The sequence below is a fragment of the Phyllobacterium sp. T2-21 genome (genome assembly GCF_055378485.1).
Genome location: NZ_AP027912.1, coordinates 1,456,538 through 1,513,095, shown reverse-complemented (window position 1 = coordinate 1,513,095; position 56,558 = coordinate 1,456,538). Strand labels below are relative to the sequence as shown.

The following is a 56,558-nucleotide window of genomic DNA, read 5'->3' as shown; positions in this document are numbered from 1 at the left end:
CTGCCGGCAGCACACGCAGCACCGGTCGCGCAAACCACGGCAACGCCGGCACCAGCGGCGCCAGCCGCCGCCAGCGGATTGCTTGCCGTCGAAGCGACGCCGCTGCGCGCCAGCATGCAATAAGCCAGCGCAAGGCCGGCGGACAAGCGCGAGGTTTTCGCGCCTGCCCGTTGATTATCCAGCAATTTTCGAGAAGTCAGCGACCGTGTTCGTGGCTGTGCGGATACGGGCAAGCAGCGCCAGGCGATTGGCTCGAACGGCCAGATTCTCGTCATTAACCAGCACATCTTCAAAAAATGAATCAACCGGTTCACGCAAAGCACTCAGTGCAATCATGGCGCCGGAAAAATCCTGTTTTTGAATCGCTTGCGCCGCGTCCTTCTCAGCCTGATTCACCGCGGCGAAGAGCGTCTTTTCCGCGTCGAGTGCAAGCAGCGCCGGGTCAATCGTATCGGCGACAACCGTACCCTTCTTCTCCTCGGCACTCAGAATATTGGCTGCGCGCTTGGTGCCGGCCAGAAGGTTCTTGCCCTCTTCCGAGTTGAGATAGACCACCAGCGCTTCAACGCGGCGAGCGATCAGCAGAAGATTATCGGCGCCGTCCGTCAGCACCGCATCGATCAGGTCATGCCGTGCGCCGAGTTCGCGCAGATGCACTTTCAGGCGATCATGGAAGAACGCCAGAAGGTCAAGCAGAACCGGCTGCGCATGCTCGGCCACCTCGCCGCGCAAACGCTTTTCAAAACCGGAAATGGCGTTGGTGACATCTTCCTCACCATCGACATCGCCGGAATTCTGGGCGGCCTGCTGCGCCTCGTAGCGCTCGACATGCTTTTCGACGGCGTCTTCGCGCAGCTGCGCAAAGGCGGCCTGGAAGAGCGGCAGAAGCGCGATCTGCCAGTCGCTTGAAAGCAGCAGGCGGATGACGCCAAGCGCCGCACGGCGCAGGGCGTAGGGGTCTTTCGAGCCCGTCGGCTTTTCGTCGATGGCCCAGAAACCGACCAGCGTATCGAGCTTGTCGGCAAGCGCCACAGCCACGGAAACCGCATCGCTTGGCACAAAGTCGGATGGCCCTTGCGGCTTGTAATGTTCTTCAATCGCGGCTGCGACCGATGGATGTTCGTTCTGCAGCAGCGCATATTTGCGGCCCATGCCACCCTGCAGTTCCGGGAACTCGCCGACGATTTCCGTCGTAAGGTCGGCCTTGGCCAGTGCGGCCGCACGGGCGGCCAGTACCGGGTCGGCCCCGACCAGCGGCGCGATATCGCGTGCCAGCGCCTTGATCCGCGTGACGCGCTCGCCCTGGGTGCCGAGCTTGGCGTGGAAGGTGACGTTCAGGGCGTCGAGCCGCGCCATGCGCTGATCGAGCGGCTTCTTCAGATCGAGATCAAAGCGGATGGCGGCAGCCGCGAGCTTTTCCATATCGGGCAGATCGTGCTGGTCGGTCGTCCAGAAGTAGAGCGCGTCGGAAAGACGGGCACGGACGACCTTGCCATTGCCGTAGGCGATCTCCTTGCCGCCGTCACTGGCCACGATATTGGAAACCAGGATGAACTTATTGGAGAGCTTGTCCGTCTCGCCGGCTTTGCGCGTGACAAAGCACTTCTGGTTCGTCTTGATGGTGAGACGAATGACCTCCGGCGGAATGGCAAGGAAATTGTCCTCGAATTCGCCCATCAGCACGACGGGCCACTCGACGAGACCCGACACCTCTTCCAGCAGTCCTTCGTCCTCGACCAGTTCAAGGCCCGACGCAAAGGCTGTATTCTGCGCATCCGCCAGAATGATCTCCTTGCGGCGATCCGCATCGAGCACGACCTTGGCCTTTTCCAGCTTGGCGACATAATCGTCAAAGCGGCGAACGGTGATCGGCTGGCCGTCGCTCAGGAACCGGTGCCCGTAGGTGATATTGCCGGAACGCAGGCCACTCACCTCGAAATCGACGACAACCGGTTCTTCGGTCTCACCGCCGAACATGCAGACGATCGACTGAAGCGGACGCACCCAGCGCAGGCTGCCGGCCTTTGCCGAGGCTGCCCCCCAGCGCATGGATTTCGGCCATGGAAATTCGCGAATGATCTTTGGCAGGAGTTCCGCGATGATCTCTTCGGCGGGCCGGCCCGGCTTTGTCAGATGGGCGACGTAGAAATCACCCTTCTTCGGATCCGTGTGCACGTGGGCCTGTGCAATATCCGTCAGGCCGGCGGAACGCAGAAAGCCTGCAATGGCTGCCTCCGGCGCGCTGACGCTCGGTCCCTTGCGATCCTCATGCACGTCTTTCGACCGTGCGGTCAGGCCGCGGATATCCAGCGTGAGACGGCGCGGCGTCCAGTAGTCACCAGCCGCTTCATAGGTGAGGCCAGCCTCGACCAGACCGTCGGTGACGAGCTTTTTCAGATCGCCGGCCGCCTTGCGCTGCATGCGGGCGGGAATTTCTTCCGAGCGAAGTTCGAGCAAAAGATCGGGCATTATACGGACTCACTCTTGAAATTGACGCCGCCGGCTTCGGTCAGAAGGAACGCCTCGCCGCACTGCCGGGCGAGATTGCGGACCCGCAGGATATAGCTCTGCCGCTCCGTCACCGAGATCACACCGCGCGCATCGAGCAGGTTGAACGCATGCGAAGCCTTGATGCACTGGTCATAGGCCGGAAGGACCATCCGGTGCATCGGGCTGTTGTCGCCGTCCTTGGGTGCGCCCGCGCGCAGAAGCGCCGCGCACTCGGCTTCCGCATCCTCGAAATGCCGCAGCAGGACCGACGTGTTGGCATGTTCGAAATTGTGCCGCGAATATTCCTGTTCCGCCTGCAGGAACACATCGCCATAGGTGACCTTTTCATCGCCCTCGAGGCCATTGAAATTCAGGTCGTAGATGCTGTCGACGCCCTGGATATACATGGCGAGCCGCTCCAGACCATAGGTCAGCTCACCCGAAACAGGCGCGCATTCAATGCCGCAGACCTGCTGGAAATAGGTGAACTGCGACACTTCCATGCCATCGCACCAGCATTCCCAGCCCAGCCCCCAGGCGCCGAGCGTCGGGCTTTCCCAGTCATCCTCGACGAAACGCACATCATGCAGCAGCGGATCAAGGCCGATGGCCGCCAGCGAGCCGAGGTAAAGCTCCTGCAGGTTGGCAGGCGATGGCTTCATGATCACCTGATACTGGTAATAGTGCTGCAGGCGGTTGGGGTTCTCGCCGTAACGGCCATCCTTGGGGCGGCGCGATGGCTGGACATAGGCTGCCTTCCACGGCTTGGGACCGAGCGAACGCAATGTTGTCGCCGGGTGAAACGTACCCGCGCCGACTTCCATGTCATAGGGCTGCAGGATGACACATCCATGCTGGGCCCAGTAATTATGAAGCGTCAGGATGAGACCCTGGAACGAACGGGTCGGGTGCATATGATCGGGCAATGGGACGGTCACCGGTCAGGCCTTTTTGACGGGAAATGGAGTGCCCGTCCTAAGGCGTGCCGTCTGGCCGGTCAAGAGAAAGGACGCCATGACAACGGCTTTCGCAGGCACCCGCAGCGGAAATCATGGCAAGGGTGCCTTGAACAGCACCCCTGTTTCCCACGATGATCAGCCCTTGTTGTCCGGAGCCGGGACAGGAGCCGGTTGCGGCGCTGGAGGTTCCGGTGCTTTCGGGGCATCGCTGCCATTCTTGGCAACGCCCGGCTCCTTTGCATCGGGAAGGCCGTTCTTCAGCTTTTCCTCGATCTTGACCAGATCTTCCGGCTCAGGCTTGGAATCACGGGCGTGGGCCCATTGGAAAGTCGCTTCCAGCTTGCGCCCTGCACGCCAATAGGCATCGCCCAGATGATCATTGATGGTTGCATCTTCGGGACGCAGCTTCACCGCCTGCTCCAGCTGGATGACAGCATCGGCATAATTGCCCATCCGGTAATAGGCCCAGCCGAGCGAGTCGACGATATAGCCATCCTGCGGACGGGAGGCGACAGCCTTCTTGATCAGGTCCAGCCCCTGCTCCAGCTTGATATTCATGTCGATCCAGGAATAGCCGAGGTAATTCTGCACCTGCGGCTGATCCGGATAGAGTTCAAGCGCCTTGGTGAAATTCGGCTCTGCCTTGTCCCACTGCTTCAGCCGCTCATAGGCAATGCCACGCTGGTAGAAAATCATCCAGTCATTGCGTTCGGGCTTTTCGATCGCCGCAACAGCCTTGTCATAGGTTTCGGCGGCTTTGGCGTAGTTCTTGTCCTGCGCATAGATGCTGCCGATGGCAAGATAGGTGCGGATATCCTTCGGATCGGCCGCCAGAAGTCCGTTCAAATGCGTGATCGCCTCGTCATGGCGCTTCAATATGGCAAGATTGATGGCAATCTGCATTTCCGCATCGCGGTTATAGGCGGAATCGGCAGGAATGCGCGTGAAGTACTCGACAGCCTTTTCCGGCTGCTCCAGCTTGGCACTGATGTCACCGATCTGGAAAAGGGTCGCATCGTGATCGGGGCGCAGCGGCAGCGACATCTGCAGATAGAGTTTGGAAAAAGCTTCCGCTCCACTGCGATTGATCGCGGTTGCCAAGGTATAGAGCACTTCCGCCGCGCCCTGCTGCGGGGTCTCCACGAGCGGCTTGACGGCCTTGCCCGACGAAAGCTGCTTGCCGAATTCGACCAGAACCATGCGGCCGGACAGCACTTCCGATGCGTCCTTGATCAGCGTTTCCGCGCCGGCTTTGTCACCGTTGCGCATTTTGAACGAGGCATAGGCCTCGATCAGCCGCTCATAGGTATCGGGCGCCGCAGCCAGGCTCGGGCGGTCCTCGAGAGCGCTCTGATAGAACGCTGCCGCCTTGTCTTTCTGTCCGGCCATGTCGGCGATGAGCGCCGAATTGTAGATCTTGAACAGGGCAAAGCCATCCGGACCCTTCAGCTTGCTGATCATGGCCAGCGCTTCATTGGGCTTGCCTGCCCCGGCCTTGGCCCAGGCCGAAATCAGACCGGTGATCATCCTGTCGAGATCCGACTGGAGCGACAGCATCATCAGGGTATCCACCTTCTGGTACTGCTTCTTGTTCAGGGCATCGATGCCGAGCGCCAGGCGCGAAAAACGTTCGATCTCCGGAACCGATTTCAGTTCCTGCGCAATCGGCAATGCTTCCTTGAACTGACCGTCGGTCAGGAGAACCAGCAGGAGGCTCTGACGCAGTTCCTTGTTCTTCGGATCATAGGCAAGAGCCTGCCGGTAGAAGGAAATGGCGCTGTCGAAATCATTGCTGCGTTCAGCGGTGCGGGCAGAGAGGAAGGCGCCGGACAATGATCCCGCAGCAGTTACCAGATCTTTGCCGGTCGCGGCCGGTGCGGAAATGACACTGATGGTCAAGGCAGCGAGTGTTGCGCCCATCACGGAGCCGAGCAATTTACTGCGCTGCATATACAAAATCCCTCTTCATTGTCGTCATGATGAAATGATCGCCCGAATCCTCAGGAAAAGCATGGCCTTTTTACGGTCCACTCTCAAGTTTCATCGAAAGAATAAAGGCAATTGCCTGCCAGAGGCCATGGCAGGCGTTCGATCCACAACGGATCAGTTCACCCGACTGATGCAAAAGTCGATGACTTCCAGAAGGGCATCCTTTTGCGGCGACTGATCGAGCGGGGCCAATGCATCGCGGGCAATCCCGCCAAAATGCCGGGCGCGCTGGATCGTATCGCTGAGGGCGCCGTAGCGGGTCATCAAGCCCTTAGCCTTTTCCAGGGCCTTGTCGTCGTTGACACCGTTCTCCAGCGCCTCCTTCCAGAACAGGCGCTCTTCCGCCGTGCCGCGACGATAGGTCAGAACCACCGGAAGGGTAATCTTGCCTTCGCGGAAATCATCGCCGGTGTTCTTGCCGAGATCCTTGGCATTGCCGCCGTAATCCAGCGCGTCGTCCACCAGCTGGAATGCGAGGCCGAGATTGAGGCCGTAGGAGCGCAGTGCCTGGCGATCCGTGCGCGAGGAGGATGCAATGATCGGCCCCACTTCCGCCGCAGCGGAAAACAGCGCGGCTGTCTTGGCCTTGATCACCGCCAGATACTCATCTTCGGTTGTCTCGAGATTTTTTGCCGCCGCAAGCTGCATGACTTCACCTTCGGCAATGACCGACGCGGAGGTTGCCAGCACATCGAGCGCTTCGAGCGAGCCGACATCCACCATCATCTTGAACGCCTGGCCGAGCAGGAAATCACCAACGAGAACGCTGGCCTGATTGCCCCAGATCATGCGTGCCGTGCTCTTGCCCCGGCGCAGGTCGCTCTCGTCAACCACGTCGTCGTGCAGCAGCGTTGCCGTGTGCATGAACTCGACGCTGGTGGCGAGCTTGACGTGGCCATCGCCCTGGTAGCCGAACATGCGGGCAGCCGCGAGCGTGATCATCGGGCGCAGGCGTTTGCCGCCGGACGAGATCAAATGGTTCGCCACTTCGGGAATCATCTCGACGTCCGAACCTGCTTTCGACAGGATCAGTTCGTTGACACGGGCCATGTCGGCCTTGGTAAGATCAATCAGCGGCTGCACCGATCCCGTGCTGCTCTTCTTATCATCCAGACTGACAACAACGCCCAAAACGAAACTCCTAAACTTCTCGCATAATGCGGCGACACCTTATTTTGACAGGCTATAACCCGCAAGCGGCGAATTGGCGCGCAAAAATGGCAGGGGTTACAAATTCGTGATAAAGCCCACACATATGCTACAGGACTTACGGCACTTCCGGGCCAGTCATATGGGTAATGGCAATGATCGAAATCATGCGTACGAACGATCCTGTTCTCATCTCCTTTGTCGAATCACTGCTCAAGGATGCCGGCATCCGGCACTTTATCGCCGATTCCAACATGAGCGTCCTTGAAGGTTCCGTCGGCATTCTCGCACGCCGGGTGCTGGTCGATGCCAACCGGGAGGACGAAGTCCGGCGGTTGCTCAAAGACGCCTGCCTCGAACGCGAGCTGCGCGGCTGATCCATGCCATCGACCGATACGCCCCATACGCTGGATGCATTCCATCGCGGCCGGTTCCACCTGCTCCAGCCCGCGCTGAAGGGGCACCGGTCGGGGGTCGACGCCATGGTGCTTGCCAGCGCCGTACCCGATGATTTTTCCGGTCGTGTCGCCGACCTTGGCGCCGGTGCCGGGGCGGCAGGCCTTGCCGTGCTCGCGCGCTGCAGCAAGGCCAAGGCGGTCTTGATCGAGCGTTCCGATTTCATGGCCGACTTTGCCCGCAGATCGCTCGCGCTGCCGGAAAATGCCGCCATCGCTGCGCGCACCGAACTTGTGCAGGCGGATGTCACCCTGACCGGCAAGGCGCGGGTTGCCGCAGGGCTTGCCGACAATAGTTTTGACTTCGTGATCATGAACCCGCCCTTCAACCGGCCCACCGACCGCGCAACGCCCGATCCGGTGAAGGCGGAAGCCCATGTCATGACCGACGGCATGATGGAGCAATGGATCCGCACGGCCGCTGCCATCGTCAAACCCGGCGGGGCGCTGGCGATCATCGCCCGCCCGGCTTCGATAGCCGAACTGCTCGACGCCTTGCAGCGCCGCTTTGGCGGACTGATTATCGTGCCGGTGCAGCCAAGACCGCAGGATGCGGCCATCCGCATCATTATCAAAGGTATTCGCGGCAGCCGTGCGGGCCTTACGCTTGCCCCGGCCCTGATCATGCATCATGAGACCGGCAACGGCTTTACCGAGCGTGCTACGGCGATAAACAATGGCCTGACGTCACTTTTGTAGCATTTTCCGCACCGTGCCATTGTGATTTGATGTGCACCGCTTACATGCGCATGACCTGAAAGCATCAAAGGAGAAAGCATTGGCCCGATTGATCCGAAAATTGCTGCCGCGTCGCTGGCGCCCCGATTTCGTGGAGATACCGGTGGTTCGCCTGCACGGCGCCATCATGTCTGGCGGTGGTCAATTCCGGCAAAATCTTTCCCTTGCGTCCGTCGCGTCGGTTCTGGAAAAAGCCTTTGACGACAAGGATTCACCTGCGGTGGCGATTTCGGTCAATTCGCCGGGTGGTTCTCCGGTGCAGTCGCGCCTGATTTACCGGCGCATCCGTGACCTGGCAGCCGAAAAAAACAAGAAGGTCTATGTCTTCATCGAGGACGTCGCGGCTTCCGGCGGCTATATGATCGCCGTTGCCGGTGACGAGATCATTGCCGATCCGTCATCGATCGTCGGCTCGATCGGCGTTGTCTCGGCAAGTTTCGGCTTTACGGAACTGATCAAGAAGATCGGCGTGGAACGGCGCGTCTATACGGCAGGAAAGAACAAGGCGACGCTCGACCCCTTCAAGCCGGAAAACAAGGCTGATATCGAACATCTGAAGGCGTTGCAGCTGGAAATCCATGACACCTTCATCGATCTGGTCAAGGAACGGCGCGGCGACAAGTTGAGCGACAGCGCCGATCTCTTCACCGGCCAGTTCTGGACGGGAACACGCGGTGTTGAACTTGGTCTGGTCGACGGTCTTGGCGACATGCGCTCCTATCTCCAGTCGCAATATGGCCCCAAAACCAAGCTAAAATTGATCTCGCAGCCGCGCGGCCTGTTCGGGCGCAGAATACCATCCGCCAGCGTGCAGATCGAAGGGTTTGGCAGCGGTTTGGCCAATGGGCTGATGGACGCGGCCGAGGAACGGGCGCTCTGGTCGCGTTTCGGACTGTAAACCGGCGCAGGATTTTTTGGCAAGGACGGAACTCCGTGCTATGAATGCGGATAGGAATGATATCGGTAGTCGAGGGTTACAGACGATGCCACAATTGATCTTTTTTGCTCTTGTCGGCGCCGCCGCCTATTACGGCTATCGTTCGTTCAAGAAGGAAGCACAGCGCGTCTCGCAGCGCGTGCGCGAGGCCGAAAAAGAGGCACAGAATCGTGCGCAGGGAACACTGGTCCAGGATCCCGAAACCGGTGAATACCGCCTGCGCAAAGACTGAGCGTCCATGCTTGCCAGTCCTGACCATACAATCAGCCTGACCGCCCCGGCCAAGATCAATCTCGCCTTGCATGTGACCGGCAGACGTGATGATGGCTACCATCTGCTCGACAGTCTCGTCGTGTTTGCCCGCTTCGGCGACCGGCTGAGCGTGACGAAAGCGGCGGCGGATTCCTTCACCCTGTCCGGTCCCTATGGCATGGGCCTTCCCGCCGACGATACGAACCTGGTGCTCCGGGCGCGGGACGCCCTGCGCCGGCGGTATGGCGAACGGGCGACGCCGGTCGCCATCCATCTGGAAAAACATCTCCCCGTCGCCTCCGGCATCGGCGGCGGCTCCAGCGATGCGGCTGCCGCCCTGCGTGCTCTGGCTGCCCTGTGGGCTATCGATGCCAGCCTGACGGACCTGGCCGCACTCGGCCTGCCGCTGGGTGCCGACGTGCCGATGTGCCTGCACGGCGAGGCGCTGATCGCGCGCGGCATCGGCGAAGAGATCGAGCGCATCGCAGCCTTTCCGCGCCTGCCCATGGTCCTCGTCAACAATGGGGTGACAGTGTCGACACCGCAGGTCTTTTCCGCACTGACCCGCCGCGACAATCCTCCCCTGCCCGCGCTGCCTCCCCTGACATGCCTTGCGGAGGTTTGCGCCTATCTGCGGCAGACGGACAACCATCTTTTCGCAGCCACGCAAAAGCTTGCGCCCTCGATCAACGGAAGCATGCAGGCATTGCTGGACACCAACCCGTTGCTCGCGCGCATGTCCGGCTCGGGCGGCACCTGCTTTGCACTCTATAGCGATGACGCGGCGGCTGATGCAGCCGCAATGCGGTTGCGCCAAAGCCAGCCCGCGTGGTTTGTCGTCGCCACCAGCAGCACTATGGAAGGGAACTGATCTTGGCCCGCATTGACGAGACACGCCCCTTTGTACCCGTCGGGATTGCCGTGCTGACCGTTTCCGATACGCGCACGCTCGATGACGACAAATCCGGCACGACGCTGGCCGACCGCATCACGGCAGCAGGACACCGCCTGGTGGACCGCGCCATCGTGACCGATGACCGCGACGCGATACGCGACAAGGTGCTTGCCTGGTCAAACAGCCACGATGTGGATGTCGTTATCACCACCGGCGGTACGGGCTTTACCGGCAGGGACGTGACCCCTGAAGCGCTGGAGCCGATCTTTGAAAAGCGCATGGACGGCTTTTCCGAGGTATTTCACCGCATTTCCTACGACAAGATCGGCACATCGACCATCCAGTCCAGGGCAACCGGCGGTGTGGTCAATGCCACGTTCGTTTTCGTGCTGCCGGGCTCACCCGGCGCCTGCAAGGATGCCTGGGATAATATTCTCCAGTTCCAGCTCGACTACCGCCATATGCCCTGCAATTTCGTCGAGATCATGCCTCGGCTGGACGAACATCTCAAACGGGGCTAACAGCTATTTCGACGCGCCGGGAATAATCTCCGCCCGCAGACGCTTCATGGCGAGACCGCGCGCCAGGTCCGCCGCACTCTTGCCCGGAGCTGACAAAGCCATCGCCTGACGCTTTGAAATCAGCAGCCCGTTGGCCAGAGGATTTCCTGGCGCGAAAACCCGCGCGAAGAACGGCTTCCGATGCGCGTGGGAACGGGTGAAACAGGCTGGCCCCTGCATGCGTTCCACATGAAGGGAGACAGCCTCGATCCAGCCGTCGATCAACCGCGCACCGGGTTCGATGAACAAAATCCAGTCGCTGCGCGCGCGGCGCAGACCGTCGATCAATGTCTGGTCCTGCAGGAAAATACACCCGGCCGCATCAGCCACACGGTGAGTCTGGTCGGTCGAGCCGTGATCGATGACGATGACATCGCTCAACACACCTTCGACAGCTCCGCCCACCAGTCCGCCGAGCGTTCTGGCCAAGGGTTCATCGGCATTGCGGGTTTCGATCAGGACGGAAATCATTCATTTCAGTTATAGTATTATTATTGAAATTTCCATCATCCTTTTTCAGCAGATTGTTCTTGCTTTGTTCTCATAATTTGTTAGGAATACATTCATGTTGCGACGGTATGAGCGACTCAGTCTCGCGCCGGTCTCAAGGAGAATGTCAATGAACATCATGGTACAGGCGGACAAGGCCGCTTTCGGGCAGGGCCGGGCCGAACATGCCAATGTGCTGGTCGACGAAGCCGGGTTGCGGATCGACCATGGACGCCGGCGCGGACGCGGCGCGGGCGTGAACCCATCCGGGCGGTTCGAGCCGGAAACGCGCCATGTCTTTGACGATGGCTGGGAGACAATCGAGGATTTGCCCGCCTTCAAGACCGAAGTGCAGATCGAGAAGCCGCGCACCATCATCACACGCAATGACTCGCCGGATGTCGGATTCGATCGCTCGATCAATCCCTATCGCGGTTGCGAGCATGGCTGCATCTATTGCTTCGCCCGGCCCACCCACAGCTATATGGGCCTGTCAGCCGGTCTCGATTTTGAATCGAAACTGTTTGCCAAGCCCGATGCCGCCAGGATGCTCGACCGCGAACTGTCCAAACCGGGTTATACCGCCAAGACCATCGCTATCGGCACCAATACGGATCCCTATCAGCCGATCGAGAAGAAGTGGCGCATCATGCGCGAGATTCTGCAGGTGCTCGAAGAGCATCAGCACCCCGTCGGCATCGTCACCAAATCGGCGCTGATCATGCGTGATATCGATATTCTCGCCCGCATGGCCGAGAAGGGTCTTGCCAAGGTCTGCCTTTCCGTCACGACGCTGGACGGCAAGCTTGCCCGGACGATGGAACCGAGGGCCTCAACCCCGACGCGGCGGCTGCAAGCGCTGCGTGCACTCTCCGACGCGGGCATTCCGACGGGAACCCTGGTGGCCCCGATCATTCCGGGTCTCAACGATCACGAGATCGAGCGCGTGCTTGACAGCGTGTATGCCATGGGTGCGCGCGAAGCCGGCTACGTGCTCCTGCGCCTGCCGCTCGAGGTCAGTCCCATCTTCAAGGAATGGCTGCTGCGCAACTACCCGGATCGCTATCGCCATGTTCTTTCCCTCGTGCGCTCCATGCGCGGCGGCAAGGATTACGATGCGGAATGGGGCAAGCGCATGCGCGGCGACGGTCCCTATGCCTGGCAGATCGGACGCCGGTTCGAAATCGCCGCCAAGCGCCTTGGCATCAATCTCGCCAAACGCCGTCTGCGCACCGACCTGTTCGTACCAACGGCAGGCAGCGAACAGTTGTCGCTGTTTTAACCCATCAAACGGGTCTTCGACCTGTTTCTGAAAATCCGTCGGGCGCCCCCCATCCCGCTGACGGAAGTCCCGATGCCCTACCCCATCCGCATCGGGGCCTTGCAGAGAATCAGAACGAATGCGAGTCTCGCCGCAACATGGCTCGATTGCGTTCTGATTCTCTGCTTCTTCCTCTCGATACCGGCAAACCCGATTTTGCGACGGAGCGTCGGCTCATGCGCGACGGTGTGTCTTTTGTCGTGGGTATCGACGAAGCCGGTCGCGGGCCCCTGGCAGGCCCTGTTGTCGCTGCGGCGGTCATCCTTGACCCCGAGCGGATTCCCGATGGTCTTGACGATTCAAAACGACTGACCGCCAGGAAGCGGGAAGAATTGTTCGATATCATTTTGCAGACGGCGCTGGCATCGGGTATTGCCAGTGTCGCCGCGCCGGCAATCGATGCCACAGATATTCTGAAAGCCGCGCTGGAGGCCATGCGCCGCGCCACCTGCGGCCTTTCCATCCTGCCGGGCCACGCGCTCATCGACGGGCGGGATGTGCCGCGCGGCCTTCCCTGCCCCGGCACGGCGATGATCAAGGGCGACCAGCGTTCGGTGTCCATTGCCGCGGCCTCCATTCTCGCCAAGGTCAGCCGCGACCGGATGATGGCGCAGGCCGGCCGCCACTACCCCGCCTATGGGCTCGAGACCCATGCGGGCTACGGAACAGCGTTTCATCGCAGCGCGATGCTAACCCACGGACCAGTGGTTGGCCTGCACCGTTTCAGTTTCGCTCCGCTGAAGAACCGGGACGTTTAGGGCGAGGTCACGCGCCCAAAAGAAAAAGCCGCCTCGCGGCGGCTTTCTCAAATTCCATTTGCCCTCAATCAGTTCAGGCGGGTCTTCACTTCACCCAAGGAAGACTTGAACAGGTCAGCCGATGTCTTGGCGTCAACCTTGTCCTTGAGGATACGGCCAGCAGCGGCAACAGCGATATCGACTGCGGAAGCGCGAACGTCGTTGACGGCCTCGGTCTCGGCCTGGGCGATCTTCTGCTCGGCAAGCTTGTTGCGGCGCGCAACATACTCTTCCGTCTTCTGCTTGGTTTCCTCAATGATAGCATGGGCTTCGCGCTGCGCTGCGGCAACGATCTCGCCAGCTTCCTTTTCGGCTTCCTTGCGCTTGCGCTGATACTCGGCCAGCAGCGACTGCGCTTCCTCGCGCAGGCGGCGGGCTTCTTCCAGCTCGTCGCGGATACGCTCAGCGCGGCCGTCAAGCGACTTGCCGACAACGCCCGGAACCTTGAGGTAAACCATCAGCGCCAGGAAGATAACCAGCGCAATCAGGGCCCAAAATGTTGCGTCCATCATGCTTCTCCTTAACCGCGCACGGCTTTGACCGCAGCGGAAACACTTGCCGTATCGACAGTTCCACCGATGATCTTCTTGACGATTTCCGCCGCCGTTTCCTCGGCGATGGCACCGACGCCAGCCATTGCCTTGTCCTTGATGGACGCAATGCTTGCCTCGGCTTCAGCCAGCTTCTTTTCCAGGGCAGCAGAGATTTCCGCTGTTTCAGCGTCTGCCTTGGCCTTGGATTCATCACGGGCGGTCTGAGCAATGCTGCCGGCCTTTTTCTTGGCTTCGGCAAGTTCCTGCTCATAGGCGGCGAGCGCCTCATCCGATTCCTGCTTCATGCGGGCAGCCTGATCGAGATCGGTTGCGATGCGATCGCGGCGAGTCTCGATGATACCGCCGATACGTGGCAGAACCACACGCGACAGGAACAGGTAGAAAAATGCAAATGTCAGTGCCAGCCAGAGCAGCTGCGAAGCAAAATGGCTGGAGTCGAAAGGCGGGAAAACACCTTTATGCGCCACACCCGTTTCGGAGTGGGTCGCAGTGGCATGGGCATCAGACGCGCCACCCGTTGCAGCCGTGTCGGCATGCGCAGGTGTCTCGGTCTGAGCGGTTGTGGATGCGGCATGAGCCGAAGACACAAACATATGTTGTCCCCTTGGTTCGGGCATTTCCCGATCTGCTGACTTTAAATATTATACTGGCCGCGCAGAGCGCAGCCAGTATGAATTGCTTGCTGATTAAACAGCGAACAGAAGCAGAAGAGCGATGAGCAGCGAGAAGATGCCCAGAGCTTCAGTAACGGCGAAGCCGAATACCAGACGGCCGAACTGGCCATCAGCTGCGGATGGGTTGCGCAATGCACCGGAGAGGTAGCTGCCGAAAATGTTGCCAAGGCCGAGGGCCGTTCCGGCCATACCAAAGCAGGCGAGACCTGCACCGATGTACTTTGCTGCTACGGGATCCATGTTAAACTCCTTTGGATAGAATAGTTATTGATCGATTGCGTTTGGCGGAGCCCCGCCGGCGAAGTTCGTTCTCAGTGACCGCCAGGATGCACTGCGTCATTCAGGTACATGCATGTCAGCACGGTGAAGACGTAGGCCTGCAGGAAAGCCACCAGGAATTCGAGACCGGTCAAAGCGACCGTCATGGCGAGCGGCAGAATCGCGCCGCCAATACCGGCAGCTCCGAGCGCACTCAGCGACACCACGAAACCAGCAAACACTTTCAGCGTGATGTGGCCAGCAAGCATGTTGGCGAAAAGACGAACTGAAAGGCTGATCGGGCGGGAAAGGAAAGAAATGATTTCAATCGGCACCACGAGAAGCAGCAGCGGCGCCGGAACACCGGACGGCACAAAAACACCAAGGAATTTGAAGCCGTGCTTGGCGAAACCATAAACGAGAACCGTACCGATCACGAGGATCGCAAGCGCGAATGTCACGATGATCTGGCTGGTAATCGTATAGAAATACGGGAACATGCCGAGCATATTGGCCACAAGCACGAACATGAAGAGCGAGAAGACAAACGGGAAGAACTTCATTCCCGAGGTTCCGGCCGAATCGCGCAGCGTTGAAGCCACGAATTCATAGGCCATCTCGGAAACCGACTGCAAACGGGTCGGGATCAGACCGCGATTGGAAGAAGTTAGGTAGAGAAACGCCGAAGCAACCGCAACCGTCGCAACCATGAAGGCGGACGAATTGGTGAAGGACAGGTCAATTCCACCGACATCAATGGGAATCCATCGTGCAATCTGGAATTGATGGATCGGATCGTTGGCCACGCTAACCTCGTCTATATCGTTCCATGCCCGCAGGCTTATTCCGGTTTCTCACGGTCATCGCTCTTGTCGAGCTCAAATCCGCGGTTCTCCGCCACACGTCCTGCGGAGCGCAGGATGTTCAGCGTTCCGGCACAAAAACCCAGAAGGAGCAGAATGATCAGCCCCCAGGGTGAAGTGCCCAAAAATCGGTCAGCTAACCAGCCCAACCCCGCACCAACCAGAACGCCGGCGATAAACTCGCTCGACAGTTTCATGGCCTGCGCGACACCGGAGGCGGTCCCCGTCCCCTCGTCTTTCGAACCGGTCTTCCCGCCTACGCCCTTTGAAGCCAGTTTTGCTTCCAGATCGCGGCGGCGGCTTTCCAGTTCATCCGAAGTCAGCGGCTTTCCGGCATCCGGCGTATTACCGACAGAACCTGACTGATCGGGCTTGTTTCCCGTGGCCAATGGCATGTCCTTTACACGCTGAATGCGAGGCTTCACCCCCGCTTCGAAGTCGCGCGCAACATATTGTTACGATCCGCGCTAGTCAAGGCGCAGAAGCAGGAGTCTCAAGGGTAATTTTCGCGGGAAATTTCAATACCTTAGGTAAATATGACTTTATGTCTCACCTCTGAGGGCAAAAATCGCGTGCGAATCCTGTGGATGAGACAGGTGTTCAGACGCATTCCAGCAGCATCGCAACACAGCTTTCGATGGCCAATTACGCCACAACGCAACCCTGCGTTTCTTGCGGCGCAGATCGAACCAAACGATAAATGATACAGGCCAACAAACATGGCGATTTGAGGGGAAAGCAGAAAACACCGAGCCAGCCGGTGTATCGGGACGATGGGCCTCCCGACCATGGCAATGGCCTTGCCCTCAAACTTGGAGGTGAAACTATGTGGTACCTGCCACTTAGTATCACCCTGATATTGAAAAGAACCCGGACCAGTTGGTCGCTGACAATCCGGGTTCAATTCATATGATCAGGAAGGAGGGGCAGGCGAAAGCCTGTCCCTCACTCCAAGGACAGTATAGCAGTTTTTGTTTGGCTTCCAAGGGCCGTCAAATCCAACCACCGCCATAGGTGCGGTAGAAGACGTGCTGGCCGATCTTGTCGACGCGTTTCATGGTATGCGCCCAGTTTGGCCGGACATAGACGGCGTGATAGTGGGTGGCCGAGCCGACCTCCGGCAGGAAGATGCGCCCTGACGTAACAGCCATCGCTATTTCCTGCGCCATTTTCCAGTATTTCGGCTCCGTCACGACCAGCTTGCGTCCTTCACAGGCGAACGAGAACTGACAGCGGTTGATCCAGTCGTCGTTCTGGTAGACGACACCGCAAATGGTCTTTGGATAGGCAGGGTTGCGGACGCGGTTGAGAATGACCTGCGCAACGGCGGCCTGCCCCTTCAGGCTTTCGCTTCTCGCCTCAAAGTAAATGCCCGTCGCCAGGCATTTCTGTTCTTCCTTGGTGAAAACAACCGGCGGCAGCGGCGATGCCAGCCAGGCATGATCGCCGGCCCCCAGTTGCGGGACAAATCGCCCCGGCTGCTTTGGCTCATTGAGAATGTTGTCGAAAGGCGAGGTTTTCGCGTAGTCGGGTTCAGCCGGCGCGTAACCCAATGCCAGAACGTCCGGCGTGTTGTTGGTGATCAGGCTGGCCAGCATGGGCGAGACCTGCGGATCGGCCTTGGCCGGTGCGCGATTATGAAATGCCAGCGCGATCTGGATTTCCTTGCCGGCGATCTTCGGCTTGGCAAAAGCCATTTCGACTTCGACGCCATGGGTCGGGCGGATCAGCATGCTCGATCGCTGGAGGATGGAACCTGCACTGAACGCCTTGGGCGGAGCCTTCTTGCTGATGGTGACGATGCGCCCCTGCTTCTCGGCTCGGTTGATGCGATCTTCATCGGGTGTCGCGTCAGGTGATTTCCCGGTGCCGTTGACAACGATCGGACCAATGCCCGGCACGTCGATACCACTGGCGGGAATGCTCGATGTGATGGCCTTGTCGTCGACAAGGGACATATTGGCTTTCTGGATGGAGCCGGCGGGTGACTTTTCCAGATAGGCCGTCCAGCGGCCCTTGCCGGATTCGGCACCCGACAGCATGCTGGCCATATCCTGATAGGCGACGATCGTGGGCGAGAACAGATAGATGGCCGTGCCGATAATCACCGGACCGATAAAATTCCTGTTTGTCCGATTCTTTTGCAGGGGCTTCAATGCCCTAGAAAACTCAGAGAAACGCACGCCGATACCCCACTCACAACCGAACAATACTGGTTGCAAAAATGAAGCATTAACCTTGATGGAGAGTTAACAGCCCTCGCAAAAGCGCGTAGCCGGTTGGTTTGGCAAACCCGTGCAAATGCAAACCGCCCCCGTGCAAAAACACGAGGGCGGCAGGATTTGTACTAGAGAGATGTCTTAGCGTTTCTTTTTTGCCCGTCCGGCGAACGGATTATCCGAGGTGCGCAGGACCAGCCGCAGCGGAACACCTGGCATATCGAACGTCTCGCGCAGTCCGTTTGTCAGATAGCGCACATAGGAGGTCGGGAACGCTTCCGGCCGCGAGCAGGAGATGACAAAGCCCGGCGGGCGGGTTTTGACCTGCGTGATGTATTTGATTTTGAGGCGGCGGCCGGCGACGGCAGGCGGCGGGTGATGCGTCGTCACACCTTCCATCCAGCGGTTCAGGCGACCGGTGGAAATACGGCGGTTCCATACCTCGTCCGTCGAGGCAACGGCGGCCATCAGCTTGTCGATGCCTTGGTTGCGTTCACCCGAGATCGGGACGGCACGGATACCGCGAATCTGCGGCAGCAGCCGTTCGGTCTTTTCGCGCAGATCGGCCAGCACCATCTGGCGGTTTTCGACCAGATCCCATTTGTTGAAGGCGATGATCGGTGCGCGGCCCTCACGGATGATCAGATCGGCGATCTGCAAATCCTGCTTTTCGAAGGGGATCGTCGCATCAAGCACGATAATGACGACCTCGGCAAACCGAATGGCCCGCAGCGCATCGCCCACGGACAATTTTTCGAGCTTACCCTGAACACGGGATTTGCGGCGCAGCCCAGCGGTATCGAACAGCTTGATCTTGCGGCCGTTCCACTCCCAGTCGACGGAAATGGAATCGCGCGTGATCCCCGCTTCAGGCCCTGTCAGCAGCCGATCCTCACCAAGCATCGTGTTGACCAGTGTCGATTTACCGGCATTCGGGCGCCCGACGATGGCGATGCGGAGCGGCTTGCTGGAATCATAGGCCGGGATGTCTTCGGCATCCGGATCGTCGATGTCGTCGCCGATCAGATCGTCCTTCGGCCCCGCCACGGCGGGAATGGTGACGGCGACCGCGTCGCTCTCGGGATCTTTCGTCTCGTACTCATCCGGGAAAACGCGCTCTTCTCCCAGTATTTCGACGATCGCGTCGCGCAGATCAGGGAAGCCCTGCCCGTGCTCGGCCGAAATCGGGCAAGGTTCGCCCAGTCCCAGCTGATAGGAATCGTACATGCCGGATTCGGCACCGCGCGCCTCGGCCTTGTTGGCAACCAGAACAACCGGCTTGCCGGAACGGCGGACGAGGTCGGCGAAGGTTACGTCGGTGGGGGTGATACCGGCCTTGGCATCGACAAGGAACAGGATGAGATCAGCCTCACCGATGGCCAGTTCCGTCTGGGCACGCATGCGGCCTTCCAGCGAATCGCTGGGGACCTCCTCTAGACCTGCGGTATCGATGACATCGAACTTCAGGTCGTACAGTTTGGCGGCATGGACACGGCGGTCGCGCGTAACGCCCGGCAGATCATCCACCAAAGCGATCTTGCGGCCGACAAGCCGGTTGAAGAGGGTGGACTTACCGACATTCGGACGGCCGATAATGGCGAGGGTGAAACTCAAAGACTCAAATTCCTGTGTTAACCGGCAGCAGCAGCGGGTGCTGCGCCAGTGCTGCGAAGCATGTCGAGCATCGTGTCGGCAAACTGGCGGATATTGGCGGGAGCGGCCTGATCATCGGAAATCTGCTTGAACAGCTTTTCCGCATCACCGCCGCGACCAGCTTTCCATGCGGCAAGGCCAAGGGCCTCACGCGCGGAATGGCGCATCGGATTGCCGTCGGACGAAAGAGATTCGACGCGTTTGGCAACATCGTCGTAAGAGCCCGTATCGAGAAGCAGCAGGGCGGCGCGCAGTTTTGCCAGATCCCGGAGGGACTGGGGAACAGAGGCGTCCGCGGCAACTTCGTCAAACGCAGCCACTGCGGCCGCCGGGTCACCCTTTTGCGCCTGCACGCCGGCAGCGCGCATGCGGGCCAGCACGGGATAAGCGCCGTAACCGGTCTTTTCCAGTTCACTCAGCGTCTTCAGCGCTTCATCATTCTTGCCGTCCCGGACAAGATTGAGCGCAGCCAGAAACTGGTCGCCGGATTTCGACGCCTGCTTTTCGGTCCAGTATTCATAGAAGGCGAAAACACCCGTGCCGACGACAAGGGCCACGGCAGCGCCGATCAGCAGGCCGCCAAAGCGCTTCCAAAACGCCCGCATCTTGTCGGAGCGGAGTTCCTCATTTACCTCACGGAAAAAGCCGTCGTCAGTCATAGTGCCTCATTGGTGCCCTTGGGGCCTGCGATGAAATAAATTGCAGATGCGCGAAGCAGCCCTCGCCGCTCCGCGCACACAGTTAGAGCGCTTTTAGTCGGAAAATCCTCGGGATGTAAGGGCCAAGTGAAAAATAGCCCTCAGCCGGCTGTTTAAACTGGTGATACCCCGATCAGCCAGACATGCAGTTTCCAGACAAACAGGGCATAGAGCACCACACCGGCGACAATGGCCATGATATCGTTGGAAACCGGTCCGGGCACAATCACCGTGCGCATCAGGCCCGCCCTCTCCTGCCGCTTGATAGAAATGCGATCGACCACGGCCCAGGCCAGAAATGACAGAAACAGGACGAGCGACGCCAGATCGCCATTGGCCATGAGATGCGCCAGCGCCCAGATTTTGACGGCAATCAGCGTGGGGTGCTTGAGAATGGGCTTCAGCTTTCCCGGCTTGAAATTCGAAATCATCAGCGAGATGAACGAAAACAGCATTAGAAGCAGGGTGATGTGCTTCAGCCAGACCGGCGGCTCATAAATGAACAGCGAATAAGGCCGCGCCAGCACATACCCCCAGATGATAAGTATCAAACCTAGGAAGGAAATGACGGAGTAAAACCCCTTCCACTTGTTCTCGCCCCATGCGGCGATCTTGTCGAGACGCCATTGCGGCGCAACGATGCGGACCGAGTGAATTCCCAGAAAGACAACAATACCCAGAATCAGCACCAGCATGACCGGTTCCCCCGTTTTCCGGGAGAGTACAGCGGCTTCAGAACAGTTCCAAGACAGGTGCTTGCGGTGGATCGACGCGTCCGATCATCGCCACAATTCCCCTGTAGCGAGAATCGTTCCTCCCATTGATAGCGTCGTATCAGCATTATGCGTTTGATTTCTTGTGCCCTTGCCGCGTCCCTTGCCCTCACGGCATGCATGCCCACTTTTGCCAGCGAAGGCACGGAACTGCGCGGTTCCCTTGGCAGCAAGCCGCAATATGTGCTGATCTCCTTCGACAATTCCGGCAGCAATGCCCTGTGGGAGCGCAGCCGGGCGCTCGCCGAGCGCTCCAATGCCAAATTCACCTACTTTCTCTCCTGTGTCTTTCTGATCGACCGCGCTGACCGCAAATCCTATCAGGCTCCCGGCGAATCCAATGGCCGCTCCAATATCGGCTATGCCGCATCGAAGGATGACATTGCCAAACGGCTCGACAATATCTGGCGCGCGCGCAATGAGGGCAATGAGATTGCCAGCCATGCCTGCGGCCACTTTGATGGACGCACCTGGTCGAAGGCGGACTGGATCAGGGAATTCACCGCCTACAAGCAGGTGCTGCGCACGGCCTGGGCAAAATATGGCAGCGATCCCGAGCCGGAGGGTTGGAAAGCCTTTGTCGACACGGAAGTGCGCGGCTTCCGGGCTCCATATCTCTCCGCCAGCCCTGCCCTGCTGTCGGCATTGAAAGACATGGGTTACGCCTTTGACGCCAGCAGCGTTTCCAAGGGTCCGGCTCTGCCGATCCATGCGGGCGGGCTATATCAGTTTGCGCTGCCCACCATCAGCGAGGGCCCGGAACATCGCCCGGTTGTGGCGATGGACTACAACATGTTCGTGCGCCACTCCGGCGGCTTCGAGCGAGCGGATCACCTCAACGAATTTGAAAACCGCGCCTATGACGCGTTCAAGGGTGCCTTTGACCGCCAGTACAGGGGCGAGCGCATTCCCTTCCAGATCGGCATCCATTTTACGCTGATGAACGGCGACGCCTATTGGCGGGCACTGGAACGCTTCACATCCGACGTCTGCACGAAGCCTGACGTGCGCTGCACGACCTATAGCGATTATCTCAAACAGACCGGCGCCGAAGCGCCCTCCGCCGTCGCTCCGGCAGTCAACCGGAGGAAGGTAACGGACAGCGGTATCTGACCGCCGCCCGTCACTGCATTCTTAGCGCTCAGTCCCTGTTTCCAGATAAAGCTGATCGATGGACGGCAGAGGCTCGCCCTCCAATGTAGCCTCGAAGGCTTTCAAACGCTTCTGGATTGATAGCAGTTCGATGACTGTCGTCCACGAATTGACCAGAAATTGGAAAGAGTTCGTCACATTCGAGAACGCTGACAAGATCTGCTGGAAGATACCCAGGGTGATCGTGCCGGCTGCCAATGTCGGAACAAGCAGGAAAAGACCAAAGACATTGTCGGCCTGCAGATAGACGTAGCGGAAGACGTTGAAGTAGACGTAGTGGAAATACAAACGGAAGTAATTCTTCCGGACGTTTGCAAAGAGCTCCTTTACGGCAAGCGGCTGGGCACGATCTCCATGATCTTCACCATAAACAAGTTCTTTTCGGTAGGCCGCTTCAACTCTCTGATTGCGAAACTGCAAACCCGGAAGCTTTACACCGACCATTGCCAGCAAGCCGGTTCCGAAGATTGCCCAAGCAATGGCCGCGAAAACCAAGGGATGTGGTATGACGCCGACAACAGGCAAGGCGACGATATGGCTGGAGAGCTGTGCGAGCAAGGGCAGGAACGCTATCAGTGTCATGGCCGACTGTATGAAGGTGATACCCAGACCTTCAACAATCGATGCAAAACGCATTGTGTCTTCCTGAACGCGCTGTGCGGCACCCTCAATATGCCGAAGCCTTTCCCAATGTTCCATATAGTAGCTGTTCATGGCTGTTCGCCATCTGAAGACGTAATGGCTGGTAAAGAAAAGCGTTGCGACCGCTACTGCAATTGCCACGCAGGCGATCACCGCGAATGTGATAACGCCGGCGTAAAGATCGGGGGCAGCAACAACATTTTTACCGCCCATTGCCTTTTGAACCATGTCGAAGAACGAGCCGCGCCAGTTGTTCAAAACAACATCGACCTGGACGGAAAAATACGACGAAAACAGGATAAGAGCGGAGCCCAGAATTGACCAGTTCTGCCACGGGTGAGGCGAATACCACGCCCAGAACGCATAAAAAATACCAATGAATACAGCGAAATAGACATAGACCCAAAGATAGGGCTTTGTGAAAAAGACCGTGATGCCAACGATGGGAGGTACCGCCGGGTCAGCGGGAGCCAGTCCCACGTAGGAACCAAATTGTTGACCTCCGGCATACCAGAGCAGAACTGCGGCCAAGGCCCACAGAAGCGCCGAGATGAAAAACAACTTCGGCTTGGGAAAAAATGAGACAAACACGGCAGATGGACCCTCGCATAAACACATAAATCAGGGTTGATTTGATGTGAACCTACCACCACGAATAGGGCAAAGAATGAACGCCAGCAATTAAATTGCTGTAATGTTCATGGTCTGGAAAGAAACGCAAAGGCCGCCCCGACGACGAGGCTGGCGGCGGCGGCAAGAGTCGCGATGGTAAAATTGCCGGTGATATTGGCGAGATAGCCGCCGACGAGCGGCCCGATGATCTGGCCGATGCCGAAGGCCGCCGTCATGACGGCCATGACCCGGCGCGGCGACTGCGGCAGAATGGCCCGCCCCGCCTGAAAACCGGCGGCGGTGATCACGATGAAGGTCAGCCCCAGGAGCACGCCTCCGAGAAGCGGCCCCACGGGAGGCGGCAGGACCACACTGGCGGCCACGCCCACGGCCTGTACCAGCATGCCGAGCGCCACGACGGCAAACGGGCCGACCCGGCGCAGCAGCGGCCCCCACAACCAGACGGACAGGGCGGCGCTCACACCGGTCACAAACCAGACCAGCGCTTCCATGGACGCGCCGCCATGGCTGGTGCGCACGATGGCTATGATGAATGTGGCGGTGATGATGTAGCCGAAGCCGAAAATGCCATAGGCAATATTGATCTTGAGGAAGGCCGGCGTCCAGCGCACCGGCGGTTCCTGGATGTGGGTTCCGGCACGAACAGGCCCTTCACGCAGCAGCCACAGCACGGCAAACAACCCGAGGATGGAGAGGATAGCCGCACCGACCCAATCCTGACGCCAGCCGTAACCGCTTGCGGCGCTTGCCGCCACCAGTACGGAGGAGAGCGCAATGCCGGCACCAACGCCGCCGAAATGCAGTGCCTGCAAACCCGGCCGGTTGGCCGCAGCAAGGTGACTGAAGACGATGGTTGCAGCAAGCACCAGCATGAACGCGCTGGCCATGCCGGCCAGGAACCGCAGGATCGAGAAGACGATGATGCCGTCGCCGAGGCTCATGGCGAGACACAGTGCCGCACTGGCGGCAAGGGAGGCCAGAACCACTGCGCGCTCTATGCCTGACGCCCAGCCGTAACCCGCAATGATCGCACCGAGGAGATAGCCGACATAATTGGCTGAAGCGATGATTCCGGCATCCCCCGGCGACAGGCCGAGATCGGTCATCATGGCCGGCAGGATCGGCGTGAAAATGAAACGGCCGATCCCCATTGCGACGGCCATCGTGACAAATCCGCCAAGGGCGTAACGAACGGGAGAAGAGGCTGGTGGGGTCATGCCGCGGACATTATCGCTGCGATGCAGCATGACAAGACAATAAAATTGATCGACCGATGACGATCGGTGATCGTTCGGGTCACCCACCACCTGTCCGCCGGACGGGATCAGATGGCGACAGGTGTGGTGACGCCCTTGCGGGTGATCCTGTAGACCGCCGCAGGCGGCAGGTTGCGGAATGCCCGGCCAATGCAGACGGCCTCCAGCTGCAATTGATCCAGCACCGGTTTTGGCACCGGGCAGCGGAAGCCGTAGGTGAACTGGTAATAGGCGCCTTCCGGCCGCAGATTGCTGAATGCGCCGCCAAGAATTGCCGCCACCTTTTCCTGCGTCATGCTGAGAAGCGGCAAGCCGCTGACAACGGCACCGGCGGGCTGAATGTCGAAGAACTCGTGCAGGTCGAGCTGGGCCGCGTCCATCTGCAGGATGCGCATGCCGGGAAAGCGCGCCTGCAAAAGCCGCGCAAATTCGGCACCGTATTCAATGAGGGTCAGGTCCTTGGGGCGAACACCCCGGGCAAGCAGCGCATCGGTGAACACGCCGGTGCCCGGTCCCAATTCAAGCACGGGACCCGAGGCCGGGGTGATTTCGCTGGTGATCAATCTTGCAAGGGCCGCTCCCGAAGGGGCAATGGCACTGACGCGAAACGGATCGGTCAGCAGTGCCCGCACGAAAGTCCAAACACTTCCCGTCGTCATAAAAATCAAGCTCCAACGTTCTTAAGGCTGCACCTGTATGGCGCGCCAATATTGAGGGAAGATTGCGTGCACCTTCTGCGGCAACGATACCCACAGCAAAATGGCTTAAACAGGACTGAACTATCGGTAAGTTATTACGGCATTATAGATGCGGCAGCAAACTTCATGGTGAAACAGGCGCCGCCGCCAGATGCCTCTGTTACCACAACCTGCCCCCGATGCAATTGCGCGATTTCCTGGACGAGGTTGAGGCCCAGACCGACGCCGCGATCCCGGGCGTGCAGGCGCCGGAACGGCTCGAAGATGGCACTGCGCTGATCAGGCGGCACGCCCGCCCCCTCGTCTTCCACCACGACGGCCGCATCCGGCTTCACCCGGATGGTGATGGTGCCCTTGCGTCCGCCGTGCTGGATGGCATTTTGCACAAGGTTGATCATGGCCCGTTCCAGCGCCGCCTGATCGCCCCGCACGGCGACACGCGCGATTTCGGGTTCAAACGACATGGCATAACCCGCCGCGATGGCGAGCGGCGCGAGATCGGCCGCCACCCGCCGTCCGACGGCGACAAGATCAACGGCGGCAAATTGCATTCCGTTCTGGCTGAGGCGCTGCAGATCCAGCAATTGTTCGGCGAGAATGCCAAGACGGGCGACATCCTCCAGCAGACGCCCGTTGACCGGGCTGGCCGGGAGCGATTCCAGGCGGGTCTGCAGGATGGCGATCGGGGTGCGCAATTCATGGGCTGCATCCAGCAGAAACCGTTTGTGCCGTTCATAGCCGTCGTCGAGCCGGCCGAGCGCGCTGTTGACAGCCGTCACCAGCGGCGTGACCTCCTGCGGCACATCATCCAGCGGCAAGCGCGTTCCACGCTCGTCAATATTGATCTTTTCAGCCTGGGTCGCCACATGCCCCAGGCCCCTGTGGGCCCTGCGCACGACAAATGGCGTTACCAGGAGCGTCGCCAGCGCCATCACAAGGATGAGCGGGACAATGATGGTTGCAAGAACCGTACCGAGCGCCGAGAGATAAAAGCCGAAGGGAACTGTACTTCCGGGTCCGGCAAGGATCTGGACCACGCCGGCTGTGGTTGTCACGCGTTTGAACCGGGCGTTGGAACGGGGCGGATCACCGAGATTCCAGCCAAATCGCGCCTGTCCCACGGCGCCCAAGGCATCGCCGATGCGCGCATATTCCGGCGGGACCTCGCCCTCCGACAAGGTCTGTCCCTGCATGTCGCGCGCCACAAACCAAAAACTCGGGCTTGTCACCCGCTCGCGCGCCAGTGCGGGTGTTTCGCGCAGGACGAGAGCGCCATTGGCACTGCGCCCGATGGAATCGCGCACGGCGTTGATCGTCGTATCTTCAGGATCGATCGACCCGAGAAATCCGGTGTACCAGAGCGCACAGAGCACCAGCACCACGAACAGCGTCAGCATGACCGCCTGCAAAAGGACAAGGCGGCTGACGAGCCGCCATTTCAATGAATGCGGCCTTGCCTGCGCCATCAGGAGAGGCGCTTCAACAGGTAGCCGACGCCGCGAATGGCGTGAATTTCAACGCCGGCGCCGGATTCCGTCAGCTTGCGGCGCAGCCGGGAAACATGGGTGTCGAGGGCGTTCGACTGGATTTCATCGTCAATGCCGTAGACCGCTTCTTCCAGCGAAGAACGCAGCACCGTGCGCCCCATGCGCCGCAACAGCGTTTCCAACACCAGAAGTTCGCGGCGCGGCAGGTCGAACCGGTTGGCGCCGATGCTGGCTTCGCGGTTGATCAGGTCAAAGGACAGGTTGCCGACATTCAGCGGTTCCGAGGGCATGTTGAGGGGCCTGCGCAGCACTGCGCGCAGCCGCGCCAGCAGTTCTTCCACGGCGAAGGGCTTGGCAAGATAATCGTCCGCCCCCTTGTCGAGACCGGTGACACGGTCCACCAATTCACCGCGCGCCGTCAGCACGATGACCGGAACGCCCTCACCTTTTGCCCGCAGACGCGGCACGATGGTCAGGCCATCGCCGTCCGGCAACTGCCGGTCCAGCAGAATGGCCGCATAGGCGTTGAGCGACACGGCCTCCTCGGCATGGGCGAGCGAGCCCACGTGATCAACGATCATGTCGTAATTCTTGAGAGCCTCCCCAAGGGCAGCGGCCATTTCAGGCTCGTCTTCCACCAGCAAAATACGCACTATTCAGGACCAGTCATGTACGGGGTTAAAACATGGCGACACAAGGAATTCGGACACCGGCCGTTGCTTTGGCAAAATAGTACCGTTCGGGCCGCCATGGCGAGGCCCGTTCCCATTTCATACGCCGCAATCGCTGTGCCCTGCCCGCACTCTTCATTCGCCGCAACACAATTAGGCCACTCACATTGCACCAAGGTTGCGCCCCGCAACATCAGGGCAACTGCGCATCGGGCAGGCCTTTCCCGCCTCAGAGCGCCTCGCTTTGATCCGCCAGCTGGCGAACAATATCCGTCGGCACGACTTGCGCGAGCCTGGCCTGCGCTTCCCGCCACACGGGTATTGCCGCTTCGAGACGGCGCGCGCCGGTTTCCGTCAGCCACACCGCGCGGCGACGCAGGTCGGTTTCCACCAGGGTGATTTCGATCAGCTGTTCGCGCTCAAGCGTGCGCAAGTTGCGCGACAGGGTGGATTGCTCCAGGCCGCTGCGCTGGGCCAGCGCGCCCAGCGTATCATCGGTCAGGGCAGCAATCTGCGCCATCAGGCCAAGCTGTGCCGCGGTGAGGCCAAGATCCGCCAATTCGCGATCCAGAAAAGCCGTGATGCGGCGCGCCGCCAGACGGCTGTTCCAGCCCGCGCAATTCTCAACCAGCGCGCGGGCGTCGGTCCGCAAGGTTTTTTTCGGTTGTTTTGCCAAGGTCATGGATATATGCATATACATAATATGTACCTACATGGAAACTGGTTTTTGCGTACCCGAACCGGATAGTACAGTTTGACGCGGAGTATCGAGACCATGCACGCCTCGCAACGAACGATCCTTGACACCATCGGCAACACATCGCTGCTGGCCCTGCGGACCATCCGTCCCGCCAACGGCGCCCGCATCCTCATGAAGCTTGAAAGCGAAAACCCCACCGGCAGCATGAAAGACCGCATGGCGCTTGCCATGATCGAGGCGGCGGAAGCGGATGGGCGGCTAGCTGCCAACGGCTCTGTGGTGGAATATACCGGCGGCAGCACCGGCGTTTCTCTGTCGCTCGTCTGCGCGGTCAAAGGCTATCCCCTGCACATCGTCACCTCGGACGCCTTTGCCCGGGAAAAACTCGACCACATGGCAATTCTTGGCGCCACACTGCACATCGTGCCAAGCGACAGCGGACGCATGACCGAGAAACTGACGTGCGACATGATCGAGGCGGCGCGTATCATCGCGCAGCAAACCCCCGGCAGTTTCTGGACAGACCAGATGAAGAACAGGGATCAGCTGGCGGCCTATCACGCCATGGCCGCCGAAATCTGGGACCAGACAAACGGACGCATCGACGGCTTTGTGCAGAGTGTCGGCACGGCGGCTTCCCTCCGGGGAACCGGCGAGGCCTTGCGCCGGTACAATGACCAGATCCGCATCGTTGCGGTGGAGCCGGCGGAATCGCCCGTCCTGTCCGGCGGCAAGACCGGCGCCCATAAAATTGACGGGATTGGCGCGGGCTATGTCGTACCGCTCTGGCAGGACGACATTGCCGACGGGATCGATGAGGTGTCGACGGAGGAAGCCAGCGCCATGGCAAAGCGGCTGGCCCGCGAAGAAGGACTGTTTGCCGGAACTTCCACCGGAGCCAATGTGGTTGCGGCGCTGCGGCTGGCCGATACGCTTGCCACTGGCGCAACCGTCGTCACCGTCATGTGCGATACGGGCATGAAATACCTGAGCAGGAAATAGGAATGCGGAGCGCAACGGAGGGCGTCAATGCAGCGTCCAGCGCTGCAGTATCTCGTATTCGGAGAGCCCCCGCTTGCTGTGGATCAAGACAAAATCCCTGACGACAAAGCGGATCGGCTCAATCGGCTGTTCGCTGATCGTTCGGGAATTGTAGAGAAGCGTCAAATGCGGGGTGAATGCGCCGCGATTTCCCGGCAGACCGTTGCGCGTGAGGCAGGCGCCGAGAATCGTGTGGAGCCGGGTCAACCCCTCGCCCTCGCCGATCAGCACCAGCGGCTTCCGGCCCGGCTGGCCACCCTCGAAACTCTTAAGTGAACGTAGTGCCACCTCAAACGGCGGTGTGGACACGGCACTCCCGGCCCGCTTGGCCGCGAAAAGGATAGGACTGGGCAGACGCGAGTAATCCCCCAGGTGGTGCAGCGAAATATGAAAACGGCAAGACCCGATAAGGCTCTTTCGCGTCAAACAATGATCTTTGATCAAGCCGGTCCTGCGGGCATCGACAATCTCCTGCACATCGGCATCGAGCATGATGCCGAAGAAAAGCCGCTCCTGCAGAGCAGGCCGTTTCGGCCGGCTTTGCCAGTTATCGCCCAGATTCAATTCGCCCTGCATGGCCGGCCTCCCGAAATGCAACCGCATTTCCGATCGGACACTTTAGAACAAAAAGGGAACAATCCGCAAGTATTTTTGCGAATGCTCGTCCGTTCAACCGTTCCTGGCAACCATGGCAATGATGGTCTCGAACAGCTCGTGCTCCGCCTGCGCAGCGGTGATGTCGCCCGTTGCGGCGGCATAGGACAGCGCTTCCGCGGCACCGAGCATCGCCCACAAGCCCGCCGAAGCAATGGTCCCGGCTCCGGCAAACGGCGCGAGCATCACCCGGCACTTCTCGATGAAGACGCCGTTATATTCGCGCTTGATCTTCTCCAGTTCGGGCGATCCGGCAAGCGCTGCGATCACACCGGGGATTTCGCGCCCCTGCACAAGCACGCAGTCCACATAAGACGAGGCGATGACCGCAGCCCTCTCCGCCAGCGCCGGTTTGCTCGCGGCGAGCGCCGCGTCCATCAGCATTGTCTGTCGGGCATCGAAGTCCCGGTAAAGCGCTGCCAGCAAACCGGCGCGCGTGCCGAAATGATCATAGACCACCGGCTTTGTCACCTCAGCCTTTTCGGCAAGCCAGCCGAGCGTCAAGGCTTCTGTCCCCTCCTCACGGACAATCCGCCAGGCGACATCCAGGAGCTGGCGGAAGCGGTCCTCCCGCGTCAGCCGCCGGCGCGGACGGACAGCCGCCGTTTCATCCTTCGTTCGCATGCTTGACATCGCTATATACCAAAAGTAACTTGCAGATTATAACTTACCAAAAGTATATAACATCAACCCGCCATCTGCAATCCGTTGACAGGAGTTTTGTCATGCACGCCCTCATCGTTGTCGCACATCCCGAACCCGCATCCCTCACCCACGGCATTGCCGCACAGATCGCGGAAGGGTTGTCGCTGTCGGCTCCCGGCAACACCCACGAAATCGCCGACATCGCGGCCGAAGGGTTCGATCCGCGCTTCTCCGCCGCCGATCTTGCCGTTCACCGCACCCGGGCGGCACCGCCCGCCGATGTCGCCGCCGAACAGGCGCGGATCGACCGTGCCGATGCTGTGGTGCTGGTCTTTCCCGTCTACTGGTGGTCGATGCCGGGACTGCTCAAGGGATGGATCGACCGCGTCTTTTCCAATGGCTGGGCTTTCGACTTCAGCCTGGACGGCGGCCTGGAAAAGAAGCTCCGCCACCTCAAGGTGCATCTCATCGGCGTTGGAGGCGCCGATGCGCGAACCTATACCCGGCGCGGTTACTTCGATGCCATGAAGACGCAGATCGATCACGGCATCTTCGATTATTGCGGTGCCTGCGTCGTCACGTCGGAGCTGCTGCTCGATTCGGAAACGCAGGATCCGGCAATACACCTCGACAGGGCGCGAACCATTGGCAGCAGGCTGTTTGAAGCATCGCCGCAATGCGGGATGCAGGCAGCCTGAGGGCGCCGTTCACCCCATCAGCCGGGGCAAAGCGGCGGCGAGTGCGTCCACGGCCAGGCGGACCCGCAGCGGCAAATGCGGCACCGGCAGCCACAACGCATAGGCGTCGTAGAGATAATCCGGCTGATCCGGCAGCAATTGCACAAGTGTTCCCGCGGCAATCCGGTCGCGGATGAGCCAGGACGGCAGCCAGGCCAGCCCCATGCCCGCCATGGCAGCGTCGGCAATCGCGTCGAGATCATCCAGCCGCACGCGATTGACCGGCATCGCCTCGGCCGGCGGCTGGTCGCCGCGCGGGAACAGCCATGGGCGGATGCGGCCCGACCGGCGATACATGATGGCCTGGTGTCCGGCAAGGTCGTCCACCACCCGCGGTTCGCCATGGTTCGCGATATAGGCGGGCGCGGCGCAGACAACCATGCGCTGGCGCGCGATCCGCCGTGCAATCACGCCGCCCGTGTCGTCGGGAGTGCCGGTCCGGATGGCAAGGTCATATTCGTCCTCGGCGAGATCGACGAAGCGGTCGCTCAGCGACAGGTCAAGTTCCAGCATGGAATATTGCCGGGCGAGCCCGAGCAATACGGGGGTGACGCAGTGCCGGCCGAAATGCGCGGGCATCGTCACGCGCAGCCGGCCGCGCGGTTCGGACAGCTGATCATCCGCGAGCGCATCTGCGGCCTCCGCTTCGGCCAGTATCACCCGGCAACGTTCATAATAGGCACGCCCGAAATCGGTCAGGTTCTGGCGGCGTGTCGTGCGGTTGATCAGGCGTACGCCCAGCCGCTCTTCCAGAAACCGGACATGTTTGCCGACCATCGGGCCGGACAGGCCAAGCGCGTCCGCAGCCGCGGCAAAGGAGCCGAGATCAACGGCCCTGACAAACACGGCCATGCTGGCGAGGCGATCCATATTCGAAACTCCTGGTTTCTACACAACTTCATTATGCGCCATTTATCCGCATTTCTCCTGCTGGCATAGCTTATTCCGTTCAAATGATTTGGAGTTATGACTATGGCACGTGTTGTTCGCTTTCATGAATTCGGTGGTCCCGAGGTTTTGCGCATCGAGAACGTCGAGATTCCCCAGCCCGGCCCGGGCGAGGTTCAAATCCGCGTCAAGGCCTTGGGGCTGAACCGTGCCGAAGCGCTTTTGCGTACCGGCACCTACATCGAAACGCCGGTTTTGCCGTCTGGTCTTGGCCTTGAGGCAGCGGGTATCGTTGAAGCGATTGGCGAAGGCGTCGAGAACTTTGCGCCGGGTGATGCGGTCAGCATCATACCGCCCAAATCGATGGTGCGCTGGCCGGCCTATGGTGAACTGGTGACATTCCCCGCCGGATCGGTTGTCAAACACCCGCAATGGCTCAGCTGGGAAAAGGCGGCGGCGCTGTGGATGCCTTACCTGACTGCTTACGGCGCGCTGATCGATATCGCCAAGCTGCACCGGGGAGATTTCGTCGTCATCACCGCCGCCTCCAGCAGCGTGGGACTTGCGGCGATCCAGATTGCCAACAGGGTTGGCGCGACGGCCATTGCCGTGACGCGCACTTCCGGCAAGAAAGAGGAGCTGCTGGCTTTCGGCGCTGCCCATGTCATTGCCGCCGCCGAGGAAGACCTGGAGACGCGGCTGAAGGACATCACCGGACCGGGCGGCGTGCGCGTGGTGCTCGACCCCATCGGCGGTCCGATATTCGGCCCGCTGACTGCCGCTATGGCACCGGGCGGCATCCTCGTGGAATATGGCGGCTTGAGCCCGGAACCGACACCCTTTCCATTGTTTACTGTGCTGAGCAAATCCCTGACGCTGCGCGGCTATCTCGTGCACGATATCATTGGTGATCGCGCGCGGCTGGAAGCAGCCAAGGCTTTCATCCTGGATGGGCTGGCATCCGGCGCCCTGCAGCCGGTCATCGCCAGAACCTTCCCGTTCGACCAGATCGTCGACGCGCATCGCTTTCTGGAATCGAACGAGCAGTTCGGCAAGATCGTCGTGACAATTTGAGCAAACAGGGCTCCTCCCTCACGTTTCGAAATAGCGCAACCGGTCGAGATCGGACATCAGCCCGGGCTGGTTCGGCTGCCAGTTCAACAGTTCGCGGGTGCGCGTGCTCACGGCATGCGCATTCATACCGGCAAAGGTGGCGAACCAGCCGAAATGTTCGGCCGCCGCCTCGGGGGTCTTGGCCACAACAGGCACATTCAGCCGGCGGCCGATCAGCGTGGCGATGTCCTTGAACGGCACACCCTCCTCGGCAACCGCGTGATAACGGTCGCCGCCGGTCCCCCGTTCAATGGCAAGCCGGTATACAGAAGCCGCATCCAGCCGGTGCACCGCGGGCCAGCGGTTGAGCCCTTCGCCGACATAGGCCGACACGCCTTTTTCGCGCGCGAGGTTGATGAGGTGCGGTACGAAGCCATGGTCGCCGTCACCATGAACCGACGCAGGAAGGCGGACCACCGACGCGCGCACTCCATCCGCCGCGAGCGCCGCAGCGGTCGCTTCCGAAACGCGGGGCACAGCCGCGGAAGCCGGGCCGGGCAGGTCTTCTTCCGTCGCCGGGCGATCCCGTCCCAGATGCGCCATTCCCGTGGTGACGAGCAAGGGGCGATCCGAGCCTTTGAGCACAGTGCCAAGCGTCTCGATGGCGCGGCGGTCCATCTCGCAGTTCTGCGCGAATTTCGAGAAATCATGATTGAACGCCGTGTGGATCACCCCATCTGCGGCAGCAGCCCCATCGCGCAGGCTTGGCAGATCGTCGAGATCGCCGCGATGCGCCTGCGCGCCGAGGGCGGCAAGCGATTTCGCCGCCGTGTCCGTGCGGACAAGGCCGAGCACCTGATGGCCCGCCTTGACGAGTTCCTCCACGACGGCAGAGCCGACAAAGCCTGTGGCACCGGTAACGAAGACACGCATTCCACTTCTCCATTTTAAAATGAAATGACCGCAATCACGGCCGTAGTGGAGAAGATAGGCGGTTGGAGAAATACGATCTATGCTGTAAAATCCGCATTATCTTCGCAATCGTCCGGAATGACCATGGATCCGCTCTCAGACGTCCTGTCTCTGCTGAAACCGCATAATTACATGTCCGCCGGCTTCGATGCCGGAGGCGAATGGTCGATCCAGTTTCCGGAAAGCCGGGACAGTATCAAATGCGGCGCCGTGGTTTCCGGTCAATGCTGGCTGTCCGTGGAGGGCGTTGCCGATGCCGTGCGCCTCGGCACGGGCGACTGTTTCCTGTTGCCGTACGGCCGGCCGTTTCGCCTGGCAAGCGATCTGACTTTGTCGTCAGTCGAGGCGGTCACGGTTTTTTCCGCTGCGCGCAATGGCGGCATCGCCGTACACAAAGGCGGCGGCGATTGCTTTCTTGTCAGCAGCCGTTTTGCCCTGACCGGCAATCATGCAAGCGTGCTTTTGGGAATGCTTCCGCCGATCGTGCACATCCGCAAAGACGCGGATCAGTCCGTGCTGCGCTGGCCCGTGGAACTGATGATGCGGGAGTTGCGCGAGCGGCAGCCCGGCGGCTTTCTCCTCGTGCAGCACCTGGCCCATATGATGCTGATCGAGGCCCTACGACTGCATCTGGCCGGAGGATTGCAAGGCGGCGTCGGCTGGCTGTTCGCTCTGGCGGATAAGCAGATGGGCGCGGCGATCAGCGCCATGCATGAGAATCCGGCGCGCCACTGGACACTACAGACACTGGCGGAACGGGCCGGCATGTCGCGCTCAACCTTTGCACTCAAATTCAAGCAGACCGTCGGAAAGTCCCCCATGGAATATCTGACACGCTGGCGCATGCTGGTGGCGGGAGACAGGCTGGAGAATTCAAGCGATCCCGTGTCCGCTATTGCCCTGTCGCTCGGTTACGACTCGGAAAGCGCCTTCAGTACCGCCTTCAAACGGGTCATGGGCTGTTCGCCACGCCAATACGGCCATAGCGGGAGGACCGCCTTATCATCGGAGAGCCCCCTCGCATCGCCCCTCGTGCGGCGTGCCCTTTCAGAATCGCCAGCTTAGATCACCACGCACCCCATGCGCCTGCACCGCCGACGACATCTGGCCGGTATAGGAAACACCCAGCGTGACAGTCTTCGTCACCGAGAAATCCAGTCCGGCTTCAGCAACGAGAGCATCCCGCGCAATGGGTGAACCCTCGACCGGGAATGGCGACCCTCCGGCCAAGGCGAATGTCGTATCCGGAGCAACATCGCCAAAGGCATGCTGCCATCCGAGCATCCCCCTTGCCGCCAGCTTGGCCGTGTCACCGACGGGAATATCCGTCCGGGCACGCAGGCCCAGCGTTGCATAGACGTTGTCATCATTGTCGCCGTGGGATTTGAGCCCTGCAGTCCCGCTTTCCCCGATGCCATCGGTGTGAAGGTTTGCATAGGCGAGACCTGCGAATGGCTCCAATGCCACACGATTGTAATCGAAGGCATAGCCTGCCTCCCCGAAAACCTGCATCGTTCTCGCGGTGTAATCGGCAGCGGATGCACCAAATGCCGTGGAACGGCTTGTTTCCACCGTGTGCCACGTGTGGGCCGCGCCAAAACGCAAGGCCAGCGCATCCATCTGCGTAGCGGCATAGGCAGCGATCGTATAGCTGTCGACGGATGCCGAGGACGCGCGTGCCGGAGCGTCAAGCGAACTGCTGCCATATCCTCCGGCAAAGCCTGCACGCCATGACTGCCCGAATTCGCCGTCAGCCCCCATATAGAATCCACCCGAGGAGCGCTCGAGTTTCGCAGCATTCGCATTGCCGGACAGGTGCCCCCATGAGCCGTAGGCCTGTCCCCAGACTGCCGAGGACGCATCGGGTGCGGCGGGAATCTGACCACCCGGACCGTAGGCCAGCAGAGGCATCGACGGAGACGGAGCAGTCCCCGATGCCGCGCGCAGCCGCGCGGAAATGACATCCCGGGCAAACCGGCTTTCGTCGAGCAATGCCGATTTGACGCTCGAATGGATTTCACCGGAGAGCGAGTCGAATATTGTCCGCGCATCATGGGCATTCGACCCGATGATCAGGTCGTAGATGGATGCGGCGGGATTGCCTGTCCCGGCAGTACCGGACAGCGCCAGCCCGCCGAGACTTTCCACACCGGCACCCACCGATCTCTGGTTCTTCGTCGTGCCAATATCGGCAAAAGCCGTCTTGTTCCGCAAAACGCTCAGATAGACATTGGTGGCATCGTAGCCGAGTGTCAGGTCGAGGAAGGCGTAGTCAGCCTGCACACGGCTGAACGTTCCGGTGAGCCCGCCTGAAGCAAGGATCGTGTATCGGGCATCACCGCGAAACATGCCCGGATTGAGGAAAGCATCAACTGTGCCACCGTCAAGCTGCGCCGTGCCCGTCACGTCGACGCGGCTGGTACCCTCCGCTGCGCCGATCTTGACCCGCATGCTGGCATCGGCGGATTGATGATAGTTGCCATCAATTGTCAGCGTTCCGCCGGCGCCGCCCCAACCGCCATAGACGATGCCCTGATTGTCGACATTCCCGTAAATGATGCCGTCTCCGGAAAGGGCCCCGCCACGACCTACCAGCGTATCGGATGCGATACTGCCCGCCAGCGCCAGAGTACCGCCATCAATCCGGGTTTTGCCGGCATAGGTGCTGTCACCAAACATCAACAGCGCGCCATCGCCTGATTTGACCAAGCCCCCTGCGCCGGTAATGTCGTTGAACCATCGGCTCTGACCACCGTCAAATTTGACGTTGAAATCGCCCCAATCAAATTTCCCCGGCCCAAGCACGGCACGACCGGCATTGAGAAGTCCGTATCCGTAGACATCATCGACGCCGGGAGCGCCAATGTCGATGGCGGTTCCAAGCAGGACCTGCCTGACCTGATCCATCGTCATGTAGGGGAACATCTGCTTGACCAGGGCTGCGGCACCCGCAACGTGCGGCGCCGCAAAGGAGGTTCCGCTGATCTCCTGATAGCCGCCTCGTCCGTCCACGGTAATGACGGAATAAGCGGGCGCAGTCAGACACCAGTTTTTGGCAACGCCGCACTGATTGCCATATTCATAATCATAACCGGTCACCGCCAGCCAGCCGCGTTCCAGCTCCGGAATGAGATAGGGCAACCCAGCTTCAATGGAGGGCTGGCTACGACTGTCGTTGCCGGTTCCCCAGATAAGCAGGGTGTCGTTGGCTACGGCGTGCCTGTACGCGGCGATTTCGGCCTTATACGTCGAAGCGACGACATCGGGCGGATAATCCGTGATGCCCGCTTCCGTGCCATAGCTGTTGTTGATGATATGCACGTTGCGGGAAACCAAACCATATATTCCCGCAACGGCAGCCTTTGCATCGATATACCCGTCTTCCTCTTCAGCATTCACGGCAACGATCGTCGCGCCTGGCGCAACACCATGCATTCCCTTGCCATCTCTGTTTGCTGCTATCACACCTGCCACCGCAGAACCGTGCGTCACCGAGCTTGAATCGACATACCAGGGCTTGTCGGGCTGGACGGTGATCCCTTCTTCATAGCGTCCGGCAAATTCGGGGTGATCCCTGGCAAAACCTGAATCGATAACGCCAACTTTAACGCCGCTGCCGTCCACGCCCATGGCATAGGCATAATCGGCGAAAATGTAATCGAGCCAAAACTGAGTCTTGTATTCAGGTGTCCGCCACGTTTCTGGATTGGTGGGATCGCCTGCCGTTTGCGCGAATGCCGTTCCGGAAAAGCAGACGCTCAAAAGCAATACGGCGACGTGCTGCCGGCACTTGCTGGCAAGTTTCATGGTCGTTTCCCCCAACTCCACCGTGCCCCCTGGGAACGACAGCACAACTTCTAATTGTTGGAGGGATATAGTCCAACTATTCGATCAGCCATACGGCATTTGCCGTATTTCGTGCCGTACAGAGGGCGAGGAAGCTCCCCGCGCTTTCCGTTGCAGACTGTTAACCCTGTCGTTCTGTTCCGGCGCCCGTGCTGTCGAAGTACGGCGGGTGCCGTATGTTCCCTGCGCATTTCCGGGCGTAATTGTCCCTCCGCATGATGTCGTCGCTTGGTTCGATCAATGTCGCGATCGCCCAAAATCGCTCCGGATAATGAGGGCGGTCCCATCTGCTGGAGGAATAATGATGTTGCCGCTCGAACAACTGATGCCATTTGTCCTGGCAACATTGCTCTTTGCCTGCATGCCGGGGCCGGCCATTCTCTACATGACCGCCCAGACGCTGACGCATGGAACCAGTGCCGGGCTGAAGGCTGCCTGCGGTATTCATCTCGGCTGTTACGTGCACATTGTCGCGACGGCGCTGGGCTTGGCAGCACTCCTTCATAGCGCACCACTGCTTTACACGGTGATCAAGTTTGCTGGCGCCGCCTATCTCGTCTGGCTGGGCATCACCATGTTCATGGGCGGAAAAGGCGGGCATAAAGACACCGTTTCCACGGGGCCGGGTGTTTTTCGCGACAGTGTCGTCGTGGAGGTGCTTAACCCGAAGACGGCGTTATTCTTCCTGACATTTCTGCCGCAGTTTATCGACGCCAATCTGAGTGCACCGGTCTGGCTGCAGTTTCTGCTGCTTGGCATCATCGTCAATCTCGCCTTTTCAGCGGCTGATGTTGCGGCTGTGGGCATTGCCTCGGTCACGCTTGGCCGAATGACGAAGGCCGGATCCGGATGGATTGTTCCAAAGGTCTGCGGGTCCATTCTGATCGGTCTGGGCGTCACATTGGCAACCAAGAATATCTGACGGGACACGGCCTTGCCGGCGTTCAGCCGGCGGACAGTCCAAGACGGATGGCATAGGCCGTCAGTTCGGCTCCACTGTGCAGATTGAGTTTACGCATGAGGTTTTCACGATGTTTGCGTGCCGTGAGCGGACTGATCCCGAGACGCTCGGCAATATCACGTGTGGAGATGCCGTGAGGAATAAGGGTCAGGATTTGCTGCTCACGCCGCGTCAGTTCGACCGGAGACGCAATAGCAGGTTTGGGCTCATGGAAGCCGTCTTGCTTGCCGTGCTGGTCGACGGCAAAGCGCACTTCTTCGGCAACATAGGGTTCGCCGCACCGCATGGCCTCGATGGCGGCCAGAAATTCTGTCGCGTCGCCGCTTTTCGTCAAATAGCCGTTCGCGCCGGCATCAAAGGCGGCGCGAACAGAACGCGGTTCCAGATTTGCCGTCACAATCAGAATCTTCAGCTCGGGCCAGGCCGCTCGCACATTCCTGATGAACTGAAATCCGTTCACGCCCGGCATGCCAAGGTCAAGAATGAGAAGATCGGCGGCCGTTTCCCGGAGCAGGCGGTCGACCGTGTCGCCATCCGCCGCTTCGCCGGCAACCGTCACACCATCGATGGTCGAAAGCAGGAGCTTGAGCCCTTCACGCACAAGAGCATGATCGTCAGCAAGGATGACCCGCGAAAACTCGAGCATAAGGCGTACCTTCTTGTTAAAAAACCAACGGCGTGCATCATGCTCGCATTCCCGAGCCAGAGTTAAAACAGCAATGAGAATTGATCAACATTTACAGCCTCATCTTATCGATCTTTTATACCGACAATCTTACGCAGTATTATTTGCCAACTTCATTATTCCTCTTCCGGTTTTGTATGTTCTCTGGAATTTTGTACAAAGCGAGCTTCTTTTGTCGTGGGTGGGGGCGATTTACTGCCTGACAATCGCTCGTGTCCTGACATCAAGACGCTATTTCGGGCGCCCTAAATCCGAGGCGAAACAATCCGGCCCGGCTTTGTCGGCCTGGGCCTGGCGTTTCACGATCCTGTCCTGGGCATCGAGCGCATTGTGGGGTTTGCTTGGCTGGTTCGGGTTTTTATCGGCAGAGCCGCAAATGCAGGCTTTCACCACCATCGTACTCACCGGCCTGGTATGCGGCGCCATTCCATCACTGTCCGCATTTCCGCCGGCCTATGCGGGTTCGCTGATTGCCATGCTGTTGCCTATGGCAATCCGCGCGCTGACGGCGGAGGCAGCAATCAATGACGTTTATCTGGTGTTTGTTGTTTGCCTTGCCGGTGTCAATCTTTACTACAGCCGTGTGTCGTACAAATCGATGGTCGAGACCGTTCTGCTGCGTTTCGAGAACGTGACACTCATTACCCAATTGAAGGAAGAGCGGGACAAGGCCCGGGCGGCCGATCGCGCCAAATCGCGTTTTCTGGCGGCGGCAAGCCATGACCTGCGCCAGCCCCTGCACGCGCTCAGCCTTTTCAATTCGACGCTGGCCACGCTGGGCGAACGGGGCGACGTCCGCGGTGCAGACGCACGCACGCTGGCGAAGCGGGTAAAATCGATCACGGGAAACCTCAGCGGCTTGCTGAATGCATTGCTCGACATGTCGCGCCTGGACGCCGGCATCGTCACAACCGCTAGAGAACCCGTTTCACTGTCGCGCTTGTTCGATGATCTGCATGACGAATTCAGCGGAACCGCGCGGGAGCGCAACCTCGAATGGCGTCTGGCTGATCGCGATCTCTGGGTCTACACCGACCCGATGATGCTGCGGCGTATCCTGGCAAACCTCCTCACCAACGCATTCAACTACACCGACCACGGGAAAATTCTTCTGGGTTGCCGCAAGCGCGGTTCAAATGTCGAGATACAGGTGCTCGATACCGGTATCGGCATTCCTCCCGATCAGCAGGAAACGGTGTTCGACGAATTCCACCAGTTGAACAATCCGGCGCGGGATCGCGACAAGGGGCTGGGCCTTGGTCTGGCAATCGTCCGCCGTACGGCACAATTGCTCGGTCATCCCTTGAGGCTCGTGTCGCGGGAGGGCCGCGGTTCGATGTTTTCGATCCTTGTTCCGCTGACGTTGCGCCCGCCGGCGTCTCTCCCCGCGCGGCAGGCTGCACTTTCCGGCTCTCTCTGCATCATGGTGGTCGATGACGAACCGGATGTTCTCGACGCCATCACTCAACTGCTAACGGTCCTGGGGCATAGGGTTTACGCGGACAAATCTGCGGCAGCTGTGATACGGCTCCACGCTTCGGCACCGGAACGGACGCCGGTGGATTTGATCATCGCCGATTACAGACTGGCCGCCGGAACAACCGGAGTGGAGGCGATTGCCGACCTGTTCAACCATCTGACCTATACGGTTCCGGCGTTCCTGCTGACAGGCGATACATCCCCGTCCGTCCTGAAACAGATAGCCGAAAGCGGCCTGCAAATGCTCAACAAACCCGTCGATGGCGACGCTCTTCAGGCCGCTATCGACAAAGCTGTGCACCGGAACATGCCTCAGAGCCTTTCCTGATCAGCTATGCTGGTATGATGCGGACCTTGTAGGTGCCTACTTTGGGCGAGGAACCGGTAATCTGCAGCTCATTGTTTTCAAACTGGAAATGCGAGGACGTGACCCGGAATTCCGTGTGGACAAACACCGGATTGAGCTCGCCCTTCTCGGCAAACCGCACGGACGAGACATCGTCGTCGCGAAAGCTGAGATATACCCGCGTGTGTTCATGTGCCAGCCGCGCGCTTTGAAAGATAACGTCGGCGTCGAAACGGCACCGCTCACCCCGGTCCCGGTTGATGCCAAAATGCTCGATGAAATTGCCCATAGCCTCAAAATTCCTGGCTATGTTTGCACTGTCCTGTTCGGAGTCGTTCATGATTGCCCTTTCGTGTGGCGCCGAACGATTAAATCACGGCTTCGTCGCGCTCCCGCCAAAGGGGCACGATGGCCGTCAATTTTTCTTACTCCCACTCGATTATTTCCTAGTACCATAACCAATTGATATTGCGCGCAAAAAAATTTTCCGACGTTCTCTATACCGTCAGGCACACCGTCAAAAACACCGGCTATTGAAAACACTGGTCTTTTTGGTTGGTTTCCGGAATTTGATCCTTCGCGGTCTATCGCGGCGCACGGAAAGCCAACTCCCCTCCTGACCGCGTTCGCACCCCCCGCCGCCTGTACGCCCCGGTACGACTGTTCCCTTACATCCTCCGCCCCACTATACCGTCAGCCGCCGCTAAACTGTTCAATGTATGTCGTTTTCCTCCGCTCCGCGGCATACCGGATTGCTGGCCTTCGCTGAGTCCGGCATTTCAACAGCGGTTATCGGCCTCACCTGTCAGTTATCATTGGCGGATTGGAGAATCTCCTGCTGCATTACTCGAGCTTTGCGCCGCCCACTGCAGGGCGTCACCGAACACGAGCCGCGATGGCGGCTCAAACTGCGCAGCAAGCGCGACGATCCGATGGGCGAGCCGCTTCGGATCGTCCGGCTAGTTGCCGTTTGCGCTGTCGATGAAGGCACGATCCTGCGCGATCGCTTCGGCATAACCCGCGACATCGATGCTGCCGAAACTCGGGGACCTAAAGGCGGAACGAGGCGATGGTCGTTATTCAAGCCTTCGCCTTAGTGATGAGTTCCAGCGCCCGCCGGAGATCATCAGCGACCAACTCCGACAGCTCATCGAGACGAGCGAGGCCGGGCGTGCGTTGCGCCGCCCCAGTCGCGCTCCACGTAAGATCGAGCCGGCAGTCAGCGTTCGCGAGGACGTGAGACGTCGCAAATTGCCGGTGCCGATCGCCGCTTTCCCGATGATCCGATTTGAACAGCGTTACGAATTCGCGAAGGTCTTCAGCCTGCAGCGGCTTGGTACGGAGCGAAAAGCGCTTGTCAGACCGAAGGTCATAGACCCAGATCGATTCCGCAGGACCGCCGGAGGCGCGAACCGGCTTGTCGAAAAAGACGACGTTTGACTTAACGCCCGCGGCATAAAACAGGCCCGGCGGAAGCCGCAGGATGGTGTGGAGCCGGCATGTCTCAACCAAGCGGCGGCGAACCGATGCTGCGGCACCGGTCTCAAAGAGAACATTGTCTGGCACGACGACCGCCGCACGGCCGCCCGGTTTCAGCAGCGCCACGATGTGCTGCATGAAGTTCAACTGCTTGTTGGCGGTCTGAACCCAAAAGTCGGGGCGAACGATAGTAAGGCTGTCGTCGACCCGGGACGACTTCCCTTGTGAATAGGTCACGCTGCCTTTGATGCCGAAGGGGGGATTCGTAAGCACCACATCGACCTGCATCTTTGGTGGTGCCTTCAGGCTGTCCTCGCACGCGATCGGCAGCTCATCTTCGGCATTGCCGCCGACGCCATGCAGCAGCAGGTTCATCGTGGCTAACCGTGCAACCTCTTCGACGAGTTCGACCCCGCGGATCGCTTTGGTGGCAAGCTGTTTGCGTTGCCGCGGCGTCATTTCGGGATTATTCTCTCGGAGGTAGTCGTGAGCCGCGAGCAAAAATCCGGCTGTGCCGCACGCTGGATCACAGATGACTTCGCCCAGACGCGGATCCACACAAGCGACAACGGCCTCGATCAAGGGGCGCGGAGTGAAATACTGGCCTGCCCCGCTCTTGGTGTCGCGTGCATTCTTCTCAAGCAGCCCCTCGTACGCGTCCCCTTTCAGATCATCGGATAGGCCTGTCCACTCCGTCTGGCCAATCAGATCAACGATGAGGAGCCGCAGTTTTGCGGGATCGCGTATCTTGTTTTTGGCGTTGCCAAAAATCAGGCCCAGCATTCCTCCCAGCTCACCGAGGGCGGGCAGAATACGGGTGTAATGCGCGTGCATCTCGACCGCATCAAGGCTGGCAAGAACGCCCCACGAGAGCTCCTTTGGGACCATCTCACCCGCTTGCTCGTCCGCCATCTTGAGAAACAGCAGATAAGTAAGCTGCTCGACATAATCTGGGTAAGACAAGCCATCATCCCGCAGGATATTGCAATACTGCCAGAGGCGACGAACAATGTTCTGTGCGCCATCGGCGCGTTGCTGGGTTCCCACCATAATCAGAGCTTCAACACCACGTCGTTAATCCACCAAATATCACGAAACGATTCGACGTAGACCTTGGCCGCAGCCGCGTACTGCGCCCTCGGGTTCAGCCGCCTTTTGAGGTCACCGATCACATCCTTGAAGGCTTGCGAGGCTTGCGGCATCCCAAGGTAGTCGTTCGGCGCTTCTCGCTTGCCGCGCTCCACGTCGCGCTCAATAATGTTGTAGAGCGTCATGCGGCCCTCCACGAACTTTGGCCAGTTTAGGTGCAGGCCCAATCGACTGGCGGCGATCTTGGCTTCAGCGACAGCATTTCCGCGATACTGCGGAGACAGATCGATCTCGCCGTTCGGTAAAAACGTCAGCAAAATCGGATCCCCGGGGTCGGTGGGATCCAGCAAAGCCGGATGCTCAAGACGGATGTCGTCGCCTGGCTCGGTTGCGCGTACACCGGTCGCGAGAAGCGGGAAATGGGTCGATTTCCCGCCGGCAACGCGGGCGCCCGGAGCAATCCGTGGCCGGTTCGCTCGCTGACAGCTCAACCGCATGTTGCGCCAGTCAAAGGCCAGCCAATAGTAGCCGGGATGACGCCGGTCCTCTTTTACCTTCCCCTTCGGCCGGAAATGGTCGATGTCGTTGTCCGCGCCAGGACTCTCACACTCGGTGTACCAGCATTTGCCGCCCGACGCGCCCTCGAAGGCGTCGCGCAACGCAGTCCACCGGTTCTGGTTTGCCTCAATGAGCGCAGCCCGACGGCGGGGGTCGGCTTCGGCCATGATGAGGTCTTGCGCCGTTTGCAGATCGGCGAGCAGATGCCGGATGTTGGGCAGGATATCTTCCAAATTAATGTACTGCATCGCGTTACGACATGCCCTGCTCGCGACGCAGCTCCTCGACGATGCGAGCGGCTAAACGGCTCCGCGCCTGCTGCTGTTCAGGGGTGAGTTCCACAGTCTCGCGCCAGCGAGGGTCCTCCTGGGCAGTCCAGGCCTTCAGGAATTCCTGATAAAGTGGATCGCGCTGCGTCAGGTCGAAACCGCGCCCGCGCAGCACCTCCCGCAGCCGCGCCAGTTCGGCCTGATCGTCATCAGTGAGGTTCTCCTTCATGGCCAACAGGCGTTGCTTATCAAGATCCGCCTGGGTTTCGGGGTCCAATGTGGTGCGCAGCCGGAAGAGATCGCTTGTTAGAATAGCTGCGACGCCCATGCCCCGCGGGTCTTGGTCAGGAGGGTCAGCAACGGCGCACCCCTGTTCGTCACGCCGAAAAATCCGCACCTGTTCGCGCTTCAATCCAGCGAAGACCAACGGATCATGCGTCGACATCACAATATGGCAACTGTCCCGATCGCGGATGAAACGGTCGAGGAAACTGAGATACTGAGTGCTCCAGGCGGGGTTCAAATGGGTGTCCGGCTCATCGAGCAGGAAGAGAGCTTCATCCCTCGCGGTAAATTTCAGAAGCCCGAGCACGAGCAACAACTGCTGTTCGCCCTCGCTCAAGTCGCGGTAGGTCACGTTCCCGCCGCCAGCTTCCGGCGTCATCTTGACGCGAGTGCGCACCTCGCCGAGCACTTTCGATAGGTGCATGCTCTCCAATGCCGTGAAGAAGGCATATTGGTTGCCGTAGGTTCGGTAAACTTCGGCCAGCGCGTCGGTGTTGGAGAGGAACAGGTATAAGCTCTGAACGATCGGGTTCTTGGTCAAGTCGATCGGAATTCGCCGCGTCATACGGAGCGGCAACAGTGCCTTGTCGTAAAGGTAAGCAAGAAACTGCTGAACCTCGCCCACGGCGTTCCAGAAACGCGGATCGCCGCCTTTGCGCTTCCACGGCGGCTCCTTGAGAGCGAACAGAACACTGTCGAGACCCTCGATTTGCAGGTGGTCGCGAAGGAAGTCGCGGTCGGCCTTCGACGCCTCACTCGCCTCCATGAAGAAGGCGATCAGGGCGAACTGGCCGTGCAGCGTTTCGGCGTAGAACAGCCGTCGCAGCGAATTCGGGTCAGCGATCGCCTTCCCACGTTGCTCCGGCGCTTTGATGATCCAGCTGTAAAAGCGCTCCCGATGCTTCTCGAAGATCGACGTTAGGCGATCACTCGGCCCAGAGTAATAGCCGAACACAAACGCCGGCCGGTGGCGAGGCCGCCCATCCGCGTCCTCCGCCATGAAGGCCTTGCGGGATAAGTCCGCGAACGACTCTTCGCCCGGCCGCCTTATCCGAAAGCTGGGATGCTGGTCGGCCTTCGCCTTGACCGATATGATGTTGTCACGGCACTCATATTGCAGCTCGTAGTCGAAGGGGGCCTCCACATCGAGATCGAGGTTGCGGAAGACCAGCGCTAGGCCCTCGATCAGATTCGACTTCCCGGCACCGTTTTCGCCAACGAGGACGGTGTAAGGTGAGAGCTCGTCGAAGACGACGTTAAGGTCACGAAGGTTTTTGAAGGAGCCGATCCTGACCTTCTCAAGCCGCATCGACGATCTCCACTTCGGCGTTCTCGGTTGCCTCGCCTCTCAGCCGCAAGCTTCCTTTCATGCCCTCGCGAAGCGCGAGGTAGAAAAGTTCGACATGCTCGGGCATGTCGCGATTGTATCCCGCTAATGCGAACAGATCCGGCAAGGGAAGAACCCCGCCATTCTCGCGGAGGACGGACGTCAGATCAGGACTTGGCTCCGCCTGTCGCGATGGGCGTGGTTTACGTTGCGGCATATTCTTTCCTCCCGAGCTCTTCGTCGTCACCGCGGTCACAGCCTGCGGCGGACCGCCCAGCCTGATTGCGAGCGCCGACGCCGGCTCATCGTTGGGATCCTGAGGAGCGAGTTCTCCGGCCACGGCCGCAGCGAACAGCTCCTGCTCGAGATCAGGCAGGCGAGCCAACGAGGTCCGTACGGCTGATATCTGTTGTTGTGTGATGCGCAGCCGATCTCGCGCCGCCTGCACAATCCTCGCCTGCTCCGCCAAAGGTGGCGTCGGGAACGGCAACGCCCGGTATCGCTCTAGGCCTAGGCTCAGGACTCATTGATCCAGAAGATCATGATGGCGGCGATGGTGATGGCGGCCATGAAGGTGTGGGCGCACCGGTCGTAGCGGGTGGCGATGCGGCGCCAGTCCTTGAGGCGGGCGAAGAGGTTCTCGATCCTGTGTCGGCGGCGATAGACGGCCGGGTCGTGGGGGATTGGGATCTTGCGGCTGCGGCTTGAGGGGATGCAGGCGTCGGTTCCGCGGGCGGCGAGAGCGTCGCGGAAGCCGCGGCTGTCGTAGCCCCTGTCGCCGATGAGGACGCGGGCGCGCGGCAGGGCGCCCAGCATGAGGGCGGCGCCCCTGTGGTCGCTCATCTGGCCTTCGGTGAGCAGCATGACCAGGGGCCGCCCCCGGTCGTCGCAGACGGTGTGCAGCTTGGAGTTCAGGCCGCCCTTGGTTCGCCCGATGCGGCGGGGAACATCCCCTTTTTGAGCAGGCTCGCCGCCGTGCGATGCGCCTTCAGGTGGGTGCTGTCGATCATGATGGCGTCCGGCTCTCCCGCCTGTCCGGCCAGGGCCGCGAAGATGCGGTCGAACACCCCCAGGCGGCTCCAGCGCACAAACCGATTATACAGCGTCTTGTGCGGCCCATAGGCCGACGGCGCATCGCGCCAGCGCAGGCCGTTCCGGATCACGAACACGATCCCCGACACCACCCGCCGGTCATCCACCCGAGGTACGCCGTGCGCCAACGGAAAGAACGGCGCAATCACCGCCATCTGCCTGTCCGACAACCACAAAAGATCGCTCATCAACGCCTCCCCGATCCCTATCGGGAATCAGAGCAACGCCCGTCATGCAAGCAATTTAATAGGTCCTGAGCCTAGATGGGCAATGTTGGTCGACCACCGGGCAATGGATTTGAAAACACCCGAATGCATGTAGTGTCGAAAGACCAACAGCGCGTAATTGGGGTCCACGTGCTCATACGCTCTGAAGCGTATAAGCGTATTCTGGAAGCACGCGCCCGGCACCTCACCTCGGTAGATCGCTGGGCGACCCACCAGCTCAGGGCTCTGTCCCTCGTTCAGCAGAATGTCCCCGTCGCGCAATTCATAGATGGCCACTTCCTCAGGCTCGAAGTTCATGCGGAGCACGTCCGAGGTATCGATCCGATCCTCATAGACGTTGGCGACCCGAAGATAGGGCCGCATGTGCTTGCCGCGTTCATGCTTGGGTGAACGCTGGCGGCCGAGGGTCACCTCGCCCGCCCCATCGACGCGCGACCAAGCCCAGCCCGCGGGAAGCACCGGGTCAAAGCCTTCTAGGTTAGGCGCCCGTTCGCTTTGACCGAATAGATCTGGTTCAGCGCGCGCCGCGCTCGCCGGCGTGCGGCTGCGCTCGGATAGCTCTTCATCCCGCTGCGCGACCAGCTCACCGGCAACGGCCGCAGCGAGCACCTCTCGGAGCTGCTCATCCAGAAGCCGCAATGCGGACTGGAGTCGCGTCTCGGCCTCGCGGATTTCGGTCAAGCGTTGGTCAGCTATGGCAACGATCCGCGCCTGTTCCTTCAACGGTGGCAATGGAAAGTCTAGTTCTGCGAATCGCGAAGCGCCGAGATGCTGAATGCCGACACCTCGAGCGGCTTGAGCGAAGGCGCCGGATACGGCCATTTGTCGGAATACGATCAACGCATACTCGGGCGTGGTTAGATGGGGGCGAAAACGGATGACCGTGTTCTGATAGCAGCAGGGCTGCACCTCACCGCGCCAGATCGCTGATCGGCCGACTTGGCTAGCGCTCCCCGAGGCTTCGGTCAGCAGGACATCCCCCACCTCAAGACCGAACACCTGCTGCTCGGCCGGGGTGAAATTCATCTCCAGCAGGTCATCAAGATTGATACCCGCAGGGGTGATATTCGCGGCTCGAATATATTTGGTCAGGTGTTCGCCCATGGCTTGATCCGGGGACCGTTGACGGCCGAGTCGAACGGCGCCGGCCTGGTCGACGCGGACCACCGCCCAGCCGGCCGGAAGGTCGGGTCGAGAAGGTGTCTGATCGTCGTTCGTGCTCATGGTCTTGTGCGCCTATTACCGCGCACCAAGAAGCTGAACCGCCCAAAGGCTCGCCTTCACCCCCTTGATGCGTCCGGCTGTAAGCCGTACAATAGCCTTCAGGCGATCATTAAGGCAATGGCCCATGAAACATACGGCGGCGAAAAGGCGGGTCGCGGCCCGCAGCGAGCGATTGGAGGCGCGTGTGTCCTCTGATCAGAAGGAACTTTTCCTCCGTGCTGCCGAGTTGCAGGGCCGAACGCTCACGGATTTTGTCATCTCGAGCGTGCATGAGGCCGCCGTGCGCACCCTTGAGGACCTGCAGTCGGTCAAGCTAGCGGTTGATGAAAGCCGCGCTTTCGCCGAGGCTCTCCTGAACCCCCGAGAGCCCGGCTCGCGACTTTCCGCGGCCGCTCGGCGCTATATGGCGTCGGTCGCGGCGCATGAGCCGAATGCTCGCTAGCCCTTGTTGATCCAGACACTCGACGACACTCACGATCGCGCCGGGTTCGAGTCCGGCGTGGACGCGCTAGACCGATATTTCCGCACCCAAGCCAGTCAGGACGTTCGCCGACGCGTCGCCTCCTGTTTCGTCCTCGTAGAGGGTGATCTCACGCCTCTCGCGTTCTCGACACTTGCCAGAACATCGATCGCTCTGTCCAACCTTCCGGCAACGCTGACGAAGCGCTTGCCGCGCTACCCCGTCGTACCGGCGACGTTGCTCGGGCGACTCGCCGTCGATCGGCGCCATCGCGGACGCCGACTGGGCGAGCACATGCTTTTGGACGCCTTCGCACGAGCGCTGCGCAGCGAAATCACCACATTCGCCATCCTGGTCGACGCGAAGGACGAAGCCGCAGGAGCTTTCTACCGCGCCTACGACTTCCTTCCCTTGGATAACGCCGGCCGCCGTCTTTTCCTCCCGATGGCCGAGGTCGCTCGCCTGTTCGCGTAACGCCGTAGGCCTTCAAGAGTGAAGTGCCCCTTGAACACCGGTACGAGAGCGTCCATGCCCGCCCAACCCGCCCACTGCGGCTTTGTCCCGCCCTCTTAATCGGTACGCTAACCGAGTAGCACTTCTATCTCTTTGTTCTCAACAAGCGTGCTGATCTCACTGTAGAGATCGACATCTTGGCCGGGCGCAGAGATGGAAATGACCAGAGCGTACCGCGCCTTATCAGCCACCCGCTTCTGGCCGACGTGCGACTTCCACCATCCCCCGACCGGATAGACCGCGATGGCGTCGTGACCTGCCAGTTCGATCGCCCTGCCGCGCCACAGATCGCAATGCAGCGACCCCGCCTGGATAGCTTTTGGCCCTAGAAGCCAGCAACTGGCCTCGCCATCGGCTTCGGTGCCGTCCTTGGCCTGGCTCGCTGAAATCCGGCTACGGAAGCGCGCTGCCGTCTCGGTGCGCTTCTTCATGTCAAACCGCAGCCCGAAAGAACGATAGGTGTCCGGTCGGGTCGCCGCCTTGCCCGCCAAGTTCGGCTCGATGAAATACGACAAGGTCACCTTCATCGTGACAATCTCGTTTTCGAGCTTCTCCAGCGCTGCTTTCGGCCAAGGCAGATCGTAGAAGTGCATCTCATTGAACACGCCGGTCCGGCCGTCCGCACCGATCGCGAAGGGCTGAATCTCGGCCTGGGCGACGAGCGTGGCGTCATTGCGCGCCGACAGGATCGCTCGCTCGATGTCCGGTACGCCGTAACCGAACTCGCGAAGCATCTCCTGCTTCTTGCCCTTGGTGGCCGCCTTCCCGGTCTTCCAGTGGGCACCGGTGCCGATGAACTTTCTCCGGATCGGTTCGGGCCATCGGGCCGAATCCACGGTCAGTGCGCGGTGCGTCTCCGCCCACAGGTCCGGCCGAGCCGCCTGCAGGCGGCCGATGAAGTTTCCGGCCATGCCGGCGGCAGCGCTCGTCGCCCAGAACGGGACAAGCGGTTCAGCCGTCACATCGGAGCCGGCCGACAGGAGAGAGACGGCCGGGTCCCAGCCGCAGAAGCCGGTCGCGTCCGACATTATATTGCCGGCCTCGAACAAGACTTCCGGCTTAATCGGCGTCAGGTCGTCGGGCAGCGACTGTGAGCCACGACTGAACGGGCTGCGGTGATTGGCCGGAACGGCGGCCTGCAACACCGGCGGCGGCGCCGGCGGCTGCTCCTTGCGCGTGAAGCCGCCGATGGTCAGGGCGTTCCAGCTCTGTGACGGGTCTTCCAGAGGCTGCGAAGGAAGGACGTCCACCGCCATGCCACCAGAGACGTTCCCGGTGGCGACGACGATCAGCCTCTTCGGTCGTTCCGCGGCCGGGACGGTGTCATCAGCCTCGCCTGGCATGGCCCCCGCCGCGATCTGGTCGATCGCACCGCTCCAAGTCGATGGCCGGCTTGGAGGGAAATCGGTGGCGGACGTGGCGATGCAAAAGCTCCGCACCACATCCGGGCGCTCGATCTCGACCGAACTGACGGCGCCCTGGGTCACCACACCGTAGCTGGGCGGCTTTGTTGGCGGAAACCCGCCGGGCGGCAGCAGCTTCATGGATTCGGCGCCATGGGTGAGTTCGACAGGACGCTCATCGTTCATCAACGGTTCCAGGTCGCCGTAGAGTACGAGCCCCGCAAGCGGCGTGCCGTGACCGCCATGCGGCTGGTGATCGTCCGCACCCCAGGCGGGATCGTAAGCCCAAGCGCCGCGCAGGCCGGGCGCAATCAACGGATGAGCCGCCATCACGCCAGTGTCGAGCGTACAGACCACGGGAGCGTCAGGAGACGGCGGGCTCACGCGCTGCGCCAGCTCTTCCACCCAGTCATGCTGTCCAAGACCGGTCTCCCCACGGTCGAGGAAAGGCTCGATCGTTCCCGTCGCGCGGCGAATTTCGGTGATGGCGCCTGGCACGCGCGCCGCGAACGCTGCCACCGCCGCAGCAACCGCGTGAATGAAGACAACCGTCGTGTCGGGAAAGATCAGGCGATCGCCGTGCACATCGATGTTCGCATTGCGGGCCGCCGCCACCAGGCGATCCGCTAGTGCGACCGGCTGGCGAACCCAGAGCTCCCACCATAGGATGTCGGGCGCAGCCAGATCCACCTCGCCGGTGAACAGCGATACGGCTTCTGCAGCCCTGACTTCCTCGATCACCTCGAACCGCTCGGCATCGGGGCGTCTCTGATTGCCGGGATCGCGTCCATAGTCAGCGATGCGATTGCGCAGGAAGGCGCGGGCATCATCCGGCACGAACACCAAGGCGCTTTCGGTGCGGTCCTCGTTGCGCTCCGATCGCAAGATCACAACGTCCTGTGTAGGAAACTCCAGCGCCGCGGGCACCTTCACGGCCTTGATCCGGGAGTCTTCCGCTGGCGGCAGCGTCGTGACCTCCACGACAGTACCGGATTTCAGCCCCTGTATGGGCAGGCGCGGGTCGGCAGCGGCAGCCGGAACCGTCCCCAGCGCCGCTGCGAGCTGGTCGAGGAGCTGCGTCGCATGCGCCGTATAGTCTCCCCGGAGGGGTTTGCGTTCCTGATTGCGTGAGGGAAAGGTATAGGCCGCGGTCTCACGAAAGACGTCGATCGAGATATGCGCGCGGTCTCTCGTGTCGAAATTATCGGGCTCTGCCATAGGCTCCTACTTCTTCATTCGCGTTCCGTTCGATCCGTTCGGCGGAGCCTGCCTAACGGCCGGGTTGGCGACGGAACTTGCCCTTCAAAGTCTGTCGATTTTGGAGCGCGTCACGCAAGGCATCGGGCGATACCTTCGAGGCGCCTTCCAGGATGGCGTCCTTGACGACGGCATCGGCCGCGCGGACCAACTCGCCCTGGCTCAGGCCTTCGAGCACGCTTTCAATGCCGGGCCATACCGTCGACGCGAACTTGAACTTGCCAAGCCGACGTTCAACGATGGCCCGCGCTGACGTCGCGTCTGGCAATGTATATTCGACCACTTCGTCGAAACGACGCGCCAGAGCTTCGTCCAGGATCTCGACATGATTGGTCGCGGCCAGCACGAGACTGTCGGTTGAATTTGGCTCCTCCATGAAGGCCAGCACCGAATTCAGAACCCGTCGTATTTCGCCGACATCGTTCGGGTGGCCTCGGCGAGAGCCGATCGCGTCGAACTCATCAAGTAGATAGACGCCGCGGGTCTGCGCAATCTGGTCGAAGAGCAAGCGCAGCTTGCCGGCGGTCTCGCCGAAAAACCGGCTGAACAGCGATTCGAGCCGGACCGTGAACAGCGGCAGCCGCAGTTCGCCGGCCAAGGCCGAGGCCGTCATCGTCTTGCCCGTTCCGGGCGGGCCAACAAGGAGCATGTGCGTGGCGGGGGTCTGTCCGTGCTCACGCAGGGTCGCACGCTCCTGCTGCTGGCGGACGACACGGCCCAGCCGCTTGGCAATTTCATCGGAGAGCACCATGCTCGAGAGCGCAACCTTGGGATAGGCGCTCTCGACGAGGCCCTGCAATTCGCCGCGCGGCCGGGCGAGCGGGATCGGGGTCTGTCCGCCGGCAGGTTTGCCGGTCCCTCGCTGATCACGTGCCTTCTGGACAAGCCGTTTCAGCTTCTCAGCGTCATCCGCACGGCCCTGGCGAGCTTCCTGAGCGGCGATCTGCAAGGCGATCGACAGGAGCTGGTCCTCATCCCCGTCGATATGCGAGTTCAGGAGTGCGAGAATTTGCTTAGTCGACATGCTCGCCTCCTTTCTTTGGTTGGGCCTCGCTATACTGTTGCCTGCTCAGATGCTTTTGGCTCTCGCTTGCTTCGCCAACGCTATCGGAATCAGGCCAAAAGCGCCACCGTTTCCTCTCTACCACAGAGTTTCCTAACCATTCTTTCGACCCGTGGGATGCGAAGCTCAGCCGCCCAGCCGGCCAGACCAGTGTGGGCGACATCTCGACCGGCTGTGCTTCCCTCAATCAACGCAGGAACAAAACAGGAACTTTATATCGAACCCATCCTGGGGATTCAACGGGGTGCTTGCGGCCCCTGCGGGAGCTGATCGCGCGGCCGATGTCCTAGTTGTGGGCCGTCGAGGCTTCCAGAGATGACCTTGAGGGGAAAGCATTCCCCGGCGGCCGAGCCTTTGTCTCGGTCGACCCCTTCTGCGGGGAGACCCCGCAACGCCCCCTGAGAGTGAGAGTGCGGACCGGTTTTCCGTGACGGGTTGAGAGCTGGGAGAGAGCTTCCGGTGCCCGTCGTGGAGATTGGTCCCATGAACATACAGGTCCTCGATGCGCGCAGTGATGCGCGTGGCGGTTACAAGGTCGATGTCAGCCGTGGCGAGCAGATCGGCCGCGTCTCGTCCGAATGGTTCTCCCGGCCAGCGGATGAGCGCTATCTATCTCTGTCCGAGCTGGCGCATTCCGTTCGCGACCGGGCCGACCGCAGCCGGACGCGTGTCGTGGAAAGCGCACTCATCCATGTGGAGGCGAACCGCCGCGACCCGGAACGCCTGGCGTTGATCCTTCCCGGCACGGATACGCCTATCGCCCCGACCCATTGGAGCTTCGGCCAACTGGCCGGCCTGGTCGGCGCGCCGGCCGCCTATCTGCGCCAACTCCCGGCGCCGCTCGCCGCCATCAACCTGCAATATGGCCTGACGTCCAATCGGGCCGAGCAGATCAAGACGCTCGAAACCGATAACGGCCGTGTCGAACTGCGCGCCGTCACCGGCCCGGACTATGGCCGCATCTTCGACCACGAGCTGGTCGAGGCGGTGCAGCGCATCGCCGGCAACGGCACGGGCGACACACGCTGGAAGGTGCCAGGCGTGCTGGACTGGTCGACCGGCATCTACAATCCGCGCGTCGACATCACCAAAGACACCACGACGCTCTATGCCTCCGATCGGGATGTCTTCCTGTTCCTCGTCGACGACCTGAACCCGATCGAGGCCGGACGGCTGGCGGACGGCTCGCCGGATCTCTATTTCCGCGGCTTCTACTGCTGGAACTCCGAGGTGGGCGCCAAGACGCTCGGCATGGCGAGCTTCTATCTGCGGGCGGTCTGCCAGAATCGCAATTTATGGGGCGTGGAGGATTTCGAGGAAATCACCATCCGCCACTCCAAATATGCCGCCAACCGCTTCGCCCATGAGGCGGCGCCGGCGCTGGCGAACTTCGCCAACTCCTCAGCCCTGCCTTTCGTAAACGGCATAAAGGCAGCCCGCGAGAGAATCGTGGCACGCACCGATGAGGACCGTACCGACTTCCTGCGCCGCCGCGGCTTTTCGAAGGCCGAGACCAGCAAGATCATCGACACCGTGCTGGCCGAGGAAGGCCGGCCGCCCGAGTCGATCTTCGATTTCGTGCAGGGCATCACCGCCGTTGCCCGCGACAAGGCGCATCAGGACGCCCGTCTCGACATGGAGGCCAAGGCTAAGAAGCTGCTCGATCGGGCGGCCTGATCTCCGCAAGGCCGGGGATGCGGTTTGCGTGTCTCCGGCTCTGCGCTTCCGTGCCTTTCTGGTTTCCCGGTCCGTGGCGCTGCCCCCTTTAGAGGAAGAGGGCGGCGCTTCGCTTCGTGACGGGTTTAGGGCTGAGAGAGAGTCTCTCGGCGCCCGTCGCGGAGTAATCCCCGATGGCTACTGCAGTTCAGAAGATCATCCTGTCGTCCTCACGCGACATCCCCTTCAACAAGCTGGTGCTCAGCCAGTCCAACGTCCGGCGTGTGAAGGCCGGCATCTCGATCGAGGACCTGGCGGCCTCGATCGCGCGTCGCGGCCTGATCCAGAGCCTCAGCGTCGTGCCCGTGGTCGACGCCGAAGGTCAGGAGACCGGCATGTTCGAGGTCCCGGCCGGCGGCCGCCGCTTCCGTGCGCTGGAGCTGCTGGTCAAGCAGAAGCGCCTCGCCAAGATCGCCCCCGTGCCGTGCGTCGTGCGCAAGCGCGACGACGAGGTCCTGTCCGAGGAAGTGTCGCTGGTCGAGAATATCGATCGCGCGCCGCTTCATCCGCTGGACCAGTTCCGCGCCTTCCAGGATATGCGGGTGAAGGGCAAGACCGAGGAGGAGATCGCCGCAGCGCTCTTCGTCCCGGTCCAGGTGGTCAAGCAGCGCCTGCGCCTCGCGGCCGCATCGCCCGTCCTGCTCGACGTCTATGCCGAGGACGGCATGACGCTCGACCAGCTCATGGCCTTCACCGTCACCGACGACCATGCCCGCCAGGAGCAGGTCTGGGAGGCGATCAAGGACGCCTGGTCGAAGGAGCCCTATCAGATCCGTCGCATGCTCACCGAGACCACGGTGCGCGCCTCCGACAAGCGCGCCGTCTTCGTCGGTGTCGACGCCTACGAGGCGGCCGGCGGCATCGTCATGCGAGACCTGTTCCAGTCCGATGACGGCGGCTGGCTGCAGGATGCGGCGCTGCTCGATCGGCTGGTCGCCGAGAAGCTGAAGGCGACGGCTGAGACGATCGCCGCCGAGGGCTGGAAGTGGATCGAGGTCGCAGTCAGCTTCCCCTACGACGCCACGCGCGGCCTGCGCGAGCTGCAGGGCGAGCCGCTCGACTTGACGGCGGAAGAACAGGCGACGATCGAGGCGCTCAACGCCGAATATCAGAAGCTCGAGGCGGAATATGAAGACGCCGACGAGCTGCCCGACGAGGTCGACCTGCGGCTTGGGGAGATCGAGACGGCGCTGTCGGCCTTCGAAACCCGTCCGGTCCGCTTCGAGGCCGTCGACATCGCCCGCGCGGGCGCTTTCATCAGCATCGCCCATGACGGCAGCATCGCCATCGATCGCGGCTATGTCCGGGCCGAGGACGAGGCTCCCGA

55 protein-coding genes (2 of these 55 running past the window's edge) are annotated in these 56,558 nt (G+C 60.5%); 20 read left to right on the top strand and 35 right to left on the bottom strand.

The features are described 5' to 3' along the window. Positions 1-123: the end of a hypothetical protein gene (locus tag ACZ5FP_RS07575; protein WP_223611571.1), read on the top strand. It extends 306 nt beyond the left edge of the window; 123 of the gene's 429 nt are visible here — the last part of the coding sequence; its start codon lies off the left edge, out of view; its stop codon occupies positions 121-123. A gap of 51 nt (positions 124-174) precedes the next feature. Here the strand turns inward: ACZ5FP_RS07575 and glyS are convergent, their stop codons facing one another. The 4 genes from glyS to ACZ5FP_RS07555 form a co-directional block, all read right to left on the bottom strand. Continuing rightward, positions 175-2,469, bottom strand: a complete 2,295-nt coding sequence (gene glyS, locus ACZ5FP_RS07570; protein ID WP_464662898.1) for a glycine--tRNA ligase subunit beta — start codon at positions 2,467-2,469, stop codon at positions 175-177. Then, positions 2,469-3,404, bottom strand: a complete 936-nt coding sequence (locus ACZ5FP_RS07565; RefSeq protein ID WP_223612383.1) for a glycine--tRNA ligase subunit alpha — start codon at positions 3,402-3,404, stop codon at positions 2,469-2,471. Before ACZ5FP_RS07565 ends, glyS begins: the two co-directional genes overlap by 1 nt. A gap of 180 nt (positions 3,405-3,584) precedes the next feature. Then, positions 3,585-5,399 (bottom strand): tetratricopeptide repeat protein, encoded by a 1,815-nt coding sequence (locus ACZ5FP_RS07560; RefSeq protein WP_464662897.1) that lies wholly within the window; start codon positions 5,397-5,399, stop codon positions 3,585-3,587. Between the two features lie 153 nt (positions 5,400-5,552). After that, positions 5,553-6,569 carry a polyprenyl synthetase family protein gene (locus tag ACZ5FP_RS07555; protein WP_223611574.1) on the bottom strand — a complete coding sequence of 339 codons (1,017 nt, stop codon included), beginning with the start codon at positions 6,567-6,569 and terminating at the stop codon, positions 5,553-5,555. 173 nt (positions 6,570-6,742) lie between these two features. Here ACZ5FP_RS07555 and ACZ5FP_RS07550 point away from each other — a divergent pair, with 173 nt between their 5' ends. From ACZ5FP_RS07550 to moaB, 6 genes are all read left to right on the top strand, one after another. Then, the gene (locus ACZ5FP_RS07550) at positions 6,743-6,964 is read left to right on the top strand and encodes a putative signal transducing protein (RefSeq protein WP_117282345.1); all 222 of its coding nucleotides are present in this window, start codon (positions 6,743-6,745) and stop codon (positions 6,962-6,964) included. Between the two features lie 3 nt (positions 6,965-6,967). Further along, positions 6,968-7,741: a methyltransferase gene (locus ACZ5FP_RS07545; RefSeq protein ID WP_464662896.1), complete on the top strand. Its 774-nt coding sequence runs from the start codon at positions 6,968-6,970 to the stop codon at positions 7,739-7,741. Between the two features lie 79 nt (positions 7,742-7,820). Continuing rightward, entirely contained in the window at positions 7,821-8,678 is an 858-nt protein-coding gene (locus tag ACZ5FP_RS07540; RefSeq protein ID WP_464662895.1) for a S49 family peptidase, read from the top strand. Positions 8,679-8,763: 85 nt separating this feature from the next. After that, positions 8,764-8,949 carry a hypothetical protein gene (locus ACZ5FP_RS07535; protein ID WP_091880998.1) on the top strand — a complete coding sequence of 62 codons (186 nt, stop codon included), beginning with the start codon at positions 8,764-8,766 and terminating at the stop codon, positions 8,947-8,949. 6 nt (positions 8,950-8,955) lie between these two features. Continuing rightward, on the top strand, positions 8,956-9,840 hold the full coding sequence (locus ACZ5FP_RS07530) for a 4-(cytidine 5'-diphospho)-2-C-methyl-D-erythritol kinase (RefSeq protein WP_464662894.1): 885 nt from the start codon (positions 8,956-8,958) through the stop codon (positions 9,838-9,840). A gap of 2 nt (positions 9,841-9,842) precedes the next feature. Further along, a complete protein-coding gene (moaB, locus tag ACZ5FP_RS07525) occupies positions 9,843-10,385 on the top strand; it encodes a molybdenum cofactor biosynthesis protein B (RefSeq protein ID WP_464662893.1) in 543 nt (180 codons plus the stop codon). 3 nt (positions 10,386-10,388) lie between these two features. Here the strand turns inward: moaB and ACZ5FP_RS07520 are convergent, their stop codons facing one another. Continuing rightward, a complete protein-coding gene (locus ACZ5FP_RS07520) occupies positions 10,389-10,895 on the bottom strand; it encodes a glycosyltransferase family protein (RefSeq protein ID WP_464662892.1) in 507 nt (168 codons plus the stop codon). Between the two features lie 148 nt (positions 10,896-11,043). On the opposite strand from ACZ5FP_RS07520, the gene ACZ5FP_RS07515 reads away from it, so the two are divergent. Beyond that, positions 11,044-12,195: a PA0069 family radical SAM protein gene (locus ACZ5FP_RS07515; protein ID WP_464662891.1), complete on the top strand. Its 1,152-nt coding sequence runs from the start codon at positions 11,044-11,046 to the stop codon at positions 12,193-12,195. A gap of 137 nt (positions 12,196-12,332) precedes the next feature. Next, a complete protein-coding gene (locus tag ACZ5FP_RS07510) occupies positions 12,333-12,992 on the top strand; it encodes a ribonuclease HII (protein WP_464662890.1) in 660 nt (219 codons plus the stop codon). Between the two features lie 68 nt (positions 12,993-13,060). Here the strand turns inward: ACZ5FP_RS07510 and ACZ5FP_RS07505 are convergent, their stop codons facing one another. From ACZ5FP_RS07505 to ACZ5FP_RS07465, 9 genes are all read right to left on the bottom strand, one after another. Next, the gene (locus ACZ5FP_RS07505; RefSeq protein WP_464663208.1) at positions 13,061-13,540 is read right to left on the bottom strand and encodes a F0F1 ATP synthase subunit B; all 480 of its coding nucleotides are present in this window, start codon (positions 13,538-13,540) and stop codon (positions 13,061-13,063) included. 11 nt (positions 13,541-13,551) lie between these two features. Next, entirely contained in the window at positions 13,552-14,178 is a 627-nt protein-coding gene (locus tag ACZ5FP_RS07500; RefSeq protein WP_223611583.1) for a F0F1 ATP synthase subunit B, read from the bottom strand. Positions 14,179-14,271: 93 nt separating this feature from the next. After that, the gene (locus tag ACZ5FP_RS07495) at positions 14,272-14,499 is read right to left on the bottom strand and encodes a F0F1 ATP synthase subunit C (protein ID WP_008125314.1); all 228 of its coding nucleotides are present in this window, start codon (positions 14,497-14,499) and stop codon (positions 14,272-14,274) included. A gap of 71 nt (positions 14,500-14,570) precedes the next feature. Further along, a complete protein-coding gene (locus ACZ5FP_RS07490) occupies positions 14,571-15,323 on the bottom strand; it encodes a F0F1 ATP synthase subunit A (RefSeq protein WP_223611584.1) in 753 nt (250 codons plus the stop codon). A 35-nt stretch (positions 15,324-15,358) separates the two neighbouring features. Then, on the bottom strand, positions 15,359-15,769 hold the full coding sequence (locus tag ACZ5FP_RS07485) for an AtpZ/AtpI family protein (RefSeq protein ID WP_223611585.1): 411 nt from the start codon (positions 15,767-15,769) through the stop codon (positions 15,359-15,361). Between the two features lie 603 nt (positions 15,770-16,372). Continuing rightward, positions 16,373-17,488, bottom strand: coding sequence for a cell wall hydrolase (locus ACZ5FP_RS07480; RefSeq protein WP_464662889.1), 1,116 nt, complete (start codon positions 17,486-17,488; stop codon positions 16,373-16,375). A 252-nt stretch (positions 17,489-17,740) separates the two neighbouring features. Continuing rightward, positions 17,741-19,213 carry a ribosome biogenesis GTPase Der gene (gene der, locus ACZ5FP_RS07475; RefSeq protein ID WP_464662888.1) on the bottom strand — a complete coding sequence of 491 codons (1,473 nt, stop codon included), beginning with the start codon at positions 19,211-19,213 and terminating at the stop codon, positions 17,741-17,743. A 17-nt stretch (positions 19,214-19,230) separates the two neighbouring features. Further along, entirely contained in the window at positions 19,231-19,911 is a 681-nt protein-coding gene (locus ACZ5FP_RS07470) for a tetratricopeptide repeat protein (RefSeq protein ID WP_464662887.1), read from the bottom strand. A 152-nt stretch (positions 19,912-20,063) separates the two neighbouring features. Further along, positions 20,064-20,645, bottom strand: a complete 582-nt coding sequence (locus ACZ5FP_RS07465) for an NnrU family protein (protein WP_464662886.1) — start codon at positions 20,643-20,645, stop codon at positions 20,064-20,066. A 198-nt stretch (positions 20,646-20,843) separates the two neighbouring features. Between ACZ5FP_RS07465 and ACZ5FP_RS07460 the strand changes: the two genes are divergently transcribed. Further along, positions 20,844-21,836 carry a polysaccharide deacetylase family protein gene (locus tag ACZ5FP_RS07460; RefSeq protein WP_464662885.1) on the top strand — a complete coding sequence of 331 codons (993 nt, stop codon included), beginning with the start codon at positions 20,844-20,846 and terminating at the stop codon, positions 21,834-21,836. 21 nt (positions 21,837-21,857) lie between these two features. On the opposite strand, the gene sbmA is transcribed toward ACZ5FP_RS07460, so the two are convergent. The 6 genes from sbmA to ACZ5FP_RS07430 form a co-directional block, all read right to left on the bottom strand. Further along, positions 21,858-23,108, bottom strand: coding sequence for a peptide antibiotic transporter SbmA (sbmA, locus tag ACZ5FP_RS07455; RefSeq protein ID WP_346308343.1), 1,251 nt, complete (start codon positions 23,106-23,108; stop codon positions 21,858-21,860). A gap of 107 nt (positions 23,109-23,215) precedes the next feature. Then, complete coding sequence (locus tag ACZ5FP_RS07450) at positions 23,216-24,367, bottom strand: YbfB/YjiJ family MFS transporter (protein ID WP_464662884.1); 1,152 nt, start codon at positions 24,365-24,367, stop codon at positions 23,216-23,218. A gap of 107 nt (positions 24,368-24,474) precedes the next feature. Then, the gene (locus ACZ5FP_RS07445; RefSeq protein WP_464662883.1) at positions 24,475-25,065 is read right to left on the bottom strand and encodes a class I SAM-dependent methyltransferase; all 591 of its coding nucleotides are present in this window, start codon (positions 25,063-25,065) and stop codon (positions 24,475-24,477) included. A gap of 134 nt (positions 25,066-25,199) precedes the next feature. Continuing rightward, positions 25,200-26,570: a sensor histidine kinase gene (locus tag ACZ5FP_RS07440; RefSeq protein ID WP_464662882.1), complete on the bottom strand. Its 1,371-nt coding sequence runs from the start codon at positions 26,568-26,570 to the stop codon at positions 25,200-25,202. After that, complete coding sequence (locus tag ACZ5FP_RS07435) at positions 26,570-27,244, bottom strand: response regulator transcription factor (protein ID WP_464662881.1); 675 nt, start codon at positions 27,242-27,244, stop codon at positions 26,570-26,572. The genes ACZ5FP_RS07440 and ACZ5FP_RS07435 overlap by 1 nt, the downstream gene beginning before the upstream one ends. Positions 27,245-27,491: 247 nt before the next feature. Beyond that, positions 27,492-27,944, bottom strand: coding sequence for a MarR family winged helix-turn-helix transcriptional regulator (locus ACZ5FP_RS07430; protein WP_464662880.1), 453 nt, complete (start codon positions 27,942-27,944; stop codon positions 27,492-27,494). A 72-nt stretch (positions 27,945-28,016) separates the two neighbouring features. On the opposite strand from ACZ5FP_RS07430, the gene ACZ5FP_RS07425 reads away from it, so the two are divergent. Next, positions 28,017-28,964 carry a PLP-dependent cysteine synthase family protein gene (locus ACZ5FP_RS07425; RefSeq protein WP_464662879.1) on the top strand — a complete coding sequence of 316 codons (948 nt, stop codon included), beginning with the start codon at positions 28,017-28,019 and terminating at the stop codon, positions 28,962-28,964. Between the two features lie 24 nt (positions 28,965-28,988). On the opposite strand, the gene ACZ5FP_RS07420 is transcribed toward ACZ5FP_RS07425, so the two are convergent. Further along, positions 28,989-29,579, bottom strand: coding sequence for a 2'-5' RNA ligase family protein (locus tag ACZ5FP_RS07420; protein WP_464662878.1), 591 nt, complete (start codon positions 29,577-29,579; stop codon positions 28,989-28,991). Positions 29,580-29,672: 93 nt separating this feature from the next. Beyond that, positions 29,673-30,290, bottom strand: coding sequence for a TetR/AcrR family transcriptional regulator (locus ACZ5FP_RS07415; protein ID WP_464662877.1), 618 nt, complete (start codon positions 30,288-30,290; stop codon positions 29,673-29,675). Between the two features lie 92 nt (positions 30,291-30,382). Here ACZ5FP_RS07415 and ACZ5FP_RS07410 point away from each other — a divergent pair, with 92 nt between their 5' ends. Beyond that, positions 30,383-31,000, top strand: coding sequence for an NAD(P)H-dependent oxidoreductase (locus ACZ5FP_RS07410; protein WP_464662876.1), 618 nt, complete (start codon positions 30,383-30,385; stop codon positions 30,998-31,000). A 9-nt stretch (positions 31,001-31,009) separates the two neighbouring features. On the opposite strand, the gene ACZ5FP_RS07405 is transcribed toward ACZ5FP_RS07410, so the two are convergent. After that, the gene (locus ACZ5FP_RS07405) at positions 31,010-31,909 is read right to left on the bottom strand and encodes a LysR family transcriptional regulator (protein ID WP_464662875.1); all 900 of its coding nucleotides are present in this window, start codon (positions 31,907-31,909) and stop codon (positions 31,010-31,012) included. A gap of 102 nt (positions 31,910-32,011) precedes the next feature. Here ACZ5FP_RS07405 and ACZ5FP_RS07400 point away from each other — a divergent pair, with 102 nt between their 5' ends. Beyond that, positions 32,012-33,001, top strand: a complete 990-nt coding sequence (locus ACZ5FP_RS07400) for a zinc-dependent alcohol dehydrogenase family protein (protein WP_464662874.1) — start codon at positions 32,012-32,014, stop codon at positions 32,999-33,001. A gap of 18 nt (positions 33,002-33,019) precedes the next feature. Here the strand turns inward: ACZ5FP_RS07400 and ACZ5FP_RS07395 are convergent, their stop codons facing one another. After that, complete coding sequence (locus tag ACZ5FP_RS07395; protein WP_464662873.1) at positions 33,020-33,913, bottom strand: SDR family oxidoreductase; 894 nt, start codon at positions 33,911-33,913, stop codon at positions 33,020-33,022. Between the two features lie 123 nt (positions 33,914-34,036). Here ACZ5FP_RS07395 and ACZ5FP_RS07390 point away from each other — a divergent pair, with 123 nt between their 5' ends. Further along, positions 34,037-35,017, top strand: a complete 981-nt coding sequence (locus tag ACZ5FP_RS07390) for an AraC family transcriptional regulator (protein WP_464662872.1) — start codon at positions 34,037-34,039, stop codon at positions 35,015-35,017. On the opposite strand, the gene ACZ5FP_RS07385 is transcribed toward ACZ5FP_RS07390, so the two are convergent. Continuing rightward, positions 35,000-37,759, bottom strand: a complete 2,760-nt coding sequence (locus ACZ5FP_RS07385; protein ID WP_464662871.1) for an autotransporter domain-containing protein — start codon at positions 37,757-37,759, stop codon at positions 35,000-35,002. The two genes, ACZ5FP_RS07390 and ACZ5FP_RS07385, sit on opposite strands and share 18 nt — an antisense overlap. Before the next feature lie 343 nt (positions 37,760-38,102). On the opposite strand from ACZ5FP_RS07385, the gene ACZ5FP_RS07380 reads away from it, so the two are divergent. Next, positions 38,103-38,720, top strand: coding sequence for a LysE family translocator (locus ACZ5FP_RS07380; protein WP_464663207.1), 618 nt, complete (start codon positions 38,103-38,105; stop codon positions 38,718-38,720). Between the two features lie 22 nt (positions 38,721-38,742). Here ACZ5FP_RS07380 and ACZ5FP_RS07375 read toward each other — a convergent pair whose 3' ends face one another. Further along, complete coding sequence (locus ACZ5FP_RS07375) at positions 38,743-39,405, bottom strand: response regulator transcription factor (RefSeq protein WP_346307309.1); 663 nt, start codon at positions 39,403-39,405, stop codon at positions 38,743-38,745. Positions 39,406-39,820: 415 nt separating this feature from the next. On the opposite strand from ACZ5FP_RS07375, the gene ACZ5FP_RS07370 reads away from it, so the two are divergent. Further along, positions 39,821-41,251 carry a hybrid sensor histidine kinase/response regulator gene (locus ACZ5FP_RS07370; protein WP_464662870.1) on the top strand — a complete coding sequence of 477 codons (1,431 nt, stop codon included), beginning with the start codon at positions 39,821-39,823 and terminating at the stop codon, positions 41,249-41,251. Between the two features lie 4 nt (positions 41,252-41,255). On the opposite strand, the gene ACZ5FP_RS07365 is transcribed toward ACZ5FP_RS07370, so the two are convergent. The 7 genes from ACZ5FP_RS07365 to ACZ5FP_RS07335 all read right to left on the bottom strand — a co-directional run bounded on the left by ACZ5FP_RS07365 (position 41,256) and on the right by ACZ5FP_RS07335 (position 48,819). Continuing rightward, positions 41,256-41,609, bottom strand: coding sequence for a hypothetical protein (locus ACZ5FP_RS07365; RefSeq protein WP_464662869.1), 354 nt, complete (start codon positions 41,607-41,609; stop codon positions 41,256-41,258). A 740-nt stretch (positions 41,610-42,349) separates the two neighbouring features. Beyond that, entirely contained in the window at positions 42,350-43,798 is a 1,449-nt protein-coding gene (locus ACZ5FP_RS07360; protein ID WP_099503630.1) for a class I SAM-dependent DNA methyltransferase, read from the bottom strand. A gap of 2 nt (positions 43,799-43,800) precedes the next feature. Next, positions 43,801-44,643 carry an HNH endonuclease family protein gene (locus tag ACZ5FP_RS07355; protein WP_099503632.1) on the bottom strand — a complete coding sequence of 281 codons (843 nt, stop codon included), beginning with the start codon at positions 44,641-44,643 and terminating at the stop codon, positions 43,801-43,803. Between the two features lie 4 nt (positions 44,644-44,647). Continuing rightward, the gene (locus ACZ5FP_RS07350; protein ID WP_099503634.1) at positions 44,648-46,258 is read right to left on the bottom strand and encodes an AAA family ATPase; all 1,611 of its coding nucleotides are present in this window, start codon (positions 46,256-46,258) and stop codon (positions 44,648-44,650) included. Further along, a complete protein-coding gene (locus tag ACZ5FP_RS07345) occupies positions 46,248-46,766 on the bottom strand; it encodes a restriction endonuclease subunit S domain-containing protein (RefSeq protein ID WP_127846964.1) in 519 nt (172 codons plus the stop codon). Before ACZ5FP_RS07345 ends, ACZ5FP_RS07350 begins: the two co-directional genes overlap by 11 nt. A 26-nt stretch (positions 46,767-46,792) precedes the next feature. Further along, positions 46,793-47,556 (bottom strand): IS5 family transposase gene (locus ACZ5FP_RS07340; RefSeq protein ID WP_099503638.1). Its coding sequence is split into 2 segments (ribosomal slippage): positions 46,793-47,223 and positions 47,223-47,556, totalling 765 coding nucleotides; the frame shifts between segments, so codons are not numbered across the junction. A 42-nt stretch (positions 47,557-47,598) separates the two neighbouring features. Beyond that, a complete protein-coding gene (locus tag ACZ5FP_RS07335; protein ID WP_099503640.1) occupies positions 47,599-48,819 on the bottom strand; it encodes a restriction endonuclease subunit S in 1,221 nt (406 codons plus the stop codon). A 124-nt stretch (positions 48,820-48,943) separates the two neighbouring features. On the opposite strand from ACZ5FP_RS07335, the gene ACZ5FP_RS07330 reads away from it, so the two are divergent. Together ACZ5FP_RS07330 and ACZ5FP_RS07325 are read left to right on the top strand one after the other, a co-directional pair. Then, the gene (locus ACZ5FP_RS07330) at positions 48,944-49,261 is read left to right on the top strand and encodes a type II toxin-antitoxin system TacA family antitoxin (RefSeq protein ID WP_099503642.1); all 318 of its coding nucleotides are present in this window, start codon (positions 48,944-48,946) and stop codon (positions 49,259-49,261) included. 6 nt (positions 49,262-49,267) lie between these two features. Continuing rightward, positions 49,268-49,753, top strand: coding sequence for a GNAT family N-acetyltransferase (locus ACZ5FP_RS07325; protein ID WP_246842051.1), 486 nt, complete (start codon positions 49,268-49,270; stop codon positions 49,751-49,753). A 107-nt stretch (positions 49,754-49,860) separates the two neighbouring features. On the opposite strand, the gene ACZ5FP_RS07320 is transcribed toward ACZ5FP_RS07325, so the two are convergent. Together ACZ5FP_RS07320 and ACZ5FP_RS07315 are read right to left on the bottom strand one after the other, a co-directional pair. Then, entirely contained in the window at positions 49,861-52,413 is a 2,553-nt protein-coding gene (locus ACZ5FP_RS07320; protein ID WP_464662868.1) for a S8 family peptidase, read from the bottom strand. 52 nt (positions 52,414-52,465) lie between these two features. Continuing rightward, positions 52,466-53,476 (bottom strand): AAA family ATPase, encoded by a 1,011-nt coding sequence (locus ACZ5FP_RS07315; RefSeq protein WP_099503649.1) that lies wholly within the window; start codon positions 53,474-53,476, stop codon positions 52,466-52,468. A gap of 522 nt (positions 53,477-53,998) precedes the next feature. On the opposite strand from ACZ5FP_RS07315, the gene ACZ5FP_RS07310 reads away from it, so the two are divergent. Both ACZ5FP_RS07310 and ACZ5FP_RS07305 read left to right on the top strand, forming a co-directional pair. After that, entirely contained in the window at positions 53,999-55,192 is a 1,194-nt protein-coding gene (locus tag ACZ5FP_RS07310) for a DUF932 domain-containing protein (protein WP_099503651.1), read from the top strand. Between the two features lie 173 nt (positions 55,193-55,365). Continuing rightward, a protein-coding gene (locus ACZ5FP_RS07305; protein ID WP_100964849.1) for a ParB/RepB/Spo0J family partition protein crosses the window boundary here: on the top strand, positions 55,366-56,558 show its 5' portion. It continues 946 nt past the right edge of the window; 1,193 of the gene's 2,139 nt are visible here — the first part of the coding sequence; the start codon lies at positions 55,366-55,368; the stop codon falls past the right edge of the window.

Coding starts and splice junctions, on each gene's coding strand:
- ACZ5FP_RS07335 (WP_099503640.1), bottom strand. CDS start 48,819: ATGAGCACGAACGACGATCAGACACCTTCTCGACCCGACCTTCCGGCC.
- ACZ5FP_RS07315 (WP_099503649.1), bottom strand. CDS start 53,476: ATGTCGACTAAGCAAATTCTCGCACTCCTGAACTCGCATATCGACGGG.
- ACZ5FP_RS07430 (WP_464662880.1), bottom strand. CDS start 27,944: ATGACCTTGGCAAAACAACCGAAAAAAACCTTGCGGACCGACGCCCGC.
- ACZ5FP_RS07385 (WP_464662871.1), bottom strand. CDS start 37,759: ATGAAACTTGCCAGCAAGTGCCGGCAGCACGTCGCCGTATTGCTTTTG.
- glyS (WP_464662898.1), bottom strand. CDS start 2,469: ATGCCCGATCTTTTGCTCGAACTTCGCTCGGAAGAAATTCCCGCCCGC.
- ACZ5FP_RS07450 (WP_464662884.1), bottom strand. CDS start 24,367: ATGACCCCACCAGCCTCTTCTCCCGTTCGTTACGCCCTTGGCGGATTT.
- ACZ5FP_RS07395 (WP_464662873.1), bottom strand. CDS start 33,913: ATGCGTGTCTTCGTTACCGGTGCCACAGGCTTTGTCGGCTCTGCCGTC.
- ACZ5FP_RS07370 (WP_464662870.1), top strand. CDS start 39,821: ATGCAGGCTTTCACCACCATCGTACTCACCGGCCTGGTATGCGGCGCC.
- ACZ5FP_RS07405 (WP_464662875.1), bottom strand. CDS start 31,909: ATGGATCGCCTCGCCAGCATGGCCGTGTTTGTCAGGGCCGTTGATCTC.
- ACZ5FP_RS07545 (WP_464662896.1), top strand. CDS start 6,968: ATGCCATCGACCGATACGCCCCATACGCTGGATGCATTCCATCGCGGC.
- ACZ5FP_RS07445 (WP_464662883.1), bottom strand. CDS start 25,065: ATGACGACGGGAAGTGTTTGGACTTTCGTGCGGGCACTGCTGACCGAT.
- ACZ5FP_RS07495 (WP_008125314.1), bottom strand. CDS start 14,499: ATGGATCCCGTAGCAGCAAAGTACATCGGTGCAGGTCTCGCCTGCTTT.
- ACZ5FP_RS07515 (WP_464662891.1), top strand. CDS start 11,044: ATGAACATCATGGTACAGGCGGACAAGGCCGCTTTCGGGCAGGGCCGG.
- ACZ5FP_RS07465 (WP_464662886.1), bottom strand. CDS start 20,645: ATGCTGGTGCTGATTCTGGGTATTGTTGTCTTTCTGGGAATTCACTCG.
- ACZ5FP_RS07350 (WP_099503634.1), bottom strand. CDS start 46,258: ATGCGGCTTGAGAAGGTCAGGATCGGCTCCTTCAAAAACCTTCGTGAC.
- ACZ5FP_RS07520 (WP_464662892.1), bottom strand. CDS start 10,895: ATGATTTCCGTCCTGATCGAAACCCGCAATGCCGATGAACCCTTGGCC.
- ACZ5FP_RS07530 (WP_464662894.1), top strand. CDS start 8,956: ATGCTTGCCAGTCCTGACCATACAATCAGCCTGACCGCCCCGGCCAAG.
- ACZ5FP_RS07330 (WP_099503642.1), top strand. CDS start 48,944: ATGAAACATACGGCGGCGAAAAGGCGGGTCGCGGCCCGCAGCGAGCGA.
- ACZ5FP_RS07440 (WP_464662882.1), bottom strand. CDS start 26,570: ATGGCGCAGGCAAGGCCGCATTCATTGAAATGGCGGCTCGTCAGCCGC.
- ACZ5FP_RS07375 (WP_346307309.1), bottom strand. CDS start 39,405: ATGCTCGAGTTTTCGCGGGTCATCCTTGCTGACGATCATGCTCTTGTG.
- ACZ5FP_RS07510 (WP_464662890.1), top strand. CDS start 12,333: ATGGCTCGATTGCGTTCTGATTCTCTGCTTCTTCCTCTCGATACCGGC.
- ACZ5FP_RS07380 (WP_464663207.1), top strand. CDS start 38,103: ATGTTGCCGCTCGAACAACTGATGCCATTTGTCCTGGCAACATTGCTC.
- ACZ5FP_RS07415 (WP_464662877.1), bottom strand. CDS start 30,290: ATGTCAAGCATGCGAACGAAGGATGAAACGGCGGCTGTCCGTCCGCGC.
- ACZ5FP_RS07310 (WP_099503651.1), top strand. CDS start 53,999: ATGAACATACAGGTCCTCGATGCGCGCAGTGATGCGCGTGGCGGTTAC.
- ACZ5FP_RS07505 (WP_464663208.1), bottom strand. CDS start 13,540: ATGGACGCAACATTTTGGGCCCTGATTGCGCTGGTTATCTTCCTGGCG.
- ACZ5FP_RS07365 (WP_464662869.1), bottom strand. CDS start 41,609: ATGAACGACTCCGAACAGGACAGTGCAAACATAGCCAGGAATTTTGAG.
- ACZ5FP_RS07360 (WP_099503630.1), bottom strand. CDS start 43,798: ATGGTGGGAACCCAGCAACGCGCCGATGGCGCACAGAACATTGTTCGT.
- ACZ5FP_RS07500 (WP_223611583.1), bottom strand. CDS start 14,178: ATGTTTGTGTCTTCGGCTCATGCCGCATCCACAACCGCTCAGACCGAG.
- ACZ5FP_RS07410 (WP_464662876.1), top strand. CDS start 30,383: ATGCACGCCCTCATCGTTGTCGCACATCCCGAACCCGCATCCCTCACC.
- ACZ5FP_RS07535 (WP_091880998.1), top strand. CDS start 8,764: ATGCCACAATTGATCTTTTTTGCTCTTGTCGGCGCCGCCGCCTATTAC.
- ACZ5FP_RS07565 (WP_223612383.1), bottom strand. CDS start 3,404: ATGCACCCGACCCGTTCGTTCCAGGGTCTCATCCTGACGCTTCATAAT.
- ACZ5FP_RS07390 (WP_464662872.1), top strand. CDS start 34,037: ATGGATCCGCTCTCAGACGTCCTGTCTCTGCTGAAACCGCATAATTAC.
- ACZ5FP_RS07470 (WP_464662887.1), bottom strand. CDS start 19,911: ATGACTGACGACGGCTTTTTCCGTGAGGTAAATGAGGAACTCCGCTCC.
- ACZ5FP_RS07320 (WP_464662868.1), bottom strand. CDS start 52,413: ATGGCAGAGCCCGATAATTTCGACACGAGAGACCGCGCGCATATCTCG.
- ACZ5FP_RS07560 (WP_464662897.1), bottom strand. CDS start 5,399: ATGCAGCGCAGTAAATTGCTCGGCTCCGTGATGGGCGCAACACTCGCT.
- ACZ5FP_RS07400 (WP_464662874.1), top strand. CDS start 32,012: ATGGCACGTGTTGTTCGCTTTCATGAATTCGGTGGTCCCGAGGTTTTG.
- ACZ5FP_RS07420 (WP_464662878.1), bottom strand. CDS start 29,579: ATGCAGGGCGAATTGAATCTGGGCGATAACTGGCAAAGCCGGCCGAAA.
- ACZ5FP_RS07550 (WP_117282345.1), top strand. CDS start 6,743: ATGATCGAAATCATGCGTACGAACGATCCTGTTCTCATCTCCTTTGTC.
- ACZ5FP_RS07460 (WP_464662885.1), top strand. CDS start 20,844: ATGCCCACTTTTGCCAGCGAAGGCACGGAACTGCGCGGTTCCCTTGGC.
- ACZ5FP_RS07355 (WP_099503632.1), bottom strand. CDS start 44,643: ATGCAGTACATTAATTTGGAAGATATCCTGCCCAACATCCGGCATCTG.